The following is a 55,467-nucleotide window of genomic DNA, read 5'->3' on the forward strand; positions in this document are numbered from 1 at the left end:
CACAGGCCAGCTTGCCCACCTGGCTGTTTGCTGCGCCTGCTCATGGGCCCAGAGCGCAGCGGCAGCTTGTACCCGTAGCGGCTGCGGCGTGGGGTAGGTGGCATCCTGCACTGCAACGTTGTCGCCTGACGAAGCATGTCATGTGACATCACATGTGTCTGTGCAGGGGTAAACAAGGTTTGAAAACATTGACAGGCAGGCAAGCCGGGTGTGGATCAGACCATATCTGAAGCTGTTGATGACATTTTGCCAGCAGATTGTATTGGCATGCTGTTTGCATGGTTGTTGCCATTTCATTCCAAGGTGCTCATCATGCTCACTATAGGCTTAGGTAGTACTGGCAATGTTTCCAGGGTGTATCAGTCCGTTGCCACCACGCAGAAACCCGCAGCCAATACTGCCGCCCGGACGGCAAATCTTGCCGATGTCATCAGCATTTCATCAGCGGCACGTGAGCGTCTGGCCGCGGAGGCGAGCGCAGCTTCAGGTGCCGGCGTCAAAATGGATACCGACAAGGGGGAGGTGGCTCTGAATCTGGAATCGTATTTTTCGCCGAAGCCGCAAGGGGGGAACGGCGAACTTCCCCCTTTGATGCTGCCATCACAGCGCAACATCGATGCCCTGACCCAGGATATCAATCAGAAATTCCCGGCATTTCTTTCCGCCAACGGCATTCCGGCTGCACCTGCCAGCATCCAGTACGATAGTGACGGCCAGCCACAGTTTCCTGCCGATTACCCCTATGCGGCCCAGCTTAAGCAAGCCTTGACTGATAACCCGGGTATCGGACGCGAGCTGAGCACGGTTTACGCCTTGGGCGAATTCAAGAACCTGCTGGATGACAGCCAGGCATTCCAGCAGGAATATGCCGCTGCGGGCAGCCAGGGTGAGCTGGACAAGGTGGTCGCCAAATATTCCCAGCTGTTTTCGGCCAATCCGCTACCGGCAAAATCCATCCTGATGATTGATGCTGATGGCCATATACGCATTGGTGAAACCGCAGGCCCTTCTGACACTGCAGCACGGAGCAAGGCGGCTTGAATGTCCGTTTGCAGTGCTGTCAGCTTAAGGCTACGGTAGTGCCGGGCTATAGTGCGGCAGCAGGCTGAACCAGCAAGGGCTGCGGGGTGGCGTTGGTGGCATGCCACACAGCATTGAAGTGGTCGATCACCTGTTCACCGCTCAATGCAAAGGCACTCAGCGTGGTATGCGCATCTGCAATCACCGTAACCTGAAAGCCGCGCGAAACCGCATTGCGCAAGGTGCTATCCACGCAGAAGTCGGTGGCGCAGCCGCCCAGCCACAGTTTGCTGACGCCCAGATTCTCCAGCAGGGCTGCCAGCGGGGTATCACAAAAGCTGTCGCCATGCCGTTTGTAGATGAAATGGTCGGCGGCTGTGGCTGGCAGGGCAGGGTGCAGCTGCCAGGCCGCGCTGTCACGTTCCAGCCCGGCTTCTTCATGCTGGACAAAAATCACCGGGAAACCACGCTCCCGCGCTTTGGCAATGGCCAGTTTCAGACTACCCAGCACCTGCTCAAGCCGAACGGCAGCTGGTTCAGCGGCCACCACGCCGCATTGCATGTCCACAATCAGTAAAGCGGTATCTGGCATAGCGTTCCCCTTGATGACCCATAGACCGACAGCATAACTGATTTGTATATATGGCTGGCATGCGCCGACGATTACGCTTGTCAGGGGTGATTGCACCGTCGTCTCAATGGCAGCAACTGACAGCCTGTCAGTGTAAGGATTGGCTGTCAGGCATGGTTTGATTTTTGGCCAGATCAAAAAAAGCCGTACTGCGTTGGGGCAGTCCGGCTTTTTTCATTCATACAGGATTTCCTGCCTCAGTGCCTTGCCTCGGCATCAATCAGCGAACCTTTGCGGGTGTCGCGCATGAACCAGCAAACCAGCAGGGTGCAGGCAATCACCGCAGTGGTGTACCAGTAAAAGCCGCTTTCCAGCTGGATGGACTTGAACCACAAGGCCAGGTATTCCGCTGTGCCACCAAAAACCGATACGGCAAAGGCGTATGGCACGCCCACGCCGGTGGCGCGGATGCTGGCCGGGAACAGCTCGGCCTTCACCAGTGCGTTGATGGAGGTATAGCCGGAGACGATGATCCAGGCGCAGGCGATCAGGCCAAACGCTTCCCACGGACCACTGGCGTGACGGATGGCGGTGAGCAAGGGCACGGTGAACAGGGTGCCCAGCAAGGCAAAGCCGATCAGCAGCGGTTTGCGGCCAATGCGGTCGGACAGCGCGCCGTAAATGGGTTGCAAGCACATGGCAAACAGCAGCGAGGCGGCAGAAACTGCGGTGGTTTGCATGTCGGTCAGGCCTACCGACAGGCGCAGGAATTTCTGCATATAAGTGGTGTAGACATAGAAGGCCAGCGTGCCGCCCATGGTGAGGCCTACCACCAGCAATACTTCCTTGGGGTGCTGGGCCAATTGTTTGAGGCCGCCCATGGTCTTGGCGGATTTGCGTGCCGCTTCAAACGACTGGGTTTCCGGCAGATTGTGGCGCATGCGCAGAGCCAGTACTGCCAGCGCGGCACCGACAAAAAACGGAATGCGCCAGCCCCAGGCACGCAGTTCTTCGCCGCTGAGCAGGAATTTTTGCAAGACCAGCAGCAGGATCAGGGCCAGCAGCTGGCCGCCTATCAGGGTGACGTATTGGAAGCTGCTGTAGAAGCCGCGGTGCTTGGAGTCAGCCATTTCCGACAGATAGGTGGCGCTGGTGCCGTATTCACCGCCCAGGCTCAGGCCTTGCAGCAGGCGCGCCAGTAGCAGGATGCAGGGCGACAGGATGCCGGCGGTGGCATAGGTGGGGGCACAGGCAATCAGCAGCGAGCCAAAGCACATCAGCAACACCGAAGCCATCAGCGCGGTCTTGCGTCCCAGCCGGTCGCCGATGTGGCCGAACAGCATGCCGCCGATGGGGCGGATGAAAAAGCCGAGGGCAAAAATGCCGGCGGTGGACATCAGCTGGGCAGTGGGGTCCTGGGCGGGGAAGAAGGCATTGGCAAAATACAGGGCAAAGGCGGAATAGCAGTAGAAATCGAACCATTCCACCAGGTTGCCGGCCGAGCCGACAATGATGGCATGCAGGCGCTTGCCGGATATCCGTTCGTGAGAAGCCGCAGTGGCTGTGGCGCTGGACATGGTGACTGTCTCCTCTGGTGTGACGGGTTATGAATGGGTTTCCCGTTTGTCGCCGTCTACTATGCGCAGCAGGGCGGTAGTCGGCATCCGCAACTTTGCCCGCATCGTCTCCGTAAAACTACGGAGGAGTGTTTCCGTCCGGCAGCCGGGCTGCTATGGTCTGAGCTTCCCCGGCCAAGGAGATGCCATGCCCAGAACCCGCTCCAGCACAACTCACGCCCGCTATTGGCGCTGGCTGGGGCTGACCATGGCTGCCATCGGCCTGATCGTGTTGAGTGCCAACTGGGCGGAACGCCATGAGCTGGCCACCCGCACCGCCGCCTTGCGCCAGGCCGCGGCTGCCCATGTACTGGGTTTGCGCGGCCTGGTGGAAAAGCACGATTTCCTGCCCTATGCCGCAGCCCGCCACCCTGATGTGCTGGCCTTGCTGCAAGCGCCACAGGACAGCGCGTTGCGTTTGCGGGTGAACCATTACTTTGCCGATTTGCAGTCCACGACCGGTGCTGCGGCCTTGTTTCTGGTGGACCGCAATGGCCTCACCTTGTCGTCCAGCAACTGGAACCAGCCCTCCAGCTTTGTCGGCGAGTCCTACCGCCAGCGCCCGTATTTTGAAACCGCCCTGCAGGGGCAGCGCGGCCTGTTTTACGGGCTGGGGCTGACCACCGGGCAGTCCGGCCTGTTCATCGCCGAGCCGGTACGCGGCCCGGCAGGCATCATGGGGGTGGCGGTGGTCAAGATCAGCCTGGAGCCTTTGCAGGCGGCATGGCGACGCGGCATCGACCCGGTCCTGCTGCGCGACAGCCGTGGCGTGGTGTTTCTCAGCTCGCAGCCCGAATGGCTGTTCCAGGCCCGCCAGCAGCTGAGTGCTGCCGATGCCGCCTGGATCAGCAGCCATCGCCAGTACGGCAGCCGCAGCCAGTTTGCCGTGCTGCCCTGGCAGGTAAAGCCCCTGCCGGATTCGGCCGCCTACGGCCTGCAAACCACGGTGCAGGGGCTGCATCGTTCCTTGCTGGCGCTGGATACCGCGTTGCCGGAACTGGGCTGGACGCTGACCGTTACCTCCGACATGAAGGAAGTCACCCAGGCACGGCAACTGGCGCTGGCCTTGAGTACCTTGCTGCTGGCGCTGCTATTGCTGGCCAGCCTGTACTGGCGCTTGCGGGAAAAACGTTTTGTCGAGCAGCGCAGCGCCCGGCTGGAACTGGAACGCCGGGTGGAAGAACGCACCCGCGACCTGGAAGAAGCCCATACCTTTCGCAAGGCCATGGAAGATTCGCTGCTGGTGGGCATGCGCGCGCGCGACCCGCAAGGCCGCATCATTTACGTCAATCCGGCGTTCTGCGCCATGGTGGGCTATAGCGCGGAAGAGTTGCTGGGCTGCCTGCCGCCCTATCCGTACTGGCATCCGGATGATCTGGAAAAACAGGCCAGGGTGAGCCAGGACGTGCTGCAGGGCCGGGTGGTGCCGCATGGCTATGAGTCGCGCATCCGGCACAAGGACGGACATGACGTGATCACCATGATTTACACCGCCGCGCTGGTGGATGCCCGTGGCGTGCACCGGGGCTGGATGAGCTCCGTGGTGGATATCACCGCGCAGAAACAGGCGGAGGCGCGCCAGCGCGATCAGGAATTGCAACTGGAGCGTAGCGCGCGGCTGGCCAGTGTGGGCGAAATGGCTTCCACGCTGGCGCACGAGCTGAATCAGCCGCTGATGGCACTGTCCAATTTCGCCCTGGCCGCCCGGGCGCTGGCCGATCGGGGTGCCAGCAGCCTGTTGGCCGAAACGCTGAACGACATCATTGCCCAGTCACAACGGGCCAGCGAAATCGTCAAGCGAGTGCGGGTGTTCATCAACCCGCAACGCGCCCAGTATGAAAACCTCGCCCCGGCGGATGTCATTCACCATGCGGTCAACCTGCTCAAGCCCGAATTGCAGCGCCATCATGTGCAGCTACAGCTGCAACTGGAAGACGGCCTGCCGCCGGTGCGCGGGGACAGCGTGCTGCTGGAGCAGGTGCTGATGAATCTGATCCACAATGCGCTGCACGCCATGCAGGCGCAGCCGCCGGGCAGCCGTCGCATCCAGCTGCTTTGCCGGCAGCAGGAGCAAGGAGTCAGCGTCACCGTGGCCGATAGCGGACCGGGTATTCCGGCAGAGCAGATCGAGCAGATTTTTGCCCCGTTTTTTACTTCCAAACCCGACGGACTGGGCCTGGGCCTGAATATTTGCCGTACCATCATCGAAGCCCACGGTGGCCGTATCAGCGTGGAAAACAGCCCCACTGGCGGGGCCGCCTTTACCTTTACCCTGGCGCTTGCATCATGAAAGAAATGCCGCTCACCCTGTTTGTTGTCGATGATGACGAAGCCCTGCGTCGTTCCCTGTTGCTGCTGTTGCTGTCACAGGGGCTGGCGGTACAGGCTTTTGATTCCGGCGAAGCCTTTCTCAGTGCCGTCAACCTGCGTCAGCCAGGCTGCGTGATTCTGGATTTGCGGCTGGGCGGTATCAGCGGCCTGTCGGTATTTGATAGTCTGCTGGCCGCACACAGCCCGCTGGTGACACTGTTTCTGTCGGCCCACGGCGATATTCCCACCGCACTGGAAGCCGTCCGGCGTGGCGCGTTTGACTGGGTGGAAAAGCCGGATACCCAGCAATTGCTGGACAAGCTGCCCGCCGCCATCGCCCTGGCCCGCGCCCGCGCGCAGGCACTGCGGCAATGGGCGGAGCTGACCCCGCGTGAGCGGGAAGTGGCACGGCTGGTGGGACTGGGGCAGCCCAACAAGGAAATTGCCCGGGTGCTGGTGCCGCCCTGCGGACATCGCTCGGTGGAAACCCATCGCGCCAATATCTTCAGCAAGCTGCAATGCGCCAACGATAACGAATTGGGCCGCTGGCTGGCGGCCCATCCCTGGCTGGACTGAACTACCCGACTTGGGGCAGGGCAGGCCACGACGGTGACCTGCTCAAAGCGGAAGGAATTACAGATGCTCGGCCAGGAATTGCAGGCTGCGGCCAGTGGCCAGTGCGGCGGCAGATTGGTTGAACACGGCACTGCGGCCCCAGCAGTTGAAGCCATGGCCCACACCCGCGTAGTCAAAGAACACCGCATTGTCCTTGCCGGCAAAGGCCGCCTTGACCGCGCTGACAGCGGTTTGTGCAATGTGTTCGTCGTTGCCGGCGTAATGGAACAGGATGGGCTGGGTGATTTGGTCGGCCAGTTCCAGGTGCTGGTCAATGCCGCCACCGTAGAAGCAGACTGCGGCATCCGCCTTGCTGAGTGCGGCGGCGCGGAAGGCCAGCTGGCCACCCAGGCAGAAGCCCAGCGTCGCCACTTTGCCAGTGACTTCCGGGCGCTGGCGTAGCAGGCCAACCGCAGCGGCCACATCAGCAGCAGCCTGGGCGGTGTCCACTTGCTGGTAGTAGCCAAATGCCTGCTGGGTACCGGCGGCATCGTAGTCTAGATCCACCCGCGGGCTCAGCCGCCAGAACACATCGGGGGCCAGCACCACGTAACCGGCCAGCGCATACAGGTCGGCCACGGCGCGGATATGTTCGTTGACGCCCCAGATTTCCTGCACCAGCACGATGCCCGGACCACTGCCGGTGGGAGGGAGTGACAGATAACCGCCAAATTGCTTGCCGTCCTGGGTGGGAATGTCGATCCAGCTTGCGTTCACGGGAAACTCCTTTGTGCGAGAGTGCATCGGAATGGCCATCGGGCAGGGAGCCCGCAGGCATGAAAGGGGCAGGGCATGGTCAGGCGCAGTGGTTCTGACAGTTCCGGCCAGGCATGCCCTGCATGACCTTGGCTATGTCGTAGCAGGCAAGGCTTTTTCAATAGCGATGCGCAGAAAATGCGCAGTACCATGTGGCTGGCTTCGAGCAGACTGGCAGAAAATTATGTCAATAAGGCCAGCTTTGCTACCATGGTAGCTGTCGCTACCAACAAGCATTTCTCCCATGAAGCAGCGCGCGCAACGCATGTTCATTGTGTTCTTTCTGCTGCTGTTTCTGGGCACGGCGGCGCTGATTGCTTTCCTGTTGGGGGTGGCCTACCAGGAAAAGCAGCGCCAGGCCGAGGTGAACGCCAGCAATGTGGTGGAAGCGCTGGAAGCCCGGCTGGAGGCCACCTTGCGTCGCAGCCAGGCCACGCTGGAAGAACTGGCGCGTACTACCAACCCGGCTGTCATGTCATTGGCAGTGCGCAATGAACACGCCACTGCCATGCAAAGAGAGCTGGCCTTGCGTGCCAGCCACTTTCCCGAAATTGTCGGGCTGCGCCTGATCGACGCCCAGGGCAATGTGTTGTATGCCTCCGATTATGCCTTGCCCAACGCCTCGGTGCGGGACCGCAGTTACTACCTTGCCTTGCGCCAGAATCCCCAGATACCGCTGTTTTTTTCCGAAGTGACAATCGGACGGCTTAATCGTACCCGCCAGTTGTACATGGCCGTGCCCATGCGCAATCCACAGGGTGAATTTGCCGGCATTGCCATGGCGCCGCTGGACATTGCCTACTTCCAGAAGCTGTTTGCCGCCATCAACCTTGGCCCGCACGGGGTGATTACCTTCCGTCGCAGCGATGATGGCCGGCTGGTGCTGCGCATGCCGGCGGTGAAGGACAGCGTCAACCAGAGCCTGCAAACCAACCAGATGTTCCAGCACGTGGCCAGTGGTGAGCAAAGCGGCTTGCTGCGCTACGCATCCAGTCTGGACAAGGTAGATCGGGTCTATGCCTTCAAGCGGGTGGGGGAGTTTCCTTTCTACCTGGGCGCGGGCATTGCCAGCATGGATTTTCTGGCGCAATGGCATGCCACCTTGCTGGGTACGGTAGTGGTCAGTTTGCTGGTGTTGCTGGTGCTGGGCGTGCTGCTGTACCGCCTGCAGCAGTCCGAGGTGCGCGAGCAGGATACCTCGGCCAATCTGCAGGCCAGCGAGGATCGCTTCCAGTTGTTGCTCAATGCAGTGGGTGATGGCATTTGCGGGCTGGATCAGGACGGGCGCTGCATGTTTGCCAACCCGGCGGCTTGCCGGTTGCTGGGTCATGCAACTGAAGCTGCCTTGCTGGGGCAGCAGTTGCTGCCGCTGGTGCATACCCACGGCCCGGACCGCCAGCCCCTGCCTGATGGGGCGAGTACCATTCACCAGGCCTTGCGTCAGGGGCGCAGCGCCCATGCCGACGATGCACTCTTCACCCGGGCCGACCAGAGCCTGCTGCCGGTGCGCTACGATGCCTATCCGCTGGTCAAGGACGGGCGTGATATCGGGGCGGTCTTGCTGTTTCAGGATATTGGTGCCCATAAGCGGCAACAGGAGCAGATTGCCTTTCTGGCCCATCACGATGCGCTGACCGGCCTGCCCAACCGCATTCTGGCGGAGGACCGCTTCCGGCAACTGCTCAGTCTGACCGAACGCCACGGCACCATGCTGGCCATGCTGTTCATGGACCTGGATGGCTTCAAGACCATCAACGATTCACTGGGGCATGATGTCGGGGATGAAATGCTGCAAGCGGTGGCGCAGCGCCTGCGTACCTTGCTGCGCGAACACGATACCGCCTGCCGGCTGGGTGGCGACGAATTCCTGCTGCTGCTGCCCGACATCGACAGCATCGACAGCCTGTTACCCATGATCAGCCGCCTGCTGCATGCGCTGGAAGAACCATACCTGCTGACCGGGCATCAGCTGTCCAGCTCGGCATCGATTGGCGTGTCGCTCTATCCGGTGGATGGACAGGACTTCACCACCCTGATGAAGAAGGCCGACACCGCCATGTATCACGCCAAGGATGCCGGGCGGAATACCTGTCGCTTGTTTGACGCCGACATGCAGGTGGAGGCGGAAGAGGCCTTGCGTCTGCGCGGTCGATTCATGCGGGCGCTGGAAACCGGCCAGTTCGTGCTGCATTACCAGCCACAGGTCAGCCTGGTGGACGGGCGCATCATTGGTGTGGAGGCGCTGGTGCGCTGGCAGGATGGCGAGCAGCTGATTCCGCCGGGGCGCTTCATTCCCATGGCGGAAAGCAGCGGGCTGATCGTGCCTTTGGGCGAGTGGGTGCTGCAGGAAGCCTGTCGGCAAGCGGTGCAATGGCAACAGTGTTATCCCGACCCGGTGGTCGTGGCGGTGAATCTGTCGGCGGTGCAGTTCAAGCGCGGCAATCTGGAGCAGGCGGTGGCCGCTGCATTGCGCGACAGCGGCCTGCCTGCGCATTTGCTGGAGCTGGAGCTGACCGAAACCTCGCTGCTGCAGCAGACCGAGTCGGTGGTAACCACCTTGCATCGTCTGGGGCAACTGGGCGTGCGGCTGGCCATCGACGATTTCGGCACCGGCTATTCCAGCCTGGCCTATCTGAAGCGTCTGTCGGTCAATACCCTGAAGATTGACCAATCCTTTGTCCGTAATCTGCCGGACGACCCGGACGATGCCAACATCGTGTGCGCCATCATCGACATGGCGCACAAGCTGCAATTGCATACCCTGGCCGAAGGCGTGGAAACCGCCCAGATCGCTGACATGCTGCAAGCCATGGGCTGCGAGCAGGCTCAGGGCTACCATTTTGCCCGCCCGCAAACCGCCCCACAGTTACAGGACTTCCTGCGTCAGCAGGCGGCCAGTCAGCCGGGCGGCAAATAGGATGGATGGCCGGGCGGAATCAGCTCGGCTACCAGAAAGTCGATAAAGGCCCGGATGGCCGGTGACAGGCCGCGCCGGGTAGTGAATGCGGCATGCAGAATGCCCCAGGGGCTGTCGAACTCCGGCAGCAGGCGCAGCAGGCGGCCCTGCTGGATGGCCTCGTCACATACCATCACCGGCAAGGCGGCCACGCCCAGCCCGGCTATCGCCGCTTCCAGCAAAACCAGCAAATCATCGGTCATCAGCCTGGGCTGATCAATTTGCAGGCTGTAGCTGTGACCGGCCTGATCCAGCAACTGCCACTGCCCGCGGCCATCGGCACGGCTCATGGTGAGGGCGGGCAGGCCGGCCAGATCGGCCGGGGTGCGTGGCATGGGGTGGGCGCGCATGAAGTCGGGGCTGGCCACCAGAATCACCTGGCTGACCGCCAGCTGCCGCACCACCAGGTTGGCGCTGTTGTCGATGCTGTTACGCACGCGCAGTGCCACGTCGATATTGTCTTCTATCAGGTCCACCCGCCGGTTGGTGGCTTCCAGTGCAATGCGTACCTGTGGATAACGCTGCATGAAACGCGGCAGTGACGGTGCCAGCAAGGTCTTGGCCAGCAGTTCCGGACAGCTCACCCGCACCAGGCCGCGCGGTTCGGCGCTGATGCGGGCGATGGCTTCATCGGCAGCCTCGGCCTCGGCCAGCATGGCCTGGCAGTGCTGGTAATAGCTGCTGCCCACCTCGGTCAGCGCCAGGCGCCGTGTGGTGCGTTGCAAAAGCCGTACGCCCAGCCGCTCTTCCAGTTCGGCCACCCGGCGTGACAGCCGCGACTTGGGAATCCCCAGCATGCGGCTGGCAGCCATGAATCCACCGTGCTCCACCACCTTGGCAAAGTACAGCAGGTCGTTCAGGTCTTGCATTTGATTGTCCTATGGGTGGAACAATGTTTCCGATTTGAGCAGTCTAGTCATGATTGGTAGCAAAAACTACTATTCCGTCACCAACTCTGCTTACAAGGAAACCCGCCATGAAACTGTTGCACCTCGATTCCAGCATCCTCGGTCAGAACTCCGTTTCCCGTCAGCTGACTGCTGCCGTGGTAGAAGCTGTCCGTGCCAAGCACGCCGATGTTCAGACCAGCTACCGCGACCTGGCTGCCCAGCCCATTGCCCACCTGTCCGGTGAAATCATTGGTGCCAACTTCACCGCCGAAGCCGACTGGACGGAAACCCAGCGTAGCGAAAGCGCGCTGAGCAATGCGCTGATTGAAGAATTCCTGGCTACCGACGTACTGGTGATTGGCGCGCCGATGTACAACTTCTCCATCCCGTCCCAGCTGAAGAGCTGGATCGACCGTGTAGCCGCAGCCGGCCGTACCTTCAAGTACGGTGCCAATGGCCCGGAAGGCCTGGCTGGTGGAAAGAAAGTGGTGATCGTGTCCAGCCGTGGTGGTGTGTACTCCACCGAGCAAGGCCAGCTGATGGACTTCCAGGAAGACTACCTGCGTACCGTACTGGGTTTCCTGGGCATTACCGACATTGCCTTCATCCGCGCCGAAGCCGTGAATATGGGTGAAGACAAGCGTGCTACCGCCATCCATGCCGCCAAGGAAGCGATTGCCAAGCTGGCCATCTGATTTCCCTGCGCAGATAGATATGAAAAAACGGGCCTTGATGGCCCGTTTTCTGATTATTGGCCATACCCGTCTCGCGTTCTGCAAAGAAAGCGAGGCGCCCTTTCCGGGAAAGGGCGGGGGGATAGGGAATCGATGGGAGGCTGCGGAATCAGCCACTTCATCGAAAGGCCCGGCTTTGCCGGGTCCGGTGCAATCGCACCAAATCACTTTGTCAGCAGCCTGGAAACAGGCCTTGCTGGCCTGTTTTTGCATGTGCAAACCTGGCATATGGCACACCCTGTTGCGCTCATGTGCTTATTAACCGCAATTACTTGTCAACATATCGAAAGTACGGTGTGATGCAGGCAGAGGCAAAGCGGGCGGGTGGGCAAGATGCGCAGGATGTGGTTGGGCGAGACGGTACTGGATCATCCGTCAGCATTTCGTAGCGGCTTGCTGCTGCTCATCGTGCTGTTACTGCTATCCAATGGCTGGTTTGCCTACAGCCGCGCGCTCAGTCTGGCCAATCAGTATGCCCATCGGGCGGTCAGCAGCCTGGAGCAACATTTTGACGGCATTGACGGTTTTATCGACATCATCCACGCCGATGCCGTCAGCGAATTGAAACAGGGCGATGGCGGGCAGGATCAGCAGGCCGTGCTGTCCTGGCTGCGGAATGCACCGGGGCAGGGCTTTTATGCGCTGGATGCCCGGCCCACCCTGGCGTCCGGCCTGCAGCCGGGCAACCTCACCGGCCTGGGACAGGCGGCTGCGCTGGATGCGGCTGCACGGCATGAAATGGCCGTGGTGCTGGGCCTGACACCGATGATGCAGATGGCTTATCAGCATCTGGGCGAACAAGGTGTGGATTGGGTTTACTATGTCTCCGCCCGCCAGTTCATTTATCTCTATCCCTTCACCCCGGCAACGTCCTATCACTACAGCGCCAACACCCCGCAGGGTCAGTTCTGGCGGCTGGCAGAACCGGCAGTCAACCCGCGCGGACAGCGGGTGATCACCCCGGTGTATATCGACCAGGCGGGCAAGGGCCCGATGCTGACCATCAGCCAGCCGCTATGGGTGGCGGGACAGTTCCGGGGTGTGCTGTGCATGGATGTGGGGCTCAATACCCTCAACCAGTTGCTGCGTCAGCTGGATGCCCCGGCAGGCAGCCTGTACCTGCTCAATCGCCAGAACCAGGTGGTGGCCACCAGCGATGATCACCCCCTGCCACAGGAAAACCTGCAGTTGTTGCCGGTGATGCCAACGTACGCCGCCAGCCCGACCGCCCATGTGCGGGTGTATGCGCTGGGCGACTCCGGCATGCGGGTGCTGCAATACCTGCCCAATTACTGGCTGGCACTGGAAGTGGCCCGTGGCTGCGCACCGGGTGTGGTGGCGGCCGTGCTGTTGTGGCTGGCTTTGTTGCTGCTGACACGCACCTGGCAGTTCAACCGCGAACTGCGCCGCCTGTCCGAACATGATGCCCTGACCGGGGCGCTCAACCATCGCGCATTCCAGTCCTTGCTGGCGCAGCTGTATCAGGACTACCAGACGCAAGGCACGGTGTTTGCGCTGGTGATGGTGGATCTGGACCACTTCAAGAAGGTCAACGACAGCCACGGCCACGCCGTAGGCGATACGGTATTGAAAGTGCTGGTAAGGCTGGCGCTGCGGCTGTTGCGCAATGAAGACCGCGTGGCCCGGCTGGGCGGTGAGGAGTTTGTGCTGGTGTTGCCCGCCACCGATCTGCCAGACGCGATGAAGGCGGCAGTGCGCTTGCGCTTGCAGCTGGAGAAGCTGCACTGGAGCAAGCTGGGCCTGCCGGAGCCGGTCACGGCCAGCATGGGTTGTGCCGTGGTGTTGCCGGACGACCGCCATGCCGGCGATGTGCTCAAGCGCGCCGACGACGCCATGTACCGGGCCAAGCAGGAAGGGCGCAACCGGGTCTGCCTGCACTGGCAAGGCCCGACGGCGCAAGGGAACTGAACTACACCCAGTCGCGGGCGGGCAGGAAGCGCTCGTACAGTGCTGCTTCTGCACTGCCGGGTTCCGGCTGGTAGCCGTATTCCCAGCGCACCAGCGGTGGCATGGACATCAGGATGGATTCGGTGCGGCCTCCGGTTTGCAGGCCAAACAGTGTGCCACGGTCCCATACCAGGTTGAATTCCACATAGCGTCCACGGCGGTACAGCTGGAACTGGCGCTGTGCATCGGTCCATGGGGTGGCCTTGCGCTTGTCCACGATGGGGACATAAGCCTCGACAAAACCCTGACCTACCGCCTGCATGAAGGCAAAGCTGCGTTCGAAACCCCAGGCGTTCAAGTCGTCAAAAAACAGCCCGCCCACGCCACGGGCTTCGTTGCGGTGCTTGAGGAAAAAGTATTCGTCGCACCATTTCTTGTAATCGGCATACACATTGGCACCAAAGGGCTGGCACAGATCGCGCGCCACGGTGTGCCAGTGGATCACGTCTTCTTCCACCGGATAGAAGGGCGTGAGGTCAAAGCCACCACCAAACCACCATACCGGCTCGGCGCCGTCCTTTTCGGCAATGAAAAAGCGCACATTGGCATGGCTGGTGGGCACGTGCGGGTTTTCCGGGTGGATGACCAGTGACACGCCCATGGCTTCAAAGCGGCGGCCAGCCAGTTCCGGGCGATGTGCGGTTGCCGACGCCGGCAGTGCATCGCCGCTGACATGCGAAAAATTCACCCCGGCCTGCTCGAATACCGCGCCTTTGCTCAGCACCCGGCTGCGCCCGCCACCACCCGCCGGACGCTGCCAGGCGTCCTCGACAAAACGGCCCTGACCATCGGCCTGCTCCAGCGCGGCACAGATATGGTCTTGCAGTTGCAGCAAAAAGGCTTTCACCTCGTTGGCGTGGGGATGACTCATTGCAATATCCTGGATGGTGGTGTGGCTGGCATTGTAGCAGGGGGATTCCTGCTGCTGCAGTGGCATGCGGCGGGGAGGCGGACAAAAAAAGAACCCGCCGGTAAGGGCGGGTCGCACATCGTCACACAAAGGACAGAGGAGTACAGGCCTGTTGCCAGGCCTTACAGATACAAAGCAAAAGCGCGTCACGGGCTCGGGGGTGTCCGTGGCAAGGCTGAAGCATGGAAGACAGTGTGACAGAAGCCCGCATGGGCACTGTGCGGCTAGCGTCTTGGCTGTGTGCCCGGGTTGTGCCTGCTTGGTGACGGTGAATGACAATGCGGCCGAGTGTGTTGCAAAACATGAAGCAGGGGAACTTTGCCACCCGGAAATGCAAAACGGGCCGCCACGCATTGACGTGACGGCCCGTGTCAGGCATGGCAGTTTGCCGCTCAGGCGGTGACCGGGCTGGCCTGCCAGTTTTCTTGCGGGCTGCTGCTGACAGCAGGACGGTTGGCAGGCCTGGACTGGAAGAAGTCCACGCTGCGCGCCAGTACCGCCATGCGTTCGTTATCCACCAGAATCATGTGATAGCTGTCGGACAGCGGCATGAAGTCGACCGGTCCGCCCAGATGTTTCTGCAGATGGTGTGCCGAGCGCGGGCTGGTGATGTCGTCTTCGTCGGCATGCACAATCAGTGTCGGGCAGGTGATCTGGCCCAGGCGCGGCAGCAGTTGCCGGCGCAGCTTGTCCACTTCGCGGATGCAGGCCAGCGGCACATAGGGGTAGTGAAATCGCTCGCCCCGCTCGAAGCGCTGCTGGATCAGCTTGCGGATGCGCGGGTTCTTGATGCCGAAGGGCTCGGCTTCCGGAATACGCATGCGGCGTGCCATACCGGGCAGGATGTAACCCAGGGGGCGCAACCAGGTCAGGCGCGGCAGGCTCCAGCCATCCAGAAATACCGGTGGTGCATACAGTGCCAGTTTGTCCTGATGGTTTTCCAGCCGCGCCACTTCCAGTGCCACCAGTGCACCCAGGCATACGCCAGCCAGATGCACCACGCCGTGACGTTGCTTCAGCGCGCGGTATTCGGCGCGCATGCTTTCTATCCAGTCGGTCCAGCGGATGTCCAGCAGCTCTTCCGGTTCGGTGCCGTGGCCGGGCAACAGCGGGGCATGGGTGACGATGCCGACGTCTTCCAGGGTACGGCCCAGCGAGCCCAGATCATAAACAGTGCCACCAAGGCCGTGGATCAGCAGGGCCGCAGGTCGGGTAGAGCGCATGGCAATTCCACATACACAAAAATTAACAGTCTGGAGTATGCAGGAGGGCAGAGCGCGGGTCTGTCGCCTTCGTGTCACGGCTTTGTGACAAGCTGTGACCTGTGTGACCTGTGAGATTTAGCTCAGGGCAATGCGCAGGGTGAGACGGGCGCCGCCCAGGGGGCTGGTGCCGGCAAAGGCGCTGCCGCCATGGTGTTCGGCTATCAGGCGGACATAAGACAGGCCAAGGCCATAGCCGCCGGTGGCGCGGTCGCGGCTGCGGTCCAGGCGGCGGAAGGGTTCAAAAATGCGTTCCCGGTCGGCTTCGGGAATGCCATGGCCGTCATCATCCACCTGGATTTCCAGCATGGTGCCCTGACGTTCCACAATCAGGTGAACCTGATGTTGCGCATACTTGAAGGCGTTCAGCAGCAGGTTGCGGCTGGCGACGTAAATCAGCTTGCGGTCAAAGGCGGCTGCGCCGCGTGCGCAGTCCATGCTGAGACGGATGCCCGCCGGCTTGAGCGGCTGGACCAGGTCAATCAGGTCGTCAAACCATTCGTACAGATCCACCTGCTCGCGTTGCAGGATGGCTTCGCCACGGTTGAGCTTGGCGTATTCCATGCTGGCGGTAATCAGCTCTTCCAGCTCCTGCATGTCGCGTTCCATGCCGTCGCTGTAGCGGCGACGTTCGTCTTCGTCGTCCTCTTCTTCCAGCATGGTCAGGCCAAAGCGCAAGCGGGCAATGGGGGTGCGGATTTCATGCGCCACGGCGTGGCTCATGGCCTGATGCATTTCCAGCAGCCGTTCCAGCCGGGCGGCCATGCTGTTGAGTGCGGTGGACAGCGGGGCGAACAAGCGGCTGTGGGCTTGCGGGGTACGCACGTGGAAGTCGCCATTGGCAAACAGCTCGGCGGCATCGCGTACCGATACCAGGTCGCGCCACATCGGCCGCAGGTAGAAGTACATCAACAGGCCCAGCGTGCTGCCGGTGAACACGATCCACAGCAGCAATACCTCGATGTCTTCGGTAATCCAGCCACTGTCGTTGCTGTTGGGGGTGGCATCCAGCGGGCCTAGCAGCAACATGCGCTTGTCGTCCGGCAGCGGGATGTAGAGCAGGTTGTTGTCGAAATCCAGATAGGTTTTGCCGGTGGCAAAGTTCTGTTTGCTTTCCGGGTCCAGGTCGGCAGGCAGGCTGCTGATCAGCTTGACCGGATAACTGAAGTGGCGGGTGAGTTGCGGCAGCGCATGTTCGCGCGCCGCCACCGGCACGCGTTGCAGCTCCTGCACCAGCAGCGATGCCGGGCCGTCCAGCATGCGCCGGGCGTTTTCACTATCGCTATTCTGGTACAGCTTGCCCAGCATGAAGGCAAAACCGATGATGATGGCCAGCTCTGCCGCCATGGCAATGATGAAATAGCGGGCAAACAGGGTGGCCAGCGACGGTTTGGCGCTGCGGTTCTTGCGGTCGGGCCGCAGGCGGGGGAGGTGGATCATTCCCAGTCGCTGCGCGAGAACAGATAGCCCTTGCCGCGTACGGTCTTGATGCGGGTGGGCGAATCCGGGCTGTCGCCCAGCTTTTTACGCAACCGGGAAATGCGGGCGTCGATGGAGCGGTCCAGCCCGTCAAAACCGATGCCGCGCAATTCATTCATGATGTCGTCGCGCGACAGTACCTGCCCGGCATGGCTGGCCAGCAGCCACAGCAGGTCGAATTCGGCCGTGGTCAGCTCCATTTCCTCGCCGCTCAGATAGGCGGCGCGGGTGCCTTGGCTGATGTTGAACTGGCCGAATACCAGTTCGTCGTTGTCGCTGGCTTCCACGTTGTCTTCTTCTGCCACACCGCGGCGCAGCAGTGCGCGTACCCGTGCCAGCAGGCGGCGCGGCTCTACCGGCTTGGCCAGGTAGTCGTCGGCGCCCAGTTCCAGCCCCAGGATTTCGTCCACGTCTTCATCGCGCGCGGTCATGATGAGAATGCGGCCGTGATAACGCAGCCGCACTTCGCGGCAGACATCAAAGCCTTCCTTGCCGGGCAGCATCACGTCCAGAATGACCAGGTCGGGGCGGGTGTCCAGGATGACATCGGCGGCGGTATCGCCACGACCATGCTGGCTTACCTGATAACCGTGCTTGGTGAGGTAGGCGGCGATGAGTTGTGACAGGTGGATGTCATCTTCAATGATGAGAATGTGCGGTGCCATGCGGTATCTGCCAAAAACAATGGGAGAAATAGTATCACCATACTGGCAGATGGCTTGTATTTCCGAATCCATGCGAACAGAATGAAACGCGTGTTTACCCAACGCACTCAGGCCGGCCTTGATGTCGGCCCATGATTAATTCAAGGACAGAGAAAATCACATGCAACGCTTAAAGGAATGGGCAATCTGGATTGCCGTCGCCCTGGCGGGCGCCATCGCCTTTGCCGTGGTGGCATTGAACCGGGGAGAGCCGGTCAATGCCATCTGGCTGGTGGTGGCTGCCGTGTCGGTGTACTCCATCGCTTATCGTTTCTACAGCCGTTTCATTGCCGACAAGGTGCTGGAGCTGGACCCGCGCCGTCTGACCCCGGCCGAGAAGCATAATGACGGCCTGGATTACGTGCCGACCAACAAATGGGTGGTGTTCGGCCACCACTTTGCCGCCATTGCCGGTGCCGGTCCGCTGGTGGGCCCGGTGCTGGCCGCGCAGATGGGTTATCTGCCGGGTACATTGTGGATTCTGGTCGGCGTGATGCTGGCCGGTGCGGTACAGGACTTCCTGGTGCTGTTCCTGTCCATGCGCCGCGACGGCAAGTCGCTGGGCGAAATCATCCGCCTGGAGCTGGGCCCCATTCCCGGCGTGATTGCCTCCATCGGCATCCTGATGATCATGATCATCCTGCTGGCGGTACTGGCGCTGGTGGTGGTCAAGGCGCTGGCCGGCAGCCCGTGGGGCACCTTCACCATTGCCTGCACCATTCCGATTGCCCTGTTCATGGGGGTGTATACCCGCTTCATCCGTCCGGGCAAGATCGGCGAGATTTCAGTCATCGGCTTCATCCTGCTGATGCTGGCCATTGTCTACGGTGGCGATGTGGCACACAGCCCGACGCTGGCACCGCTGTTCACCTTCCAGGGCACCACGCTGGCGTGGATCCTGATCGGCTACGGCTTCATTGCCTCGGTACTGCCGGTATGGCTGCTGCTGGCACCGCGTGACTATCTGTCCACCTTCCTCAAGATCGGCACCATCGTCGGTCTGGCCATCGGCATCCTGGTGGTGGCACCCAACCTGCACATGCCGGCGCTGACCAAGTTCATTGACGGCACTGGCCCGGTATTCGCCGGCAACCTGTTCCCCTTCCTGTTCATCACCATCGCCTGCGGTGCGGTTTCCGGCTTCCATGCGCTGGTATCTTCTGGCACCACGCCCAAGCTGATCGAGAACGAAACCCACGCCCGCGCCATCGGCTACGGTGCCATGCTGATGGAAAGCTTTGTCGCCATCATGGCGCTGATTGCCGCCTGCGTGCTGGACCCGGGCGTGTACTTCGCCATGAACAGCCCGGCCGCCGTTATCGGCAAGACCGCGGTGGATGCGGCGCAGGTGATTTCCGGCTGGGGCTTTGTTATTACCCCGGATGTGCTGACGCAAATGGCCAAGGATGTGGGCGAAGCCACCATCCTGTCGCGTGCTGGTGGCGCTCCGACACTGGCGGTGGGCATGGCGCACATCCTGTCCGGCGTGATCGGCGGCAAAACCATGATGGCCTTCTGGTACCACTTTGCCATCCTGTTTGAAGCGTTGTTCATCCTCACCACCATCGACGCCGGTACCCGCGTGCTGCGCTTCATGATCCAGGACCTGCTGGGCATCTTCATCAAGCCGATGGCCAATACCGAATCCTGGGGTGCCAACCTGATTGCCACCGGCCTGGCCGTGGCCGGCTGGGGCTACTTCCTGTATCAGGGCGTGGTGGATCCGCTGGGCGGCATCAACACCTTGTGGCCGCTGTTCGGCATTGCCAACCAGATGCTGGCCGGCATTGCGCTGATCCTGGCCACCGTGGTGCTGATCAAGATGCAGAAGCTGCGCTATGTGTGGGTGACTGCCGTGCCTACCCTGTGGCTGCTGATTGTCACCCTGGTGGCCGGCTGGCAGAAGCTGTTCCACAGCAGCCCCAAGATCAGCTTCCTCGCCCATGCCGACAAGTTCTCCGCGGCTGCGGCCAAGGGTGAGTCGCTGGCTCCGGCGAAAAACCTGGCACAGATGCACCAGATCATCTTCAATGATTATGTGGATGCCACGCTGACCGCCATGTTCATTGCCGTGGTGGTGGCCATGCTGGTGTTCTCCGTCAATGTCATCCGCAAGGCGCTGGCCGTGAAGTGGGTCACAACCAAGGAAGTGCCGGCGGCTTACCGTCAGGGAGAAGCCAATGTCTGAGTGGTTGCGTCAGCTGACCGAAGCGGCGCGGCTGATGGTGGGGGTGAAGGACTACGACAAATACGTTGCCAGTCGCCGCCGATTCAGCCCCAACGCGCCGGTGATGAGCCGCGAGGACTTTTTCGCCCACTGCCAGTCCGAGCGTTATGGTGGCAAGTCGATGAAAAAGTGCCCGTGCTGATTACCCGTCAGCCATAGAAAAACCGCCCGGTTCCGGGCGGTTTTTCGATTCTTCCTCTCGCTGCCTGCAAGGACAGCGAGGCTCCCTTTCAGGGAAAGGGTGAGGGGATAGGGAATAGACGGCAAGGCTGTGAAATCGATGATTTAGTCGAAAGGCCCGGCTTTGCCGGGTCCAGTACAATCGCACCACATAACGTTGTCCGCAGCCTGAAAAGCCGCCCGGTTCCGGGCGGTTTTTCATTGCATGTCGTGTTTCACAGCTGGTGTAACAGATAGCTGATGCCACTGTTGATCAGCGTGCCGCCGACCAGCAGCCAGCCAAACAGCGCGCTGGCCAGCAGCATGGGTTTGCTTCCGGCGCGGCGGATGGCGGAAAAGTGGGTGGTGAGGCCCAGTGCGCCCATGGCCATGGCCAGCAGCAGATTATCCAGTGCAATCAGCTGGGCGACCCAGGCTTGCGGCAGCCAGTGCAGCGAGTTGAAACCGGCCATGGCGAGAAAACCCAGCGCAAACCACGGAATGGTGATGCGGCGCGCCTCCTTGCTGCCGGCCTGATGGCGACGGCCCAGCCAGGCCGACAGGATCAACAGAAACGGTGCCAGCATCATCACCCGGATCATCTTGGTAATCACTGCGCTATTGGCTGCCTGCTCGCTCACCGCCCGCCCGGCCGCTACCGCCTGGGCTACCTCGTGCACGGTGGAGCCGGTAAACACACCGTAGGCAAATTCGGACACGCCCAAAGCCTGCGTCAGCGCAAACAGCAGCGGATAGAGAAACATCGCCAGCGTGCCGAATACCACCACGGTAGCCACCGCCACCGCTACTTTTTCGGCATGGGCTTTCACCACCGGCTCGGTGGCCAGAATGGCGGCAGCACCGCAAATCGAGCTGCCCGCGCCAATCAGGATGACGCTTTGCTCGTCCAGCCCCAGCTTGCGACGCCCCAGCCAGTAAGCCAGCGCAAAGGTGGAACTCAGCACACAGGCATCAATCAGGATGCCGCTGATGCCAACGGCGGCAATGTCCTGAAACGTCAGCTTGAAGCCGAACAGGATGATGCCCAGCCGCAGGATCTGCCCCTTGGCAAACGTGACGCCATGGTGGCCATGTGTGGCCAGACGCGGGTACAGCGTATTGCCCAGCAGCATGCCGCCGACAATGGCGATGGTGAGGGCGGACAGCCCCAGTTGACTGAACAGTGGCAAGCCTGCGGCAAATTGTGCCAGCACGGCCAGCAGCAGTACCAGCAGCAGACCCGGTATTTTTTGTGCAAGGGAAGTCATGATGGTGTTCCGGTGAGGGCGCTTGCCCTGATGTCCTCACCATACGCGCCAGCAATGAAGTTGAAAAACGGATAAAATTTCTACACATAATTAGAATTATTAATATATAACGGCCAACGGCACCTTGTGCCCGCTGGCCCGGCACGGAAAGCGGTCATGGCATTACGTTTGAGCCTGCGTGAACTGGAAGTGTTTGTCGCCATTGCCGAAGCGGGTACGGTCACGGCAGCAGCCGGGGCGATTGCGCTGACGCAATCCGCCGCCAGTCAGGCGCTGGCAGCGCTGGAGGCCGGCCTGGGCGTTGCCCTGTTCGACCGCATCGGCCGCAGGCTGCTGCTGAACGAGCATGGCCGCCTGCTGCTGCCACGCGCCCGCACCATGCTGGATGCGGCACAGGACATGCAGCATCTGTTTGATGACCATGCCGCCATGCATCTGCGGCTGGGGGCCAGCACCACCATTGGCAACTATCTGCTGCCGCAGCAGATCGCCCGTTTCCGCCAGCAGCATCCCCAGGCCAGGGTGGAGCTGATGGTGGCCAATACTGCGGATATTGTCGATGCAGTGGCCGGTTTCAAGGTGGACATGGGTTTTATCGAAGGGCCGTGTCATCACCCGGATATCGTGGTGGAACCCTGGCAGGACGACACCCTGCTGGTGTTTGCCGCCACCAGTCACCCGCTGGCGCAAGGCGCGGTCAGCCTGGCGCAACTGGCACAGGCACAGTGGGTATTGCGCGAACGCGGCTCCGGCACACGCGAAGAAGTGGAGCGCTTGCTGCTGCCACATGTGGGCAGCTTTGGCGAGGTAATGGACATGGGGCACTCGGAAGCCATCAAACGGGCGGTGGCCGCCGGGCTGGGGGTGAGCTGCCTGTCCTTGCACGTGGTGCAGGAGTTGCTGGACAGCGGGCAGATTGTCGCGGTGCTGGCACCGCTGCCCACCTTGCACCGCACGCTGTACCGCATCACCCACAAGGACAAGGGGCAAACGCGCGGCATGACGGTGTTCAATCAGGGCTGAAGCAAAAACAGGCTGCACAAGGCAGCCTGTGATGGATGTGACAGTACCGGTTTACAGCCAGAAATCGCTGCGCTGGCGATGGGCTTCCACCAGACGCTGGAACACCTTGGGGTCCTTGGTGTAGGTCAGTTCGCCATCCATCGGCTGATAGAGGTCGAGCAGGCGCGAAGTCCAGAAGCGCAGTGCTGCGGCACGCAGCATCACCGGCCAGGCCTTTTTCTCTTCCGCCGTCAGGGGGCGGACCGACTGGTAACCTGCCAGGAAGGCGGCTGCCAGTTGTGCATCTATGCTGCCGTCTTCCAGACGGGTCCAGTCATTCAGGGCAATCGCCACGTCGTACAGCAGGATGTCGTTGCAGGCGTAGTAGAAGTCGATGAAACCGGCAATCTTGTCACCGTCCATCAGCACATTGTCCTTGAACAGATCGGCGTGAATCACGCCGCTGGGCAGGTGATCAAAGCGGTGGCTGTCCTGGAATTGCACTTCTTCGCGCAGGCTGGCGGCATCGGCTTCGTCCATGTAGGGATACATGGCGGCAGCGGTAGCGCTCCACCAGCGCGGGCCGCGCGGGTTGCGCATCTTGCGCGGGAAGGTGGCACTGGCCACATGCATTTGCGCCAGCATTTCGCCCACGGCGTGACACTGTGCTGCATTGGGCTGGCTGATGTCGGCGCCGGACAGGCAGCTCACCAGACAGGCCGGCTTGCCGGCCAAGAGCGAGGCAAACTGGTCGGTATTGTCTGCCACCGGGGCCGGACAGGCCACGCCGTGACGGGCCAGGTGGCTCATCAGGGTCAGGTAGTAGGGCAGTTCTTCCAGCTTCAGGGTTTCAAAGATGGTGAGAACGTAACGGCCATGGGTGGTGGTGACAAAGTAATTGGTATTGGTGACGCCAGCGGCAATGCCTTTGAGTTCGACCAGCTGGCCGAGCGCATAGCGGCTCAGCCAGCCTTGCATCATGTCATCGCTGACGGTGGTGTAAACCGACATTCCTGTTCCTCAGAAGCGCTTGAGAACCCATTGCGGGATATTGATGCGGCGATTCGGGTCCACCTGCTTCATGTTGCCGTTGCCCTCTTCATCCATCAGGTAATAGGGGAAGCCGATGGACGGCGTCACCTTCACCATGTAGAGCTGGCCGTTGAGGCGGTATTCCTCGATCTTTTCATCACCACGCTGGATGATGCGCACTTCCGGCTCTGCCACCCCGGCAGCATCCTGCGAGATGGTGGGCGGGGGCGGTACCGTGGCGGGGGCCGGCGGTGTTTCGGCCCAGGCTGCGGACAGGGGCAGCAAGGCCAGCAGGGCGAGAGAGCGGCGCATGTGGATGGGTCCTTGGTGAAGGTGTTATAGGTTGAGCAGTTTTTCGCGTTCTTCCGGCAAGGCCTCGAAGCCGCGGGTTTCGTAGTGCTTGAAGATGGTTTCCACAATCTGGCCGGGTTCGTCGATCAGCTGGATCAGGTCCACGTCCTCCGGGTTGATCATACCTTCTTTTACCAGATGATTTTTCACCCAGTCGATCAGACCGATCCAGAAATCACTACAGCACAGGATGATGGGGATCTTGCGGCTCTTGCCGGTCTGGATCAGCGTCAGCGCCTCGAACATCTCGTCCAGCGTGCCAAAGCCGCCCGGCATCACCACATAGGCAATGGCATGCTTGACGAACATCACCTTGCGGCTGAAGAAGTGGTTGAACTTGACGGACAGGTCCTGGTATTCGTTGGGCTTCTGTTCGTGCGGCAGCACGATATTCAGCGCCACCGACGGGCTTTTGCCATAAAACGCGCCCTTGTTGGCGGCTTCCATGATGCCGGGGCCACCGCCGGAAATGACAGAAAAGCCGGAATCAGAAAGAAGACGGGCAACCTCTTCGGTCAGCTTATAATAGCGGTGGTCACGCGGGGTACGGGCGCTGCCGAAGATGCTGACTGCCGGTGTGATACCTTGCAGTTCTTCGGCGGAGTCGACAAACTCCGACATGATCTTCATCACATGCCACGCCTCGCGCGAGCGGAAGCGCTGCATCTTGTCGTAACGATCACTGGTCTGCGGCAATTTATCGGACAAGCTCATCATTTGCCCCCTTTTCTATGAAAACATTGTTATTGATCGACGGCTCTTCTTACCTGTATCGCGCCTTCCATGCGATGCCCGATTTGCGTTCTCCGGATGGCCGGCCCACCGGTGCGGTATACGGCATGGTCAACATGCTGCGCCGCCTGGAGAAAGAGGTGCAGTTCGATTATAGCGCCTGCGTTTTCGACGCTAAAGGCAAGACTTTCCGCGATGAGCTGTATCCGGAATACAAGGCCAACCGGCCTTCCATGCCGGAAGAGCTGGCCGCACAGATTAAGCCGGTGCACGAGGTGGTGCAAGCTTCGGGCTGGCCGATGCTGATGGTGGAGGGGGTGGAAGCGGACGATGTCATCGGTACGCTGGCAAAGATGGGCGAGGCGGCCGGCTTCAAGGTCATCATCTCCACCGGCGACAAGGACATGGCCCAACTGGTGACGCCCATGGTGTCGCTGGTGAACACCATGACCAATGAAAACCTGGACCAGGCCGGGGTGAAAGAGAAGTTCGGCGTGCCGCCGGAACGCATCATCGACTACCTCACCCTGATAGGCGACAAGGTGGACAACGTCCCCGGCGTGGACAAGTGCGGCCCCAAAACCGCCGTCAAGTGGCTGGAAGAATACGGCACGCTGGACAACATCATCGCCAATGCCGACAAGGTGGGCGGCAAGGTGGGCGAAAACCTGCGCGCCGCGCTGGACTGGCTGCCGCGCGGCCATCAGCTGATCACCATCAAGTGCGATGTCGATTTGCAGCAGGACATGCCCTACGGCCTCAACAGCCTGCAGCACGGCGTGAAAGACCGTCCGCGCCTGGCCGAGCTGTTCAAGGACCACGGCTTCCGTACCTTCTACCGCGAAGTGACCGAAGGCGAAGATGCGCCGGTCAGCAGCCCGGCCTCGGTCGATGCGCCTGCGGCCAGTGTTGGCCAGACTGACGATATGTTTGCCATGGCCGATGCCGCACCGGCACCGGTTGCCCCGCCAGTGAGCGCCATCTCCCGCCATTACCACACCATTCTGGATGAGGCCGCACTGCAAGGCTGGCTGGACAAGCTAAATAGCGGTGCGCTGGTGTCGCTGGACACCGAAACCACCAGCCTTGACCAGATGCAGGCGCGCATTGTCGGCATCAGCTTCGCCCTGAAAGCTGGTGAGGCCGCCTACCTGCCGCTGGGTCACCACTATGCCGGTGCACCGCTGCAACTGGCGCTGGATGAAGTACTGGCCCGGCTCAAACCCTGGCTGGAAGACGCCAGCAAGCCCAAATGCGGTCAGAACCTGAAATACGACCGCCACGTGTTTGCCAACCACGGTATCCAGCTTGCTGGGGTGGTGGATGACTCCATGCTGGCCTCCTATGTGCTGGAAAGCCACCAGCGCCACAATATGGACGACCTGGCCACACGCCATCTGGGTGAAACCACGGTCAGCTATGAAGACATCTGCGGCAAGGGGGCCAAGCAGATCGGTTTTGGCGAAGTGGATATCGAAATTGCCGCCAATTACGCGGCGGAAGATGCCGACATCACCCTGCGGCTGAACCAGTACTTTGCCCCGCAACTGACCGACAAACTTGGCAAAATCTACCGCGACATCGAACTGCCGGTGGCCGAAGTGCTGTTCCGCATGGAGCGCAACGGCGTGCTGATCGACCGCGACCAGCTGGCAGCGCAGAGCCATCAACTGGGCACGCAGATGCTGCAGCTGGAAAGCCAGGCCTATGAACTGGCCGGCCAGCCCTTCAATCTGAATTCCCCCAAGCAGCTGCAGGAAATCCTGTTCGGCAAGCTGGGCATTCCCACCAAGGGCATCAAGAAAACGCCGTCCGGTGGTTTCTCCACCGATGAATCGGTACTGGAAGCGCTGGCGCTGGATTACCCGTTGCCCAAGTGCATCCTGCAATACCGCAGCCTGACCAAGCTCAAGTCCACCTATACCGACAAGCTGCCCACGCTGATCAACCCGGACACCGGCCGGGTGCATACCAATTACTCACAGGCAGTAGCCATTACCGGGCGCTTGGCCAGCTCGGACCCGAACCTGCAAAATATCCCGGTACGTACCGCCGAAGGCCGCCGCGTGCGCGAGGCTTTCATCGCCAAGCCGGGCCACAGCATTGTCAGTGCCGACTATTCGCAGATTGAACTGCGCATCATGGCGCACTTGTCCGACGACGAAGGCATGCTGGCCGCCTTTGCCAGTGGCGAGGACATTCACAAGGCCACGGCTGCCGAAGTATTCGGCGTGACACTGGAGCAGGTGACGAGCGATCAGCGCCGCGCAGCCAAGGCCATCAACTTCGGCCTGATCTACGGCATGAGCGCCTTTGGCCTCGCGGCCCAGCTGGACATCGAACGTAGCGCCGCCCAGCAATACATCGACCGCTACTTCATGCGCTACCCCGGTGTGGCCGATTACATGCAGCGCACTCGCGAAACCGCGCGCGAACAGGGCTATGTGGAAACCGTATTCGGCCGTCGCCTGTATCTGCCGGAAATCAAGCTATCCAACCCGGCCCGCCGCGCCGGGGCCGAACGTGCCGCCATCAATGCGCCGATGCAAGGCACCGCCGCCGACCTGATCAAGCTGGCGATGATTGCCGTGCAGCACTGGCTGGATGCACAAAAGCTTTCCAGCCTGCTGATCATGCAGGTACACGATGAACTGGTGCTGGAAGTGCCGGACGCCGAGCTGGAACTGGTGAAACAGCAGCTGCCGCAAATCATGGCAGGTGTGGCGCAACTCAAGGTGCCACTGCTGGCGGAAGTGGGTGCCGGTAGCAGCTGGGAAGCCGCCCACTAAGCTTCAGCACTTCATCATCTTCAATCCTTCAGCCAAAGCCACCCATGCGGGTGGCTTTTTCTTTGCCTTTGTCATGGCAAAGCCAGGGGCATGGCCAGACTATTCAAATGTAATACCAGAGTCTGCTGGCAGCCTGCCGCAGCAATCCTCGCGACCATGTGCTGATGCTACCTCCTTGGCATATAAGCGTCCTACCGTCACAGGTAGTGTGTGAAGAAATAAGGCGCTCTTGCCAAGGCAACAAAGCAAGAAGACCGAGAAATTTTTAAATAAATAAGGACTCAGTATGTACAGCTTCACGCAAGAAGAACTCAGTTAAATGTCGGAAAACGCACGTGCCGAAATTGAAAAACAAATGCAGGCGTATGCGGAAGAGCAAAAAAAGCCGATTATCGCGCAGTTTTTTTATATCACCGACGGAGCCAAAACCCGAGATGGTGGAACGGTGGTCGCAAAAGGTCGTGGCGTTTTCTGCGCAGGGCGGTTTATTGCAGCGGTTGGCGACAAAGTCGTTTACACCGATGGACGCGAGACGGAAATTATTTCAGGGGCCGGGCGCGCAATGAGTTTGAAAAATAAAGACGGTTCTTATTCAAGTGTGGCCATCCTGGGTAGCCGGCTTAGCAATGGCGATGTCGTTATTAGCACACCGCACGCCGTGATGTCATGCGTCATTCGGGAAGGTGGAAAAATACCAGAAGGGTTTCTGGTTGATTATTTCAAGGCGGATTAAAAATGCCACAGATCCGATATGTGTGCCTGCAAGGCGACCCCATCACCGGCGGTGGACAAGTCCGGGAAGGTATCGGCCATGATAAAGCCTATATTGACGGTAAAGAACCTACCGCCGATGGGCTGAAAGGATGGTGCAATGTGTGCAAGTCGATGGGCGTTATTCGATGTGTCGGCCCTAGGCCTAGCCATGCCCCGGATAATATTCATGGGTATAAGCTGGCTTTAAATGGTGATTATTTAATATGCCAGTGCCCGAAGCCGCAAAAGCTAATGAATACATCAACGGCTTGGGAAGTAATCATTACCGAAGGAGATAGCAGTGCTTGGGGCGAGCCGTTAAGGGCATCTGCATGCGCGGCGGGCACAACGCTATTGAATTTCAATGATCGTTATCGCCTGTATTGTGAATCAACGGGAAGCACATTAGCCAATACGGAATATATGATCATCAAAGATGGCAAAACAACTTGTGGAACAACGGATGCCTTTGGTTGCACCGATGTGTTAATCCATGATTCTGATACAGATGTAGAAATTTACATTTAGGCAAAAACAATGAAAACAGTCAAACACCCCGTTACCGGAAGAACCATGACGCTGGTTGCCACGCGTAAGCTAACGCCTAGCAGCGATACCAGCATAAAACACGTTCCGGTAAAGCTCCCTAAAGCCATTGTTCTTTTCATTGGCGGAGCGGGGGATAAAAGGCCATTTATCCTTGGCGAATATCCGCAGAATCCAATGGGCGCCAATCAAAATATATTGGATGTCGTTCACTATTTCATGAAAAGATATGGAGGAAAAATAAAAGAAGGGGAGGTTTTAGCTGATCCTGAAAGGACTTACTTTGGATATTATGAAATATATGGCGATGATAGAATCAGAACAAACATCCTACCACTAATAAAAACAAAGTCACAAAAAATTATTATTATCGGGCATAGCCTTGGTGGCTGGAACGGCATATGGCTTTCAAAAAAACTAAGTGACTGGGGATATAGTGTTGAATTGCTCATCACGTTAGACCCTGTTGGGACAGGTCTAATTGTAAAAACATTCGCTGACATATATAAAGAAAAACCGATAGGAGATGCTAATGTATGGATTAATTTAACGTATGGAAAAGATGATGACGCATCAGATGCAGTTGCGCTGGCTGGTGGTAGATTTAACCCGAAGGGACGGCGCGTACCATTGCCAAATGATCCTGATGTAAATGAAGTAATAAATATAAATCATTTGAAAACTTGGGATGCGATGTCGTATCGACTTTCAATAGGTAAAACGGCATGGGACTTTTTAGATTTCTCACTGCAATAGTTGGGTGGAAAAAAATACTCATCACATTTGTCATTGTATATACAATATTTTGGTTATTTATTTCGTATTTTTCTGTTAAATCTGCCAGGTATTTGTACAGAAGTGAAAATGAAATTTATGCCGAAATAAATTTACGATATGAGCGAGAGGGAGCTTCGGCAGCATGCTGGGAGAAGAGGGGGTATTCTTCAGAACAATTTATTGGCCGCGCCAATGGGTATGACAAGATTGAAAATGACGGAGGAGGAGATCTGCATTTATTCAAAAAAAACCAAATTATTGTTATCTATAATGTTGGATATATTCATCCGAATATGACCTTGGTTTGCACATTGCATCAGATTAACTTTAATATTTTTATCCCGGCTTCTAATGAGTTTGAAATAACGGTAAAGTAGCCTTGTGCAGGCTGGTAAGTGAAGTGGATTTAATGGCTATCTGGTATTTATCATGCTGATTATGACCTTGCTAATGATGACAAGCTTGTCAGCCAAGGCTGCCGATCAGGCAGATACCTTCCTTAGGAAAGATCAGCCATTCAAGCCAGCTCGGAAGGCAGTGATAGCACATGGATGGAAACCGCTCAACAATACAGACCCAAGTACATTGATGGGAGTGGACAGGGTTCTGTACCATGCTGGGTATAAGGAGGTCTACTCTTGTGCCATGGATATAGGCGTCTGTATCCTTCAATACCAAGACAAGAGCGGCCAATGTCTGTCGGTATTCGTGAAGGGTGAAGAGCTGAAGGATATCGTTGTCAGTGATTGGAGCAATCAGTGTCAGCAGGATTAGGGGGTGTCGAAACTGGTTTCGGCATCCCAATTAAAATCTCTCAACCCCACTTTGCCAAGAAGCGGCGATAATTAAATTGGTTAAACTGCTAGTGGTTTTAATAATTTTCCCGTGTGCCACGTTTGGAGGGGGATTAAAGCGTGATGTCACTGATTTTATAAAAAATGCAGAGATGTGCGAGCACTTTGCAGGAGAGTGGGATGCTGGGTTGTCAAGTTTGCATAAGGATAGGATTGAGTTTGAAATCCATAAATATTGCAAAAAAGCAAAAATACAAAGGAATGTATTGCTGGTTAAGTACAAAAACAATAAAAAGGTAATTGAGATTATAGATAGCTATGATTCGATTAAGTACTTTCAGGATGGATAAGGTCATCATGGTTGATGAATCATCATCAAAGTGGAGGAGTAACGTTTTTGTGATTTGTGGCTATGTTTATTGTTAGTGCTGCTTATAACTGCTGATGTGTTGCGGAAACAGGATAATAATATTTGAGATTTTTATATTGAAGAATGCGCTGGATGCACAAGGACCGTCCAGCTTGCTGATCATGCAGGTACACGATGAACTGGTGCTGGAAGTGCCGGATACCGAGCTGGAACTGGTGAAACAGCAGCTGCCGCAAATCATGGCAGGCGTAGCGCAACTCAAGGTGCCGCTGCTGGCGGAAGTGGGTGCCGGCAACAGCTGGGAAGCCGCCCACTAAGCTTCAGCACTTCATCATCTTCAATCCTTCAGCCAAAGCCACCCATGCCGGTGGCTTTTTCTTTGCCTTTGTCATGGCAAAGCCAGGGGTAGGGCCAGACTATTCAAATGTAATACCAGAGCCTGCTGGCAGCCTGCCGCAGCAATCCCCGCGACCATGTGCTGTTACTCCAGTCAAGGTCCGGAGGTGGCTCCATGTCGCAAGCCAAGCTGCGTGATTGCCCGCATGCTGGTTTTACCCTGTTTGAAATGCTGGTGGTGATGGTGGTCAGCATGATTCTGCTGACCCAGGGGCTGCCGGTCATGCAAGGTGTGATGGCCAGCCTGCAATTGCAGGCCCGCAGCCAGTTACTGCATGCCAGCCTGTTACTGGCGCGCAGCGAGGCCATTCGTGCCAATCGCCCGGTGTGGGTGTGCGCGCTCAACAGCAAGGTCAACCTGGACATCCAGGGCTGCCAGCCGGAACGCAAGAGCAGCTGGCAGGACTGGAGCGAGGGCGTGCTGGTGTTTGCCGATAGCCCGGAACAGGCCAATGGCCGCTACGACAGCGGCGAGCGGCTCCACCACGCGCTGTTTTCTGCCAGCAGCATTCAGGTACGTGCCAGTCAGCATGCCTTTGCATTCTCGCCTGCGGGCAGGCTGATGGCAGGGCAGCTGCCGTATTTCGAAGTGCGCACCAGCCAGGGGCAGTGCCACCGCTTGCAACTGCAAGCAGGCGGACGGGCGCAGTGGTGCCGTCAGGAGGGCTGCTGTGTCTGAATTGCGCGGAAAGCCTGCTGGCTTCAGCTTACTGGAAGTGCTGCTGACCTTGTTCATCCTGTCCTTCGCCTTGCTGCCGCTATCCGCCATGGTGGCCAACAGCCTGCAGCAGGTGCGGGGCAGCGATGCCGCCAGCCGTCTGCTGCTGGCTGCCAGCAATCTGGCCGAGGCACGACAGCTGGAAACCGTCCGGCAGGGCAAGGCCGGGCCATTGGAGACTGTCGCCACGGAGGCCTTGCAACGGACGGTTCAAACTATGTGGCCGGATCAATCCCCCCTGCTCGATCTCTCGTGCCGTGAACCCGGCGGGCTTCCCGTTGCGGCTGCGGACTGTGCTGCTCCTGCACAGTTGTGGCTGCATCTGACCCTTGCCTCCGGGCAGCGCTGGCAGTTGCCCGTGGATTAGCCGCTGTGAGCGTCATGCGTGGGTTCTCCTTGCTGGAACTGCTGCTGAGCATGACGCTGGGCCTGCTGTTATGCGCCTTGCTGTTGCCGGTGCTGCAAGAAAGCTTGCATAGCCAGCGTTTTGCGCTGAACCAGCTGGATGCCCAGCAGGAAGCCCGCTTTGTCTTGCAGCAGCTGGGGCGGGACATCCGCATGGCCGGGAGTTTTGGCTGTGCCGGTCCGGCCCAGTGGCCTGCCGGGCAGGAGCCTGCCATGCCACTGCCAGAGGATGGCAGTCTGGCGCTGCGCTATGCCGACGCGGGAGTGGCTGTCATGCCCGTTGTTGCCGAGGCGGGCAGGCCGGCGTTGCGCCTGCTGCAAGCACCTCCGCCATGGCTGCCGGGGCAAGCCTTGTTATTGAGCAGTTGCCACCATATCGACCGGCTGGTGCTGGGGGAGCAAGCCTGGCTGGAAACCGAGGGCGAAACGGTATGGCTGCGGCTGCCGCCACATCACCCGGTGTGGCAAAACCTGAAACGTCATCACCTGTTGTCGCTGGAGCTGCAGCCCCTGCGTCAGCTGCGTTATGACTGGCAGTCACCCGGCAGCCTGTGGTGGCAGTTGGATAATGACCCGCCACAGCGTCTGAGCGATGACCTTGCCGGCCTGATAGTGCAGGCGAGGCCAGCAACTGACTGTGCCAACGGGCTGCGACGCTGGTGGTGGACGGTACAACTGACCATGCAAGGTGGCAGCTTGCCCGCATACCAGATGCAGCTGGCCAGCCGCATGGGGGCCGCATGTTGAGCCGGCACCATCTGAAACAGCGTGGAGTGGTGCTGCTGGCGGCCTTGTTATGGCTGATGATGCTGACCGTTGTCACGCTTGGCGTCGGGCGCTTGTTGCGTGATGAACAGCGTATAGGCAGCAATCTGGATGATGCACAGCTGGCCTTCCGTCTGGCAGAAACCGCCTTGCAAGCGGGAGAGGCCGCCTTGCCCGGTCTGCCGCAGCTGGCACGGCTGGGCACAATGCCGGCGGTGGAACTGAATGGGCCGACTTCTCCCTTTACCCTGACTTGCCGCCAGCCGCGCAATCCGCCGCCCTGGCAGCAGGGTTTGTGCTTGTCCGCCGCGCTGGCCGGTCAGGCATATCCGGCACCGTGGCAACAGCGCGATACCGCCGGCCTGGAGCTGCTTCATCCCTGTGGCGCTGCCCGGCGTGTGGCATTGCAACCGCAATCCAGTGGCCATTACTGTCCGGGCGTGGCTCCCGGGCCATGGTATTGGGCCGACCCGCACTATCTGATCGAGTTGCTTGACCCGCGTTACCCCGCCCCGGATGGCAGCGGGCTGTTATTCCGTGTCACCGCGCGTGGCTGGGGAAAACAGGCCGGTAGCGTGGTCACGCTGCAAAGCCATGTCCTGCTGGAGCCAGCGGGCGGGCAGGAGCGTCCGTGGCGGCGACTGTCATGGAGGCTACTGCCATGAGTCGGCGCAAACGGGGTTTCAGTCTGATCGAGCTATTGATGGCACTGGCCTTGCTATCGCTGCTGTTGGTGCTGGCGGTTCCGCTGATGCGCGACCATGTGGTGAAGGTACGGCAGGCCGAGGCCCGGGTGGCCTTGTTGCGGGCCAGCCATTTCATGGCGCAATGGCGCAGCCAGCATGGTCGTTACACGCAGGGTTCGGGCCATTGGCCGCCATTGCCGGTCAGCGAAACCACGCATTACCAGCTGGCATTCGGCGCGCAGGATGGCAATGCCCGTGCCGACAGCTTCCAGCTCCGTGCTGTCCCCAAGCCGGATTACCTGTGGCTGGGGCCGGAAATACTGGTGCTGGATCAGGATGGCAACATCCGGCTGTGCGCCAACAATGCCGACGGGAAATTGCGCTGCCGGGTGGATTAGCCGGTCAGCCGTGAATACAAGAAAAAGCCCGCATGCGCGGGCTTTGGTGCTGCATTCCGGCTGTTAATGCGCGCCGCTGTCGGCCGCACCGCTGGAGGTGAACGGTGGTCGGGCAAACCATACCAGTGCAATCAGCGCGACAAACATGATGCCGAACAGCCAGAACACCTCGTTCACACCAATCAGCGAGCCCTGACGGGTAATCTGCATGGCGGTGTAGGCCTGTTGCTGGCTGGTGGACATGCCGGTGCTCTCCAGCAGGCGGAACCACAGCAGGCTGGCCTGATCGTACAGCGTCACATGCTGGGTGAGCTGGGCGTGGTGCAGGGCTTCGCGTCGGTCCCACAGCGTGGTGGTGATGGAGGTGCCGATACTGCCGGCCAGAATACGCAGGAAGTTGGACAGGCTGGAGGCGCTGGCAATCTGGTTCGGACGCAGGCCGGACAGGGTGATGGTGGTCAGCGGCATGAAGAAGCAGGCCACGCCGATGCCCTGGATGAACTGCGGCCACACCACGTAGGCAAAGTCCATTTCCGGGTTGAAGGTGCTGCGCCAGAAAAAGCAGGCGGCATAGACGCTGAAGCTGATGGTGACCAGCCAGCGCATGTCCAGCCGGTGTGCATTCTTGCCGATGATGGGCGACAGGAATACCGGCAGGATGCCGATGGGCGCAGCCGCGAGGCCTGCCCAGGTGGCGGTGTAGCCCATCTGGGTTTGCAGCATCAAGGGCAGTAGCACCACCGCGCCGAAATACAGCATGAAGCCCAGGCTGATGGCCACGGTGCCCACGGTGAAATTGCGTTTGGCAAACAGGGTGAGGTCGACAATGGGGTGCTCTTCACCCAGCTCCCAGATCACCAGATAGATCAGCGATACGGCCGAGACAATGGCCAGCACCACGATTTCGGTGGAGTTGAACCAGTCCAGCTCCTTGCCGCGGTCCAGCATCATCTGCAGCGCACCCACGCCCACCACCAGCAAGGCCAGGCCCAGCTTGTCGATGGGCAGGTTGATGATGTCGCTTTCCCGCTGTTTGAGGATTTTCCAGCTGATGAAGGCAGCTGCCAGCCCCACCGGGACGTTGATGAAGAAAATCCAGCCCCAGTGCCAGTTGTCGCTGATCACCCCGCCCAGAATCGGGCCGAATACCGGGGCCACAATCACCGTCATCGCCCATAGCGCCAGCGCCAGCCCCTTCTTGGCGGGTGGATAGCAGGCCATCAGCAGGCTTTGCGACAGCGGAATCATCGGCCCGGCTACCGCACCTTGCAGCACGCGGAACAGGATGAGCATTTCCAGGCTGTTGGCCATGCCGCACATCCAGGAGGTGAGCACGAACAACAGGGTGGAAATGGTGAACAGCTTCACTTCGCCAATCTGCTTGGCCAGCCAGCCGGTCAGCGGTACGGCAATGGCGTTGGCCACGCCGAACGAGGTAATGACCCAGGTGCCCTGGCTGGTGGCCGCGCCCAGATTGCCGGAAATGGTGGGCAACGCGACGTTGGCAATGGTGGTGTCCAGCACTTGCATGAACACCGACATCGACAGCGCCAGCGTGATCCACACCAGGCGCGAGCCGGTCAGTGGTGGATGATTCATCAGGGAAAGTCCTCAAGACGGCAGCGGCAGCGGCATGACAGACGCCGCTGCTGCATGCCGGGAATTACTGGGCGTTGGCGGCCAGCAGGCTGGCGACCAGATCGTCTGCCTGTTTCAGGTCCGGGGTGAGGGCGCGGGTTTCCTGCACCGGGTTGTCACGTGCGCTTTGCGCCAGCGTCGGGCCATCCTGCTTGCTGGTGTCCACCACGGCATCCACCGACAGGCCGACGCGCAGCGGGTGTTCCTTCAGCTGCTTCGGGTCCAGCTGGATGCGTACCGGCACACGCTGTACCACCTTGATCCAGTTGCCGGTGGCGTTCTGCGCCGGCAACAGCGAGAAGGCGCTGCCAGTACCGGCCGACAGGCCTTGCACCTTGCCGTGATAGCTCACCTTGCTGCCGTACACGTCGGCAGTCAGTTCCACGTCCTGGCCGATGCGGATCTTGGCCAGCTGTACTTCCTTGAAGTTGGCATCCACCCATACGCTGTCCAGCGGCACCACCACCATCAGCGGCGTACCGGTGGCCACGCGCTGGCCCACCTGCACATTGCGACGGGCCACATAGCCGGATACCGGCGCCTTCACCTCGGTACGCTGCAGGGCCAGCCAGGCTTCTTTCAGCTTGCTGGCTGCGCGCTGTACATTCGGCTGTTTGGCCAGCACATCCTTGCCCACCAGCGCATTGGTGGCCTTGGCCTGCTCGCGGGCGGCGTCCAGCGCGGCCTGGGCGGTTTTCACCGCATCACGGGCGTGGCCCAGTTCTTCGGCCGACATGGCGTCGGTACCGGCCAGGGTTTCGCGGCGCTTGAGGTCGGACTGGGCGCGGCCCAGCTCGGCTTCACGCTGTGCCACCTGGGCGGCCAGCTGCTGGGTGCTGGTCATCAACTGGCGGGTTTCGCGCACGGTTTGCACGAATTCATTGCGGGCGCGTTCAAACGCCAGCTTGGCATCGCTGTTGTCAAACGCCACCACGGTCTGGCCGCTGTTGACGCGGTCGGTGTCTTCGGCGCTGATCTTCACCACAGTGCCTGCCACTTCCGGGGTCAGCTGTACCATGTGTCCGGCCACATAGGCGTCATCGGTGCTTTCCTGATGGCTGAGCACCAGTCCCCAGTAGACACCGTAGCCGATGGCCAGCGCGGCAATCAGGCCGGTGGCAACAAAAAGGTTGCGTTTGCGGCTTTTCGCCGTCTCGATCTGCTTATCCATGATGGGTGTCCTTAGCGGGCTTGTTGGGTGGTTTCACTGGTGGCGAAGCCCCCGCCCAGTGCAGTGTTCAGATTGGCCCAGGCCATGCGGTTGGCGGCGGTGGCGTCGACCTTGCCGGCTTGCTGGTTCAGGTCGGCCTCTTCGGCTTGCAGCACGGCCAGCTTGTCCACCAGCCCGGCCTTGAAGCGCAGTACGGTGCTGTCGGATGCCTTGCGGCTCAGCTGGGTGGCCTGGTGGGCATCAGACAGCTGGCTGGCGGTTTTTTGCCAGGTAGACAGGCTGTCGGCGGCATCGCGCAGGGCAAACAGTACGGTCTGGTTGTAGTTTTCCACCGCGATATCGTAGCGGGCGCGGGTGGAGGCCAGATTGGCCTGCAAGGCACCGGCAGTGAAAATGGGCAGGTGAATGGCCGGGGTGATGCCCACCACCTTGGAACCAGCCTTGAACAGGTCACCCGTTTCCAGTGCCGACTGGCCGATGAAGGCCGACAGCGACACATTGGGGTAGAACTCGGCTTTGGCTGCCTTGACCGACGCATTCATCGCTTCCACGCGGGCGCGCTGGGCCACGATGTCCGGCCGCTGGCTGAGCATGTCCAGGGTGAGCGCGGCATCGGGCATGGCAGGGGCCGGTTTCAATGCCGGTGGCTGCAAGCCATCCAGGGCGTGCGGCGGCTGGCCGCTCAAGGCTGCCAGTGCATGACGGGCGTGGTCGGCCTGGTCGGCCAGTGCGCTGTCCTGCTGGCTCAGTTGCTTGAGGCGGATTTCTGCCTGACGCAGGCTGTCGCCCGGCAGCAGGCCGGCGTTGACACGGGCACGGGTCAGCGCCAGCTGGCTTTGTGCCAGTTGCTGGCGGGCCTTGAGCAGCCTGGCCTGGGCCGTAATGCGTTGCAGTTCGGTGTATTGCGCAATCACCGCCTGGGTCAGGGTCAGGCGCGCTTGCTGGGCTTCCAGCGCCACAGCCTGCTGATTGCCAATGGCAGCCTGTACCGCGGCGCGGTTCTTGCCCCAGAAGTCGATTTCCCAGCTGGCACCCAGCGACAGGGTGTAAACGTCGTAGTAATTGCCGCCGATGGGGGCGGGAAGCAGGCCGTACAGCGAGTAGCGTTCGCGGTCGACGCTGGCATTGGCGGCCACTTGCAGGCCGTCCTTGCTTTCGGCCATGCCGATGGCACTGCGTGCCTCACGCAGGCGGGCATCCGCCACTTTCAGGCTGGGAGATTGTTGTAACGCGGTGCGGATGAGCTGGTCCAGCTGCGGGTCGACCAGTTGTTGCCACCAGCCGGCGTGCACCTGGCTGCCCGCACGGGCAGGGTTCAGCTGCAGCTGGCTGGCCGTCAGCGGTGTGGCCGGGTTGTTTTCCTCGCCGAAGCTGGCGCAACCGCCCAGCATGGCGGTCAGCATCAACACGCCGGCAGTCTGCTGCCAATTGGGTTTATTCACCTTGTGGGTCTCCAGATTCCATCGTGATGCTTAGTGAAGTGATAGTCACGCACGTTATTATTTGGGCAAAAAACAGGGCGGCTGCCCTGCTTATCCACCCAGTTTGGCCAACAGCTTGCGCATCAGCTGTTCCATCAACTGCATTTCTTCCTGATCAAAGTCCTGCCACAGCGCGCGATGACTGGCGCGGGAAACCGGCAGCAGTTTTTCCACCAGCTCCAGCCCGGCAGCGGTCAGTTCCAGGCCTATCTTGCGGCGGTCTTCCTCACAGGGAATCCGCGTGGCCCAGCCGTTGCGTACCAGTTCGTCCACGATGCGGGTGGCGTTGGTGCGCGAGGAATCCAGCGTGTCGCTGATGTCAGACGGAAACAAAGTCTGATGCGGGCAGGAGTACATGGCCAGCAAGGACATCCACAGCGATTCGTTCAGGCCGTATTCCTTCATGTCCTCATTCAGATGACAGGTCAGGCGCGGCAGGATGTGGTAGTACAACCGCGTAAGGATGACTTCCTGACGCGGCACACCGGGGAAGCGGGCTTCTATCCGGTCCACAGCCTGTTCCAGATGATGGAATGATTTGTTCATCCCGGCATTTTAGTAACACACGTTACTATTTTTCAAGTGATTATTTGTATCAAAGTAATTTCACTACCGTGCACTGTCGTGCAGACATGACAACGCCAGGCAAGGGCCTGGCGTAGAGTGGGGTGCGCAGCAGGATGCGCGGTGCTGATGCTGTCAGTGTTGCAACAAGGCCAATACCTTTTCCGGCGGACGGCCAAGCACGGCCATGGTGTCGCTGACGGCAATGGGGCGCTCGATCAGCATGGGGTTATCCACCATGGTTTCAATCAGCGAGTCCCGCTCCAGCGTGATGTCGTCCAGACAGAGGGTTTCGTATTCCTCTTCCTTGGTGCGTAGCAGGTCACGCGGTTCCAGCTGCAGCAGGGTGAGGATGTGGTCCAGCTCGGCTGCGGTAGGCGGGTGTTTCAGGTATTCGATGACTTCCACTTCGGCCCCGGCTTCTTGCAGCAGGGCCAGCGCCTCGCGCGATTTGGAGCAGCGCGGGTTGTGATACAGACGGATCATGGTGGGTCTCCCTTTTGGTTCTGGTGGGGTGGGATGAAGGGCTGCCACACCGGCCTGGCCGGGCAGTGACTTCCATCTTAGACAGAAAACTTTTTCTTTGTGTAGCGGCAATGACATCCGGTGTTACCGCTTTTCTGCGCGGCGCATTCTCGCTCAGCAGGCGCACCGCGCCAAGGGTTTGGCTTTTGCCGGCACCCGGCGGTAACATGTGCCGCCCCCTCCGCCCTTGATCGGATTTTCATGTCGCATTCCGCGCGCAGCCATTTTGGCTTGGCCATGTTGCTGGCGGCCCTGTCCACCCTCGGCCCCTTCTCGATTGATACTTTCCTGCCGGCCATGCAGGCCATTGGCCATTCGCTGTCGGCAACGCCCTTGCAGATGCAACAGGCGCTGACGGTTTATCTGCTGTGCTATGCGGTGATGATGCTGTGGCATGGTTCGATTTCCGACGCCGTCGGCCGTCGTCCGGTGGTGCTGGTCACCACCTTGCTGTTCAGTCTGGCTTCGCTGGGTTGTGCGCTGGCACCGTCGCTGGGCTGGCTGCTGCTGTGCCGTGGCTTGCAGGGTTTGTGTGGTGGAGCCGGGCTGGTGGTGGGGCGGGCCATCATCCGCGACAAGCTGGACGGCGCGGCGGCGCAGCGGCTGATGTCGCAGGTAACCATGCTGTTTTCCCTGTCCCCGGCCATTGCACCGGTAGTGGGGGGCTGGCTGTTCGGGGCTTTTGGCTGGCATTCCATTTTCGTGTTCATGGCGCTGATCGGCCTCGCGCTGTTCGTGATGAGCTGGTTTGCGCTGGATGAAACCCATCATGCCCACCTGCGTACCCCGCTGGCCTGGCGCTCCTTGCTGCGCAACTATCTGGAAGTGCTGGGCAAGCGCGATTTCCAGCTGCTGGCAGCGGCGGTGTCCTGCAATTTTGCCGGCTTCTTCCTGTACATTCCGTCGGCGCCGGTCTTCCTGATGCAGCATTTGCATTTGCGGCCGGACCAGTTCTTGTGGATGTTCGGCCCGGCGGTGTCCGGCATCATGTTCGGCGCATTTCTGTCCGGCAAGATGGCCGGGCGGCGCAGCGCGCGTGAAATCGTCACACTGGGTTATGTGCTGATGTTTGTCGCTGCGGGGGCCAACCTGGCCTACAACCTGCTGGTGGCAGAGGCGGCCATGCCCTGGGCGGTATTGCCGCTGGCGCTGTACACCACCGGCATGTCGCTGGCTGCACCGTCCATCACGCTCAACCTGATGGACCAGTTTCCGGCGCTGCGTGGCACGGTGTCGTCCTTGCAGGGCTTTTTGCAGACCATGCTGTCCAGCATCGTGGCCGGGGTGATTGCGCCGCTGGTCTGGGGCAGCACGCTCAGCCTGGCCTGTTGCATGGCCGTATTTCTGGTATTGGGCTGCCTGTTTCGCACCGCGTATCGCCGCCGTCTGGCGCGTTTGCCTGCCTGAAGCAGCCGTCGGCCTCAGGCCGGCTTCTGTTGTGGAGCGACCCTGTTGTAAATTCTGCATACTTAGTAGGGTTTTTCCGGAATTTATCAATAATTTTCCCGGAGAGTGCCAGTTGGTGGATTGCGAAAGAGAATGATTCGCATATAAAATGCGAAAAATTATCATTCTCCTGCAGCCGCCGTAGCGACTTCCGCTGCCCGCTGCTTTGCATAAAGGGTAACTCATGCGCTCCACCATCAGCACCGTTTTGCTGGCTTCCGCCGCCCTGACCCTGAGCGCCGTGGCTGCGGCCAAGGAATATCCGATTGGCAAGCCGGCCATCAAGAACGGCATGGAAATCGGTGCGGTTTACCTGCAACCCACCAAGATGGAACCGGAAGGCATGATGCGCAAGGCGGAAGAGTCCGACGTGCATCTGGAAGCCGACATCCATGCAGTGAAGAACAACCCCAACGGTTTTGAAGAAGGCGCCTGGATGCCTTACCTGATGGTCAAGTACGAGCTGACCAAGGTGGGTGGCAAGGGCAGCATCAAGGGCGACATGATGCCGATGGTGGCCAACGATGGCCCGCACTACGGCGACAACGTGAAGCTGCAAGGCCCGGGCAAGTACAAGCTGAAGCTGACCATCCTGCCGCCGTCGGAAAATCCGCACGCCCACTTTGGCCGCCATGTGGACAAGGAAACCGGCGTTGGCCCGTGGTACAAGCCGTTTGAGGTGAACTACGAATTTACCTATGCCGGCATCGGCAAGAAGGGTGGCTACTAAGCCGCTGCCCGAACAGGCATGGTGCGAATGAGAATCTAAACGCAAACCATTCCTGTTGGAGTATCATAAGAAACAGCGCTACTTGCTTTAAGTTGGCGCTGTTTTTCATTCAGAGGTTGCACATGAAAGTTGCGATGTTTCTGGCGGCAGCTCTGCTGTCGATGACGGCACTGGCCGATGACATGCCCACGTTCAAGCTGGAGTTGAAGGACGGTGTGGTCAAGCCGGCCCGCCTGCAAGTGCCGGTCAATACCAAGTTCCGTCTGGAAGTGAGCAATACCGGCAAGACGCCGGCCGAATTCGAAAGCACCCAGCTGCGCAAGGAAAAGGTGCTGGCACCGGGCGTGACGTCCTCGGTGATCATCCTGCCGCTGAGCGCTGGCGAGTACAAATTCTTTGACGATTTCCATACGGCTACCGGACAAGGCGTGATTGTCGCCAAGTAAGCCGACTGGTTTGAGAGGACGCAAGTAATGGGTCAGGTGCTGTTCATTGTCTGGCGCGAAAGCGTGGAAGCCTTGCTGGTGGTGGGTATCCTGAATGCCTGGATGAACCAGAACCCGCAAGGTCGTGCCGGGAAACCCTATCTGTGGGGTGGGGTGGCGCTGGGGATTGCGCTGGCGGTATTGCTGGCGGTGGCGCTGTTTTCTGCCAGCACCCTGATGGCGGGCTCGCAGGATGTGTTCCAGACCGTCATGGAGTTCATGGCTTCCGGCCTGATCGTGCAGATGGTGTTGTGGATGCGCGAGCATGGCCGCACGTTGAAAAAAGAGCTGGAATCCGGTCTGGCCGATAATGCCAGCACTGCCAACTGGTGGGGTGTCACCACGCTGGTGGCCATTGCCGTGGCCCGCGAGGGCAGCGAAACCGTGGTGTTCCTGTACGGCATGCTGGGCAGCGCCGACGGCCAGACACTGCTGCACATGAGTGGCGCGGCCTTGATGGGCCTGGCGCTGGCTTTCCTCACCTTTTATGTATTGCAGCTGGGCGGCAAGGTGTTGTCCTGGCGCCTGTTCTTCCGCGTGACTGAAATCATGCTGTTGCTGCTGGGGGCATCTTTGTTCCTGGCCGGGGTGGAAAAGCTGATTTCCATGGAAATCCTGCCTGCGCTGATCGACCCGCTGTGGGATAGCTCGGCACTGCTGGATGACATGAGCCCGGCTGGTGGCGTGGTGGCTTCGCTCACCGGCTACCGTGCCCACCCGGCACTGATGAGCCTGCTGGCTTATCTGGCGTTCTGGGCGGGAGTGTCCGGCCTGTTCTTCTGGCGCAAGCGTCGTCAGTCCGCATGAAACCGCAGTCTGATCACCGACGCCGGCCCGAACTGGTGCGCACCGTGTCTGGCGGATGTGGCAGCCATGCGCCCTTGGGACATGGCCGGCTGGCCGTGGTGGGCAACTGGCTGCGCGACCACGCCGCCACCCTGCGCCTGCTGCAATGGCTGGTGGTGCTGGTGTATGCCGCGCTGCTGATCATCCCCGCCTGTCTGCCGCTGCCGGACGACAGTGCCCGCATCGTCAACAACCTCACCATCTTTGCCCAGTTTGTGTTCTGGGGCATCTGGTGGCCCTTCGTGCTGCTGTCCATGGTGCTGTTTGGCCGACTGTGGTGCGGCGTGCTCTGCCCGGAAGGCGCGCTCAGCGAATGGGCGGCCAAGAAGGGCCTGGGCCGGCCGATTCCACGCTGGATGCGCTGGGGCGGCTGGCCTTTTGTCGCCTTTGCCCTCACCACCCTGTACGGCCAGCTGGTGAGTGTTTACCAGTATCCCAAGGCGGCGTTGCTGGTGCTGGGCGGCTCCACCGTAGCCGCCATCGCCATCGGTCTGGTGTATACCCGCGGCAAGCGCGCCTGGTGTCGCCATCTGTGCCCGGTGAACGGGGTGTTTGCCTTGCTCTCCAAACTGGCACCCATGCATTACAAGGTGGATGAGCAACGCTGGCAGGAATCCACCCGCCAGTCCGGCGTCATCCGCATCCAGGCGGTGGACTGCGCCCCCCTGCAGCCGCTACGCCATATGCAGGGCGGCAGTGGCTGTCATATGTGCGGCCGTTGCAGCGGTCACCGCGATGCCATCAGTCTGAGCCTGCGCTCTCCTGCTGAAGAAGTAGTGAAGGTGGCAGCCAAAGAGGCCAGTGCATGGCAGACGCTGTTGATTGTCTACGGCCTGCTGGGCATTGCCATGGGCGGTTTTCACTGGACGGCCAGCCCCTGGTTTGTCGACATGAAGCAGGCCGCCGCCGAATGGCTGGTGGACCACGACATCATGTGGCCGCTGGACACCAATGCGCCGTGGTGGCTGCTGACCCACTATCCGGACCACAACGACGTGTTTTCCTGGCTGGATGGCATGGCCATCATCGCCTACATGCTGGGTACCGCACTGGTGCTGGGCAGTGGCCTGTTGCTGGCGCTGGCCTGTGCGGTGCGTGTCGCCGGAGCATGGCGCAGCCAGCGTCTGCATCATCTGGCTCAAAGCCTGATTCCGCTGGCCGGTATCGGTGTGTTCCTGGGGCTGTCGGCGCTGACCGTCACCCTGCTCAAGGCCGAGGGTGTTGCCACCGGCTGGGCCAATGATTTGCGTCTGGGCCTGCTGCTGCTGGCCAATGTCTGGTCGCTATGGCTGGCCACCGGCATCGTGCGGCAATGGCAGGCTGGCTGGCGCAGCGTGCCGGTACTGGCCTGCCTGCTGGCCGGCATGGCGCTGGTGGATGCCGCATGGGGCTTCATGTTCTGGTGGTGGTAAACCGCTAATCCCGATTATTCACAAACCCCTCTCGCTTCCTGAAAGGAAAGCGAGGCTTCCCTTCAATTGGCAGGGCAAGGGCGGGGGGATTGGGAATAGATGGAAGGCTGCGGAATAAAGCAGTTTGTCGGAAGGCCCGGCTTTGCCGGGTCCAATGCAACCGTGCCAAATAACTTTGTCTGCAGCCAAAACAGGGCGGTTTTACCGCCCTGTTTTGCGTCCGGATTCAGGCTGCCGCCTGAACCAGCACTGGTTGCAACACGCGGATGACTTCCTGCGGGTCGATGCCGATCAGGAAACCGCGCTTGCCGCCGTTGATATAGATGCGGGGCAGCTGGGCAATGCTGCTTTCCATATACACCGGCATCGGGTGGCGGGTGCCAAACGGGCTGGTGCCGCCCACCTGATAGCCGCTGTGCTTGTCGGCCGTTTTCGGGTCGCAGGGGGTGATCTTCTTCACGCCAATCTGCTTGGCCAGCATGCCGGTGCCCACTTCGCGGTCGCCATGCATCAGCACGATCAGCGGGTGTTTCTGTTCGTCTTCCATGATCAGGGTCTTCACCACGCAGTGCTCGTCCACGCCCAGTTCGCGTGCCGACACCGTGGTGCCACCCTTGTCCTCGTATTTGTACAGGTGCTCGCTGTATTCCACCTTGTGCTCGCGTAGTACGCGAATGGCCTGGGTGACCGGCGTTTTTTCCTTGGACATTTCCGTCTATCCGTTTACGGCAAAACGGTTACTTTAGTGGCTGTGGCGGTCAACTGCAAACCGGCTCACTTGTGGCATGCTGAGGTTTTCTGCAGGGAGCTGTCATGATTCTGGAAGCCGCCATGCTGCAAGTGAAAGCGGGGATGCAGCAGGAGTTCGAAACCGCCTTTGCCCAGGCGCAAATCATCATCGCCAGCATGCCGGGTTATCACTGGCACCAGTTGCAACGCTGTCTGGAAGTGGAAGGCAAATACCTGCTGCTGGTGGGCTGGGACAGCGTGGCCGCGCATGAGGAAGGTTTCCGCCAGTCTGCGGGCTATCAGGAATGGAAACGGCTGCTGCATCACTTTTATCAGCCGTTTCCGGTGGTGGAGCATTTCCAGCAGGTGTTGCCAGCTTAAGGCTGCCGCAGTCGCCGTACCAGCCGCCAGCCCAGCAGCACGGCCAGCACGCTGGCGTACAGCATGGGCTGGGTGAGGTCTTTCTTCACCAGCCACCAGTAGTGCAATACGCCCAGCAGCGCCACCGGGTAAACCAGCTGGTGCAGCTTGCCCCAGTTGCGTTTCAGCCGTTTCATCCAGCCCTGGGTGGAGGTGATGGCCAGCGGCGTCATCAGCAGCATGGCGGCAAAGCCCACGGTGATGAAGGGACGCTTGGCGATGTCGTGCAGCATGCCGGGCCAGTCAAAAAACTGGTCCAGCCACACATAGGTGGTTAAGTGCAGGCAGCCGTAAAAAAAGGCATACAGGCCCAGCATGCGGCGCAGACGCAGCGGCCAGCCCCAGCCGGATAGCTGGCGCAAGGGGCTGATGGCCAGGGTGATCAGCAGGAAGCTCAGCGTCCAGGTGCCGGTGGAGCGGGTGATGAACTCCACCGGGTTGACGGCAGCGCCGGACAGCACAATCCACGCCGCGCGGGCCAGTGGCAGCAGGCAGAGCACAAAGACCGCAATCTTCAGCCAGTTGAAGCGGGCAGGCTGGCGGGCGGCAGCAGGGTTTTTCATGCGCAGGGTCGTCATGTCAGAAGTTCTTGCGCAGGTCCATGCCACGGTACAGGCTGGCCACCTGATCGCCATAGCCGTTGAACATCAGCGTCTTGCGCTTGAGGAATTCGCCGATGCGCCGCTCGCTGGCCTGGCTCCAGCGCGGGTGGTCCACTTCCGGGTTTACATTGGAATAGAAGCCGTACTCGTGGGCATTGGCCATATTCCAGCTGGTAGCGGGCATTTGCTCTTGCAGATGGATGCGCACGATGGACTTGATGCTCTTGAAACCGTATTTCCACGGCACCACCAGCCGGATGGGCGCGCCGTTCTGGTTGGGCAGCACATCGTTGTACAGGCCGACAGCCAGGATGGTGAGTGGATGCATGGCTTCATCCATGCGCAGGCCCTCGCGGTAAGGCCAGTCCAGTACGCGGCTGCGCTGACCGGGCATCTCGGATGGGCGTTGCAGGGTTTCGAAGGCCACGTATTTGGCGCGCGAATTGGGGGCGACTTGTTTGAGCAGGCTGGAGAGCGGAAAGCCTATCCACGGAATCACCATGCTCCAGCCTTCCACGCAGCGCAGGCGGTAAATGCGTTCTTCCAGCGGCTGCTTCAGCAGTTCTTCGATGCCAAAGCTGCGCGGCCTGCCCACTTCACCATCCACCACCACATTCCACGGCCGGGTTTTCAAGGACCCGGCGTACATGGCCGGTTCGCTCTTGTCAGTGCCGAACTCGTAGTAGTTGTTGTAGCTGCTGATGTCTTTCAGGCTGTTGGGCTTGTCGCTGGTGGACAGCGGGCTTTTCTTGCTGGCCAGTGCGGCCAGGGTTTCGCCGGACAGCAGCAGGCCGGCACTACCCAGCATGAACTGGCGGCGGTTGAAATACACACCTTCGGGGGTGATTTCCGAAGGCTGGATGTCGGCGGGTTTCTTGATGAGCATGATGGTTTCTCCAGTGCTGTGCTTCTTTGTCGCAGCAACAGGGAGAATCTGACATGCAATCTTTACGATTGTTCTGGCTGGTTTGATAGCCAATGGCTAATTTGTGTTAAGCCGCCGGTCGTTAAGGGAAGGAAGCTGCACTCAGGCCGCCAGTGCCGACCAGCACCGTCCCAGTGCGCTGCCCTGGCCACCATCGCGTGCCAGCAACTGGCCAATGGCTTGCAGGGCAGTCCAGCGCGGGCCACACCAGTCCGGCGCAATCAGGGTAGGGGCCTGCGCGGTGGCGGAAATACGGTGGAACACCACCTCTGGCGGAGTATGACGAATCAGGGAAGCTGCCAGGTGGGCGTAATCGTCCAGCGCCATGGCGGATACTTCACCACGTTGGTGCTGGGCGGCCATGCGGCTGCCACGCACAATCATCAGCGGATGCAGCTTCAGTCCCTGTACACCGATTTCCAGCACGGTTTCCAGCGTGGCATGCACATCGGCGGCATCTTCACCGGGCAGTCCGGCAATCAGGTGGGTACAAACCTTGAGCCCATGCTGCTGGGCGCGGCGCACTGCATCGCGGTAATCGGCCAGGGTGTGACCGCGCAGGATGCGGCGCTGGGTGTGGTCATGCGCAGTCTGTAGGCCCAGCTCCAGCCACACTTCCTTGCCAGTGGCCTGGTAGGACGCGAGCAGTTCCAGCGCGCTGTCCGGCACGCAGTCCGGCCGGGTGCCCACGCACAGGCCCACCACATCGGCGCTGGCCGTGGCCTCGTCATATAGCTCTCGCAGGCGGCTGACTTCGGCGTAGGTGCTGGTGTAAGCCTGAAAATAGGCCAGATAACGGCGCGCACGGTCGGTTTTGTCCTTTTCACGGGCAATCTGGCCGCTGATGGACAGTTCGGCGGCATCGCGGCCAAAGCTTTTGACATTGCAGAAGGTGCAGCCTCCACGGCCCAGCGTGCCGTCGCGGTTGGGGCAGGTAAAGTCGCCGGCCAGTGACAGCTTGTGTACGGCCTGGCCGTGGCGGCGCTTGAGATAGTGACCGAAGGTATGCAGGTGAGCGGTAAGGTCCATGGGGCAGAACGACAGCGTGCGGCAGAAAAGCGCATAGCCTAGGCCGTTTGCCCTTGCCGGACCCTGTGCCACATCAAGGCTTGGGCTCAGAGCTGGTGAAAACCCAGCCAGTACAGCAGCACGAAGATGGCTGATGCCGCCAGCAGGGCGGTGGCCAGCGTGGTGATGAATTCGCGCAGGCTGGCCCGCTGACGCCGGTCCAGCAGCCAGCGTGCGATGGCGTACAGCACGGCAAATAGCAGCAACAGGCGGAACAGGCGACCGATCATGGCAGGGACGGGGTAAGAAAACCGGGCCGATTATGCGGTGCATGCGAAACGGTAGCAAGCAAGGCTATGGATATAATCGGCCAGACAGGCGATGATAGCAGCCGTAGCCTACAGGAGGCTCCGCACCGAGAATGGCCAGCAAGGCCGCCGGCGGGGCAATAATCAATAGAGGCCTTTTTTGTTATGTCTGATCTGACAAGGTCCGTCGGCATCGTACAGGCGCAGACAGCGGTATTCGATACCCCGCTGCAGCTGGCCAGCGGTGCCGTACTGCCTGATTACCAGCTGTGTTTTGAAACCTATGGCACGCTCAATGCCGCGCGCAGCAATGCCATCCTGATCTGCCATGCGCTGTCCGGCCACCATCATGTGGCGGGGCGTTACACGCCGGAAGATAAGGCGGCAGGCTGGTGGGACAATATGGTGGGTCCGGGCAAACCCATCGATACCGACCGCTTCTTTGTGGTGGGCCTGAACAATCTGGGCGGCTGCCACGGCAGCACTGGCCCGTCCTCCATCAACCCGGCCACCGGCCAGCCCTGGGGGTCTTCCTTCCCGGTGGTGACGGTGCCGGACTGGGTGCGTTCGCAAGCGCGGCTTGCCGACCGGCTGGGCATAGACCGCTGGGCCGCCATCATCGGTGGCAGCCTGGGCGGCATGCAGACCCTGCAATGGAGCATCGATTACCCGGAACGGGTGGCACATGCGCTAGTGATTGCGTCTGCACCCAAGCTGTCGGCACAGAACATTGCTTTCAACGACGTGGCCCGTCAGGCCATCCTTACCGACCCGGATTTCCACGGCGGCGACTACTACGCCCACGATGCCATTCCGCGTCGCGGCCTGCGGCTGGCGCGCATGCTGGGCCATATCACCTATCTGTCCGATGACGGCATGGGCGAGAAATTCGGCCGCATGCTCAAAAGCGGTGATTACCAGTTTGGTTACGAGGTGGAATTCGAAATCGAATCCTACCTGCGTTATCAGGGCGACAAGTTCTCTGATTATTTCGACGCCAATACCTATCTGCTGATGACCAAGGCACTGGATTACTTCGACCCGGCCAAGGACCTGAACGACGACCTGGTGGCGGCGCTTAAAAAAGCCAGCGCCCGGTTCATGGTGGCCAGCTTTACCTCGGACTGGCGTTTCTCGCCGGAACGCTCGCGTGAAATCGTCAAGGCGCTGGTGGCGGCAGACAAGGAAGTGGTGTACGGCGAAATCGAATCGGTACACGGCCATGATGCCTTCCTGATGCTGGACGAGCCCTATGTCAACCTGATGCGTGCCTATCTGAACCGTGTGGCCGAGGAGGTGAACGCATGAGCGCTGCCAACACTTTGCGGGCCGACCTGCAACTGATTGCCGACTGGGTGGCCCCTGCCAGCCGGGTGCTGGACCTGGGCTGCGGCGATGGTGCGCTGCTGTCCTGGCTGAACCGCCACAAGGCCGTGCGTGGCTATGGCGTGGACTTTGACGTCAACAATGTGGTGCGCTGTGTGCAAGCCGGCGTCAACGCGATTCAGGGCAACCTGGAAACCGGTCTGGCCGAGTTTGAAGACCAGCGTTTCGACCATGTGGTGTTGTCGCAAACCATTCAGGCCATGCACAATACCGAACAGATTCTGGTGGAAATGCTGCGCGTGGGCCGCGAGGCCATCGTCACCTTCCCCAATTTCGGCTACTGGGAAAACCGCTGGCAGATCCTGCAAGGTCATATGCCGGTGTCGGAAACCATCCCTTACCAGTGGTACAACACGCCGAACATCCATTGGTGCATGTTGGGGGATTTCGAAGCACTGTGCGCCAAAAACGGCATCCGCGTGCTGGAGCGGGTGGTGATGAACGAGGCAAAGCGCATTCACTTCCTGCCCAATCTGCGCGGCAGCCTGGCGTTTTACCGGGTTGCCCGGCAAACGGCCTGATGATTGATGACTAACAAAGGCGGCTGCTGGCCGCCTTTTTGCATTGGCGGCCCATGCCGCAAGGATAAATGACGCATTCTTCCGTACATTGGCGCGAGGCCATCTGGTCGCGCCGCATGCTGATCTGCATTGCCACCGGCTTCAGCTCCGGCCTGCCGCTGTATATGCTGATCAATCTGCTGCCGGCCTGGCTGCGCAGTGAAGGAGTGAATCTCAAGGCCATCGGCCTGTTTGCCCTGATCGGCCTGCCCTATACCTGGAAATTCCTGTGGTCGCCGCTGCTGGACCGCTTTGTCCCGCCATTGTTGGGACGGCGTCGTGGCTGGATGCTGCTCAGCCAGCTCGCCTTGCTCATCAGCATGGCCTTGTTCGGTCTGTTCAATCCACAGCTGCAATTACAGCAGATTGCCGCACTGGCGGCGGTGGTGGCGTTTTTCTCGGCCAGTCAGGATATCGTGCTGGACGCTTATCGCCGCGAGCTGCTGCCCGAAGCCGAGCTGGGGCTGGGCAACTCGGTGCATATCAATGCCTACCGACTGGCCGGCCTGGTGCCCGGTGCCCTGTCGCTGATTCTGGCTGATCACACCAGTTGGGCCAATGTGTTCGTCATCACTGCGCTGTTCATGCTGCCGGGGCTGCTCATGACCCTGCTGGTGTCCGAGCCCAGGCTGGCTGGTACACCACCCAAAACCCTGCGTGAAGCCGTGGTGGAGCCGTTTCATGAGTTCATCCACCGCCAGGGCTGGCACAGCGCCGCCACCATTCTGGGTTTCATCTTCCTGTACAAGCTGGGCGACAGCATGGCCACCGCACTGGCCACGCCGTTTTACCTGGACATGGGCTTTGCCAAATCGGATATCGGCCTGGTGGCCAAAAACGCCGGGCTCTGGCCGGCGGTGATTGGTGGATTGCTTGGCGGAGTGTGGATGCTCAAGCTGGGCATCAACCGCGCCCTGTGGCTGTTTGGCGTGGTGCAGGTATTGTCGATTCTGGGCTTCGCCTGGCTGGCCAGCTATGGCCATTTTCAGCAGATTGGCCCTACCCAGCTGGCTCAGCTGGCGCTGGTGATCGGTTTTGAAGCGCTGGGCGTGGGCCTGGGCACGGCGGCCTTTGTGGCCTTTATCGCCCGTACCACCCATCCGGCTTATACCGCCACCCAGTTTGCCCTGTTTACCAGCCTGTCGGCGGTGCCACGCACCTTCGCCAACGCGGCGACCGGCTATATTGTGAATGATCTGGGCTGGATGGGTTTTTTCCTGCTGTGCACCCTGCTGGCCTTGCCAGGCATGTTGTTGCTGCTGAAAGTGGCCCCGTGGCACGGGGATGATCAGAACGGAGAGACTGCATGAAGGCAACTGTTATCCTGTTGAGTCTGCTCAGCCTGCCAGTGCTGGCTGCGCCGGGGCCGGAAGCCATGCCGGAACCAGCCGTGCCAGCCGCAGGCAATACCGTGGTTTTGCAAAAGGTGGATTACCAATGCGCGGCCCAGCGCGTGGTCAGCGTGGAATATCCGCAGGCAGAAGTGGAGGATGTGGTGCCCATCCGCATCAGCTGGCATGGTCGCCATTACCGGCTGGTACGGGTCAGCAGTGCCAGTGGCGCACGCTATGCCAGCCAGCAGCTGGTGTGGTGGAACAAGGGCGAGCAGGCGGTATTGCTGACTCGCGGCGGGCGCACGCTGGCACGGGATTGCCAGCCGCTGCTAACCGCTACCATGGCACCGGTCCTTACCCCGGCAGCACCATGAAAAAAACCGGCCATCAAGGCCGGTTTTGCTTTGTGCTGCATGACTCAGGCTTTTTTACGGTGCAGGTCGGGTAGCAAGACGGTGATGATGCCCAGCAGCGGCAGGTAGGCGCACAGCTGGTACACGGTTTCGATGCCGTAGTGGTCGGCCACCTTGCCCAGTACAGCAGCGCCAATGCCGCCAATACCGAAGGCAAAGCCGAAGAACAGCCCGGACACCATGCCCACCTTGCCCGGCACCAGCTCCTGCGCATACACCAGGATGGCGGAGAAGGCCGAGGCCAGGATGAAGCCGATGATGAAGGACAGCACGCTGGTCCAGAACAGGTCCACATGCGGCAGCGCCAGGGTAAACGGTGCCACACCCAGAATCGAGAACCAGATCACCCGCTTGCGGCCAATGGCATCGCCAATCGGCCCGCCCAGCACAGTACCGGCAGCCACGGCAAACAGGAAGATGAACAGATGCAGCTGTGCTGCCTGCACGCCCAGCCCGAAATGCTGCATCAGGTAGAAGGTGAAGTAGCTGGTGATGCTGGTGAGATAGAAATACTTGGAGAACACCAACAGCACCAGCACACCCAGCGTAAACGCCGTGCGCTGCGGTGACAGCCCGGTGGCCACGATGGCCTTGTGTGCCTTGGCGGTGCGTTGCTGGTGGGCATACCAGTTACCAATGCGCCACAGCACCAGCATGCCAAGGAGAGCCGCCAGCGAAAACCACGCCAGGCTGGGCTGACCATAGGGAAACACCACCAGCGCGGCCAGCAAGGGGCCGGTGGCGGTGCCGGCATTGCCGCCCACCTGAAACAGCGATTGCGCCAGGCCGTGGCGACCACCGGATGCCATGCGCGCCACGCGCGAGGATTCCGGATGGAAAATGGACGAGCCGGTGCCTACCAGCGCGGCGGCCATCAGCAACACCGGATAGCTGGATGCCACCGACAGTAGCAACAGGCCGCACAGGGTGGAACCCATGCCGAAAACCAGCGAATAAGGCAGTGGCCGCTTGTCGGTGTAGATGCCGACCAATGGTTGCAGTAGTGAGGCGGTGCACTGGTAAACCAGCGTCATCAGGCCGATCTGGGCAAAGCTCAGATGAAAGCCGCCCTTCAGTACCGGGTAGATGGCCAGAATCAGCGACTGCAACATGTCGTTGAGGAAATGGGTAAAACTGATGGCACCCAAAACCCGGAAGCGGGTGTCCTGCGGCGGTGCCATGCTCTGGCTGGCGCTTGTCATGATGATGTCGTCTTGTGGTGGTGGGTTCATCATGCTATCAAGGGCTATCCCTGCCCGTCTTGCGCATTCGGGGCAATCATCTGCGAGAAAATGACAGTCATGAATGATTATCAACATCTGCACCAGTACGACACCGGTATCGCCCCGGTGGTGGCCAAGGCGCGTGATTACCCGGCGGGTGAAGACACGCCGCGCCATGCCCACCCCACGGCACAACTCTTGTATGCGGTGGAAGGCGTGATGGTGGTGAGTACGGCGCTGGGGCAGTGGATCGTGCCGCCTACCCGTGGCATCTGGCTGCCAATCGACACCTGGCACCAGGTGCGGATGATCAGCGCAGTGCGCATGCGCACGGTGTATGTGCGCAAGGATAGTCTGGAAGGCTTGCCGCAGGAGTGCCGGGTGCTGGCCATCTCACCCTTGCTGCGCGAGCTGATTCTGGCGGCGATGAGCATTGCCGTGCCGTACCCGCCGGATTCACGCGATGAGCGGCTGATGAAGCTGCTGCTGGATGAAATCCGCAGCCTGCCCACGCTGGCTTTGTCCCTGCCTCGGCCGCAAAGCCCGGCCTTGCAAGGTTTGTGTGATGTATTGCTGGCCGAGCCGGCGGATGCCCGTTCGGTGGAGGAGTGGGCCACACAGCTGGCGATGGACCCGCGCACCTTGCAGCGGCGCTTCAGCCGGGAAACCGGCTTGTCACTGGGGCAGTGGCGGCGGCAGGCACGGCTGATTGCCGCGCTGGAAAAGCTGGCCTGCGGGGCCAGTGTGCTGGAAGTGGCACTGGATCTGGGTTATGCCAGCCCCAGTGCCTTTGCCACCATGTTCAAGCGCGAGTTGGGGGTGTCACCCAGCAGCTTCTATGCGCCGCTGCCGGATGATGATTACTCGGTGACAGGCGGCTAGGGCAGGGCGCGGCGCAGCGCGTCCAGCTGGGTGAGGCTTTCGTCCAGAATCAGCAATTGCAGCATCTGTTCGGCCAGCGCTTCCTTGCCACCCCGGTAGGCCTGGGCAAAGGCGTCCACGGCGGTGGCGTCCAGCAAGTTGTCGGTCTGGCGGCTCAGCCGGCTGCCAAGGCCGGCAAAACGCTCGGCCAGACTGGTTTTCAGCCAGCCGGAAAGCGGCGGGTTGAAGCCGCGTTTCTTGCGCTGGAAGAAGTCAGCGGGCAGGGCCGGGTGCATGGCACGGCGGAAAATCAGCTTGGCCGGCTGGGTGTAGCGCTCTGCATCAGGCGTCGCCAGCAGATGCTGGTACAAGCCGTGGTCCAGCAGCGGGGCGCGGCCTTCCAGCCCGTGCGCCATGGTGCACAGGTCCGACTTTTGCAGGATGTAGTCGGGCAGGTAATTGGCAAAGTCGATGGCCAGCAGGCTTTGCAGGCCGGGGACGGCATCACTGGCTTCCGGGCCGATGTCGTCCGGTGCGCGCCAGTAGCTGAGTTGTTGCAGCTCACGTCCGCCTTGCAGGTAGCGGCGCTGGCCCGGTGTCATGCCGGAAAAACGCAGCGAATAGGCCTCCGTCCAGCTCATCGCCAGCTCGGTACCCAGCTTGCCCTGTTTGCCGTCCAGTGAAGGACGGATGCCCAGCGGCAGTTGCAGGTGACGACGCCAGCGGGTGCGCAGATGCTTGTTCATGCGTTTGTAGCCGGCAAGCAGCTCGTCGCCGCCGTCGCCCACCAGCACGACTTTCACGTGCTTGCTGACTTCCCGTGCCAGATACCAGGTCGGGAAGCTGGACGGGTCGGCAAAGGGCTGGTCCAGATCAGCCACAATGCGCGAGAAATCCGCCGCCAGGTTTTCCGGCATGTCGATGCGGATATTGCTCAGCCCCATGCGCTGGGCGGAGTCTGCCGCGTCGATTGATTCGTCCAGCGTGCTGCCGGGAAAGGCCGCGGTAAAGGTGGAAAACTGCTGATAGCCCTGGGTGGACAGTCGGCTGGCAATCAGGGTGGAGTCAATGCCGCCGGACAGCAGCACGCCCAGCGGGCGGTCGGCCACGGTACGCATGGCTACGGCATGGTCCAGCTCCGGCAGCCAGTCGCCAGCCGTGGCTTGCGGTTGCCAGTAACGGCGTTTCTTCAATTGACGACTGGCAAGGTCGAACTCCAGGCAATAGCCGTTTTCCAGCCGCTGGATGTTTTCGAATACGGTGGCCGGTGCCGGGATGTAACGGTGCGCCAGATAGGCGTCGATGGCGGCTGGGCTGAACTGGCGGGCAGGCAGGGGCAGGAAGGGCAGCACCGAGCGCACCAGCGAGCCGAACGCCAGATTGCCATCCAGCAGCGCATACAGCAGCGGTTTTTCGCCCATGCGGTCGCGTGCCAGATGCA

At 60.3% G+C, this 55,467-nt stretch carries 56 protein-coding genes (1 of these 56 only partly in view); 32 read left to right on the forward strand and 24 right to left on the reverse strand.

Translation table 11 applies throughout. The features are described 5' to 3' along the window. Positions 1-312 precede the first annotated feature (312 nt). Positions 313-1,041, forward strand: a complete 729-nt coding sequence (locus DKK66_RS09180) for a hypothetical protein (protein WP_131357340.1) — start codon at positions 313-315, stop codon at positions 1,039-1,041. Positions 1,042-1,087: 46 nt separating this feature from the next. Here DKK66_RS09180 and DKK66_RS09185 read toward each other — a convergent pair whose 3' ends face one another. After that, positions 1,088-1,612 (reverse strand): isochorismatase family protein, encoded by a 525-nt coding sequence (locus DKK66_RS09185; protein WP_131357343.1) that lies wholly within the window; start codon positions 1,610-1,612, stop codon positions 1,088-1,090. Between the two features lie 236 nt (positions 1,613-1,848). Beyond that, positions 1,849-3,168 (reverse strand): MFS transporter, encoded by a 1,320-nt coding sequence (locus DKK66_RS09190; RefSeq protein ID WP_131357346.1) that lies wholly within the window; start codon positions 3,166-3,168, stop codon positions 1,849-1,851. A gap of 187 nt (positions 3,169-3,355) precedes the next feature. Here DKK66_RS09190 and DKK66_RS09195 point away from each other — a divergent pair, with 187 nt between their 5' ends. Both DKK66_RS09195 and DKK66_RS09200 read left to right on the forward strand, forming a co-directional pair. Continuing rightward, entirely contained in the window at positions 3,356-5,497 is a 2,142-nt protein-coding gene (locus DKK66_RS09195) for an ATP-binding protein (protein ID WP_131357350.1), read from the forward strand. Beyond that, positions 5,494-6,093 carry a response regulator transcription factor gene (locus DKK66_RS09200; RefSeq protein WP_131357353.1) on the forward strand — a complete coding sequence of 200 codons (600 nt, stop codon included), beginning with the start codon at positions 5,494-5,496 and terminating at the stop codon, positions 6,091-6,093. The genes DKK66_RS09195 and DKK66_RS09200 overlap by 4 nt, the downstream gene beginning before the upstream one ends. A gap of 57 nt (positions 6,094-6,150) precedes the next feature. Here the strand turns inward: DKK66_RS09200 and DKK66_RS09205 are convergent, their stop codons facing one another. Next, positions 6,151-6,849, reverse strand: coding sequence for a dienelactone hydrolase family protein (locus DKK66_RS09205; RefSeq protein ID WP_165494140.1), 699 nt, complete (start codon positions 6,847-6,849; stop codon positions 6,151-6,153). Between the two features lie 283 nt (positions 6,850-7,132). Here DKK66_RS09205 and DKK66_RS09210 point away from each other — a divergent pair, with 283 nt between their 5' ends. Beyond that, a complete protein-coding gene (locus tag DKK66_RS09210) occupies positions 7,133-9,805 on the forward strand; it encodes an EAL domain-containing protein (protein ID WP_131357359.1) in 2,673 nt (890 codons plus the stop codon). Here DKK66_RS09210 and DKK66_RS09215 read toward each other — a convergent pair. After that, positions 9,787-10,713 carry a LysR family transcriptional regulator gene (locus DKK66_RS09215; RefSeq protein ID WP_062787352.1) on the reverse strand — a complete coding sequence of 309 codons (927 nt, stop codon included), beginning with the start codon at positions 10,711-10,713 and terminating at the stop codon, positions 9,787-9,789. The two genes, DKK66_RS09210 and DKK66_RS09215, sit on opposite strands and share 19 nt — an antisense overlap. A 107-nt stretch (positions 10,714-10,820) precedes the next feature. On the opposite strand from DKK66_RS09215, the gene DKK66_RS09220 reads away from it, so the two are divergent. Then, positions 10,821-11,429, forward strand: a complete 609-nt coding sequence (locus tag DKK66_RS09220) for an FMN-dependent NADH-azoreductase (protein ID WP_045847722.1) — start codon at positions 10,821-10,823, stop codon at positions 11,427-11,429. A gap of 372 nt (positions 11,430-11,801) precedes the next feature. After that, positions 11,802-13,397 carry a sensor domain-containing diguanylate cyclase gene (locus DKK66_RS09225; protein WP_131357362.1) on the forward strand — a complete coding sequence of 532 codons (1,596 nt, stop codon included), beginning with the start codon at positions 11,802-11,804 and terminating at the stop codon, positions 13,395-13,397. 1 nt (position 13,398) lies between these two features. Here the strand turns inward: DKK66_RS09225 and hemF are convergent, their stop codons facing one another. The 4 genes from hemF to DKK66_RS09245 all read right to left on the reverse strand — a co-directional run bounded on the left by hemF (position 13,399) and on the right by DKK66_RS09245 (position 17,752). After that, complete coding sequence (hemF, locus tag DKK66_RS09230) at positions 13,399-14,307, reverse strand: oxygen-dependent coproporphyrinogen oxidase (RefSeq protein WP_045847806.1); 909 nt, start codon at positions 14,305-14,307, stop codon at positions 13,399-13,401. Positions 14,308-14,738: 431 nt separating this feature from the next. Further along, positions 14,739-15,569: a carboxylesterase gene (locus DKK66_RS09235; RefSeq protein WP_045847724.1), complete on the reverse strand. Its 831-nt coding sequence runs from the start codon at positions 15,567-15,569 to the stop codon at positions 14,739-14,741. A 117-nt stretch (positions 15,570-15,686) separates the two neighbouring features. Further along, complete coding sequence (locus DKK66_RS09240) at positions 15,687-17,048, reverse strand: ATP-binding protein (protein WP_131357365.1); 1,362 nt, start codon at positions 17,046-17,048, stop codon at positions 15,687-15,689. Next, positions 17,045-17,752: a winged helix-turn-helix domain-containing protein gene (locus DKK66_RS09245; RefSeq protein ID WP_131357368.1), complete on the reverse strand. Its 708-nt coding sequence runs from the start codon at positions 17,750-17,752 to the stop codon at positions 17,045-17,047. The genes DKK66_RS09240 and DKK66_RS09245 overlap by 4 nt, the downstream gene beginning before the upstream one ends. Before the next feature lie 160 nt (positions 17,753-17,912). Between DKK66_RS09245 and DKK66_RS09250 the strand changes: the two genes are divergently transcribed. Then, on the forward strand, positions 17,913-19,979 hold the full coding sequence (locus DKK66_RS09250; RefSeq protein WP_131357371.1) for a carbon starvation CstA family protein: 2,067 nt from the start codon (positions 17,913-17,915) through the stop codon (positions 19,977-19,979). Next, positions 19,972-20,160, forward strand: coding sequence for a YbdD/YjiX family protein (locus DKK66_RS09255; protein ID WP_045847728.1), 189 nt, complete (start codon positions 19,972-19,974; stop codon positions 20,158-20,160). The genes DKK66_RS09250 and DKK66_RS09255 overlap by 8 nt, the downstream gene beginning before the upstream one ends. 253 nt (positions 20,161-20,413) lie before the next feature. Here the strand turns inward: DKK66_RS09255 and DKK66_RS09260 are convergent, their stop codons facing one another. Continuing rightward, a complete protein-coding gene (locus tag DKK66_RS09260; RefSeq protein WP_131357374.1) occupies positions 20,414-21,445 on the reverse strand; it encodes a YeiH family protein in 1,032 nt (343 codons plus the stop codon). Positions 21,446-21,601: 156 nt separating this feature from the next. Between DKK66_RS09260 and DKK66_RS09265 the strand changes: the two genes are divergently transcribed. Continuing rightward, the gene (locus DKK66_RS09265; RefSeq protein WP_131357377.1) at positions 21,602-22,468 is read left to right on the forward strand and encodes a LysR family transcriptional regulator; all 867 of its coding nucleotides are present in this window, start codon (positions 21,602-21,604) and stop codon (positions 22,466-22,468) included. Between the two features lie 51 nt (positions 22,469-22,519). On the opposite strand, the gene thrB is transcribed toward DKK66_RS09265, so the two are convergent. The 3 genes from thrB to DKK66_RS09280 are packed head-to-tail and all read right to left on the reverse strand — an operon-like array spanning position 22,520 to position 24,544. Then, complete coding sequence (gene thrB / locus DKK66_RS09270) at positions 22,520-23,458, reverse strand: homoserine kinase (protein WP_131357381.1); 939 nt, start codon at positions 23,456-23,458, stop codon at positions 22,520-22,522. Between the two features lie 9 nt (positions 23,459-23,467). Continuing rightward, positions 23,468-23,791: a DUF2782 domain-containing protein gene (locus DKK66_RS09275; protein ID WP_045847732.1), complete on the reverse strand. Its 324-nt coding sequence runs from the start codon at positions 23,789-23,791 to the stop codon at positions 23,468-23,470. A gap of 24 nt (positions 23,792-23,815) precedes the next feature. Next, complete coding sequence (locus DKK66_RS09280) at positions 23,816-24,544, reverse strand: TIGR00730 family Rossman fold protein (RefSeq protein WP_045847807.1); 729 nt, start codon at positions 24,542-24,544, stop codon at positions 23,816-23,818. A gap of 17 nt (positions 24,545-24,561) precedes the next feature. Here DKK66_RS09280 and polA point away from each other — a divergent pair, with 17 nt between their 5' ends. The 12 genes from polA (at position 24,562) to DKK66_RS09340 (ending at position 33,959) form a co-directional block, all read left to right on the forward strand. Beyond that, a complete protein-coding gene (gene polA, locus DKK66_RS09285; protein ID WP_131357384.1) occupies positions 24,562-27,351 on the forward strand; it encodes a DNA polymerase I in 2,790 nt (929 codons plus the stop codon). A gap of 319 nt (positions 27,352-27,670) precedes the next feature. Next, on the forward strand, positions 27,671-28,084 hold the full coding sequence (locus DKK66_RS09290) for a PAAR domain-containing protein (RefSeq protein WP_131357387.1): 414 nt from the start codon (positions 27,671-27,673) through the stop codon (positions 28,082-28,084). A gap of 2 nt (positions 28,085-28,086) precedes the next feature. Further along, a complete protein-coding gene (locus DKK66_RS09295; RefSeq protein ID WP_131357390.1) occupies positions 28,087-28,632 on the forward strand; it encodes a hypothetical protein in 546 nt (181 codons plus the stop codon). A 45-nt stretch (positions 28,633-28,677) separates the two neighbouring features. Beyond that, the gene (locus DKK66_RS09300; RefSeq protein WP_131357393.1) at positions 28,678-29,406 is read left to right on the forward strand and encodes a hypothetical protein; all 729 of its coding nucleotides are present in this window, start codon (positions 28,678-28,680) and stop codon (positions 29,404-29,406) included. Continuing rightward, positions 29,376-29,804, forward strand: coding sequence for a hypothetical protein (locus tag DKK66_RS09305; protein ID WP_131357396.1), 429 nt, complete (start codon positions 29,376-29,378; stop codon positions 29,802-29,804). The genes DKK66_RS09300 and DKK66_RS09305 overlap by 31 nt, the downstream gene beginning before the upstream one ends. A 52-nt stretch (positions 29,805-29,856) precedes the next feature. Then, positions 29,857-30,201 carry a hypothetical protein gene (locus tag DKK66_RS09310; protein ID WP_131357399.1) on the forward strand — a complete coding sequence of 115 codons (345 nt, stop codon included), beginning with the start codon at positions 29,857-29,859 and terminating at the stop codon, positions 30,199-30,201. Between the two features lie 506 nt (positions 30,202-30,707). After that, positions 30,708-30,908: a DNA polymerase gene (locus DKK66_RS09315; protein WP_242673598.1), complete on the forward strand. Its 201-nt coding sequence runs from the start codon at positions 30,708-30,710 to the stop codon at positions 30,906-30,908. A gap of 194 nt (positions 30,909-31,102) precedes the next feature. After that, positions 31,103-31,666 (forward strand): GspH/FimT family pseudopilin, encoded by a 564-nt coding sequence (locus DKK66_RS09320; RefSeq protein WP_131360931.1) that lies wholly within the window; start codon positions 31,103-31,105, stop codon positions 31,664-31,666. Next, positions 31,659-32,072 (forward strand): prepilin-type N-terminal cleavage/methylation domain-containing protein, encoded by a 414-nt coding sequence (locus DKK66_RS09325; RefSeq protein ID WP_165494141.1) that lies wholly within the window; start codon positions 31,659-31,661, stop codon positions 32,070-32,072. The genes DKK66_RS09320 and DKK66_RS09325 overlap by 8 nt, the downstream gene beginning before the upstream one ends. A gap of 5 nt (positions 32,073-32,077) precedes the next feature. Further along, positions 32,078-32,857 carry a PilW family protein gene (locus DKK66_RS09330; protein WP_131357405.1) on the forward strand — a complete coding sequence of 260 codons (780 nt, stop codon included), beginning with the start codon at positions 32,078-32,080 and terminating at the stop codon, positions 32,855-32,857. Further along, positions 32,851-33,540 (forward strand): pilus assembly protein PilX, encoded by a 690-nt coding sequence (locus DKK66_RS09335; protein WP_131357408.1) that lies wholly within the window; start codon positions 32,851-32,853, stop codon positions 33,538-33,540. Before DKK66_RS09330 ends, DKK66_RS09335 begins: the two co-directional genes overlap by 7 nt. Further along, entirely contained in the window at positions 33,537-33,959 is a 423-nt protein-coding gene (locus DKK66_RS09340) for a type IV pilin protein (protein ID WP_165494142.1), read from the forward strand. The genes DKK66_RS09335 and DKK66_RS09340 overlap by 4 nt, the downstream gene beginning before the upstream one ends. Before the next feature lie 63 nt (positions 33,960-34,022). On the opposite strand, the gene DKK66_RS09345 is transcribed toward DKK66_RS09340, so the two are convergent. From DKK66_RS09345 to arsC, 5 genes are all read right to left on the reverse strand, one after another. Beyond that, a complete protein-coding gene (locus DKK66_RS09345; protein ID WP_062787325.1) occupies positions 34,023-35,558 on the reverse strand; it encodes a DHA2 family efflux MFS transporter permease subunit in 1,536 nt (511 codons plus the stop codon). Between the two features lie 64 nt (positions 35,559-35,622). Next, on the reverse strand, positions 35,623-36,768 hold the full coding sequence (locus DKK66_RS09350; protein ID WP_062787320.1) for an HlyD family efflux transporter periplasmic adaptor subunit: 1,146 nt from the start codon (positions 36,766-36,768) through the stop codon (positions 35,623-35,625). Positions 36,769-36,779: 11 nt separating this feature from the next. Next, complete coding sequence (locus DKK66_RS09355; protein WP_242673599.1) at positions 36,780-38,210, reverse strand: efflux transporter outer membrane subunit; 1,431 nt, start codon at positions 38,208-38,210, stop codon at positions 36,780-36,782. 90 nt (positions 38,211-38,300) lie between these two features. After that, positions 38,301-38,795, reverse strand: coding sequence for a MarR family transcriptional regulator (locus tag DKK66_RS09360; protein ID WP_045847744.1), 495 nt, complete (start codon positions 38,793-38,795; stop codon positions 38,301-38,303). 153 nt (positions 38,796-38,948) lie between these two features. Further along, a complete protein-coding gene (gene arsC / locus DKK66_RS09365; RefSeq protein ID WP_045847745.1) occupies positions 38,949-39,299 on the reverse strand; it encodes an arsenate reductase (glutaredoxin) in 351 nt (116 codons plus the stop codon). Positions 39,300-39,539: 240 nt separating this feature from the next. Here arsC and DKK66_RS09370 point away from each other — a divergent pair, with 240 nt between their 5' ends. The 5 genes from DKK66_RS09370 (at position 39,540) to DKK66_RS09390 (ending at position 44,257) form a co-directional block, all read left to right on the forward strand. After that, positions 39,540-40,745 carry a multidrug effflux MFS transporter gene (locus tag DKK66_RS09370; RefSeq protein WP_045847746.1) on the forward strand — a complete coding sequence of 402 codons (1,206 nt, stop codon included), beginning with the start codon at positions 39,540-39,542 and terminating at the stop codon, positions 40,743-40,745. A gap of 223 nt (positions 40,746-40,968) precedes the next feature. Then, positions 40,969-41,514: an iron transporter gene (locus tag DKK66_RS09375; protein ID WP_045847747.1), complete on the forward strand. Its 546-nt coding sequence runs from the start codon at positions 40,969-40,971 to the stop codon at positions 41,512-41,514. 122 nt (positions 41,515-41,636) lie between these two features. After that, entirely contained in the window at positions 41,637-41,960 is a 324-nt protein-coding gene (locus DKK66_RS09380; RefSeq protein WP_062787314.1) for a cupredoxin domain-containing protein, read from the forward strand. Between the two features lie 27 nt (positions 41,961-41,987). Beyond that, positions 41,988-42,806 (forward strand): FTR1 family protein, encoded by an 819-nt coding sequence (locus tag DKK66_RS09385; RefSeq protein ID WP_131357411.1) that lies wholly within the window; start codon positions 41,988-41,990, stop codon positions 42,804-42,806. Continuing rightward, a complete protein-coding gene (locus DKK66_RS09390) occupies positions 42,803-44,257 on the forward strand; it encodes a 4Fe-4S binding protein (protein ID WP_131357414.1) in 1,455 nt (484 codons plus the stop codon). The genes DKK66_RS09385 and DKK66_RS09390 overlap by 4 nt, the downstream gene beginning before the upstream one ends. A gap of 226 nt (positions 44,258-44,483) precedes the next feature. On the opposite strand, the gene ybaK is transcribed toward DKK66_RS09390, so the two are convergent. Next, positions 44,484-44,966 carry a Cys-tRNA(Pro) deacylase gene (ybaK, locus tag DKK66_RS09395; RefSeq protein WP_131357418.1) on the reverse strand — a complete coding sequence of 161 codons (483 nt, stop codon included), beginning with the start codon at positions 44,964-44,966 and terminating at the stop codon, positions 44,484-44,486. A 104-nt stretch (positions 44,967-45,070) separates the two neighbouring features. Here ybaK and DKK66_RS09400 point away from each other — a divergent pair, with 104 nt between their 5' ends. Continuing rightward, positions 45,071-45,367 (forward strand): antibiotic biosynthesis monooxygenase, encoded by a 297-nt coding sequence (locus DKK66_RS09400; protein ID WP_131357421.1) that lies wholly within the window; start codon positions 45,071-45,073, stop codon positions 45,365-45,367. On the opposite strand, the gene DKK66_RS09405 is transcribed toward DKK66_RS09400, so the two are convergent. The 4 genes from DKK66_RS09405 to DKK66_RS09420 form a co-directional block, all read right to left on the reverse strand. Beyond that, positions 45,364-45,984: a sulfite oxidase heme-binding subunit YedZ gene (locus DKK66_RS09405; protein WP_131357424.1), complete on the reverse strand. Its 621-nt coding sequence runs from the start codon at positions 45,982-45,984 to the stop codon at positions 45,364-45,366. The genes DKK66_RS09400 and DKK66_RS09405 overlap by 4 nt on opposite strands. Position 45,985: 1 nt before the next feature. Then, a complete protein-coding gene (gene msrP, locus DKK66_RS09410; RefSeq protein WP_131357428.1) occupies positions 45,986-46,894 on the reverse strand; it encodes a protein-methionine-sulfoxide reductase catalytic subunit MsrP in 909 nt (302 codons plus the stop codon). Between the two features lie 141 nt (positions 46,895-47,035). Beyond that, on the reverse strand, positions 47,036-47,962 hold the full coding sequence (locus tag DKK66_RS09415) for a TIGR01212 family radical SAM protein (protein WP_045847752.1): 927 nt from the start codon (positions 47,960-47,962) through the stop codon (positions 47,036-47,038). 86 nt (positions 47,963-48,048) lie between these two features. Next, the gene (locus tag DKK66_RS09420; RefSeq protein WP_045847753.1) at positions 48,049-48,231 is read right to left on the reverse strand and encodes a hypothetical protein; all 183 of its coding nucleotides are present in this window, start codon (positions 48,229-48,231) and stop codon (positions 48,049-48,051) included. A 183-nt stretch (positions 48,232-48,414) separates the two neighbouring features. On the opposite strand from DKK66_RS09420, the gene DKK66_RS09425 reads away from it, so the two are divergent. From DKK66_RS09425 to DKK66_RS09440, 4 genes are all read left to right on the forward strand, one after another. Continuing rightward, positions 48,415-49,557: a homoserine O-acetyltransferase gene (locus DKK66_RS09425; RefSeq protein WP_131357431.1), complete on the forward strand. Its 1,143-nt coding sequence runs from the start codon at positions 48,415-48,417 to the stop codon at positions 49,555-49,557. Then, positions 49,554-50,156 carry a methionine biosynthesis protein MetW gene (gene metW / locus DKK66_RS09430; protein ID WP_062787299.1) on the forward strand — a complete coding sequence of 201 codons (603 nt, stop codon included), beginning with the start codon at positions 49,554-49,556 and terminating at the stop codon, positions 50,154-50,156. The genes DKK66_RS09425 and metW overlap by 4 nt, the downstream gene beginning before the upstream one ends. Positions 50,157-50,224: 68 nt before the next feature. Further along, positions 50,225-51,505, forward strand: coding sequence for an AmpG family muropeptide MFS transporter (locus tag DKK66_RS09435; RefSeq protein ID WP_045847756.1), 1,281 nt, complete (start codon positions 50,225-50,227; stop codon positions 51,503-51,505). Further along, positions 51,502-51,903: an MliC family protein gene (locus tag DKK66_RS09440; RefSeq protein WP_045847757.1), complete on the forward strand. Its 402-nt coding sequence runs from the start codon at positions 51,502-51,504 to the stop codon at positions 51,901-51,903. The genes DKK66_RS09435 and DKK66_RS09440 overlap by 4 nt, the downstream gene beginning before the upstream one ends. 44 nt (positions 51,904-51,947) lie before the next feature. Here the strand turns inward: DKK66_RS09440 and DKK66_RS09445 are convergent, their stop codons facing one another. Next, positions 51,948-53,177, reverse strand: a complete 1,230-nt coding sequence (locus DKK66_RS09445; protein ID WP_305015694.1) for an MFS transporter — start codon at positions 53,175-53,177, stop codon at positions 51,948-51,950. A 66-nt stretch (positions 53,178-53,243) separates the two neighbouring features. On the opposite strand from DKK66_RS09445, the gene DKK66_RS09450 reads away from it, so the two are divergent. After that, positions 53,244-54,047 (forward strand): helix-turn-helix domain-containing protein, encoded by an 804-nt coding sequence (locus DKK66_RS09450; protein WP_052694180.1) that lies wholly within the window; start codon positions 53,244-53,246, stop codon positions 54,045-54,047. On the opposite strand, the gene asnB is transcribed toward DKK66_RS09450, so the two are convergent. Continuing rightward, positions 54,044-55,467, reverse strand: partial view of an asparagine synthase (glutamine-hydrolyzing) gene (gene asnB / locus DKK66_RS09455; RefSeq protein ID WP_131357435.1) — the 3' portion only. 433 nt of this gene lie beyond the right edge of the window; 1,424 of the gene's 1,857 nt are visible here — the last part of the coding sequence; its start codon lies off the right edge, out of view; the stop codon is at positions 54,044-54,046. The two genes, DKK66_RS09450 and asnB, sit on opposite strands and share 4 nt — an antisense overlap.

It is taken from the genome of Aquitalea sp. USM4 (genome assembly GCF_004328945.1).
GTDB lineage: Bacteria > Pseudomonadota > Gammaproteobacteria > Burkholderiales > Chromobacteriaceae > Aquitalea > Aquitalea pelogenes.

Excerpts from the sequence above, each read along its gene's own strand:
- DKK66_RS09345 (WP_062787325.1), bottom strand. The coding sequence starts at position 35,558 with ATGAATCATCCACCACTGACCGGCTCGCGCCTGGTGTGGATCACGCTG.
- DKK66_RS09235 (WP_045847724.1), bottom strand. The coding sequence starts at position 15,569 with ATGCGCTCTACCCGACCTGCGGCCCTGCTGATCCACGGCCTTGGTGGC.
- DKK66_RS09300 (WP_131357393.1), top strand. The coding sequence starts at position 28,678 with ATGACGCTGGTTGCCACGCGTAAGCTAACGCCTAGCAGCGATACCAGC.
- DKK66_RS09440 (WP_045847757.1), top strand. The coding sequence starts at position 51,502 with ATGAAGGCAACTGTTATCCTGTTGAGTCTGCTCAGCCTGCCAGTGCTG.
- DKK66_RS09305 (WP_131357396.1), top strand. The coding sequence starts at position 29,376 with ATGGGACTTTTTAGATTTCTCACTGCAATAGTTGGGTGGAAAAAAATA.
- DKK66_RS09220 (WP_045847722.1), top strand. The coding sequence starts at position 10,821 with ATGAAACTGTTGCACCTCGATTCCAGCATCCTCGGTCAGAACTCCGTT.
- DKK66_RS09415 (WP_045847752.1), bottom strand. The coding sequence starts at position 47,962 with ATGGACCTTACCGCTCACCTGCATACCTTCGGTCACTATCTCAAGCGC.
- DKK66_RS09375 (WP_045847747.1), top strand. The coding sequence starts at position 40,969 with ATGCGCTCCACCATCAGCACCGTTTTGCTGGCTTCCGCCGCCCTGACC.
- DKK66_RS09445 (WP_305015694.1), bottom strand. The coding sequence starts at position 53,177 with ATGATGAACCCACCACCACAAGACGACATCATCATGACAAGCGCCAGC.
- DKK66_RS09290 (WP_131357387.1), top strand. The coding sequence starts at position 27,671 with ATGTCGGAAAACGCACGTGCCGAAATTGAAAAACAAATGCAGGCGTAT.
- DKK66_RS09420 (WP_045847753.1), bottom strand. The coding sequence starts at position 48,231 with ATGATCGGTCGCCTGTTCCGCCTGTTGCTGCTATTTGCCGTGCTGTAC.
- DKK66_RS09385 (WP_131357411.1), top strand. The coding sequence starts at position 41,988 with ATGGGTCAGGTGCTGTTCATTGTCTGGCGCGAAAGCGTGGAAGCCTTG.
- DKK66_RS09400 (WP_131357421.1), top strand. The coding sequence starts at position 45,071 with ATGATTCTGGAAGCCGCCATGCTGCAAGTGAAAGCGGGGATGCAGCAG.
- DKK66_RS09195 (WP_131357350.1), top strand. The coding sequence starts at position 3,356 with ATGCCCAGAACCCGCTCCAGCACAACTCACGCCCGCTATTGGCGCTGG.
- DKK66_RS09185 (WP_131357343.1), bottom strand. The coding sequence starts at position 1,612 with ATGCCAGATACCGCTTTACTGATTGTGGACATGCAATGCGGCGTGGTG.
- DKK66_RS09450 (WP_052694180.1), top strand. The coding sequence starts at position 53,244 with ATGAATGATTATCAACATCTGCACCAGTACGACACCGGTATCGCCCCG.
- polA (WP_131357384.1), top strand. The coding sequence starts at position 24,562 with ATGAAAACATTGTTATTGATCGACGGCTCTTCTTACCTGTATCGCGCC.
- ybaK (WP_131357418.1), bottom strand. The coding sequence starts at position 44,966 with ATGTCCAAGGAAAAAACGCCGGTCACCCAGGCCATTCGCGTACTACGC.
- DKK66_RS09380 (WP_062787314.1), top strand. The coding sequence starts at position 41,637 with ATGAAAGTTGCGATGTTTCTGGCGGCAGCTCTGCTGTCGATGACGGCA.
- DKK66_RS09425 (WP_131357431.1), top strand. The coding sequence starts at position 48,415 with ATGTCTGATCTGACAAGGTCCGTCGGCATCGTACAGGCGCAGACAGCG.
- DKK66_RS09275 (WP_045847732.1), bottom strand. The coding sequence starts at position 23,791 with ATGCGCCGCTCTCTCGCCCTGCTGGCCTTGCTGCCCCTGTCCGCAGCC.
- DKK66_RS09335 (WP_131357408.1), top strand. The coding sequence starts at position 32,851 with ATGTTGAGCCGGCACCATCTGAAACAGCGTGGAGTGGTGCTGCTGGCG.
- DKK66_RS09260 (WP_131357374.1), bottom strand. The coding sequence starts at position 21,445 with ATGACTTCCCTTGCACAAAAAATACCGGGTCTGCTGCTGGTACTGCTG.
- thrB (WP_131357381.1), bottom strand. The coding sequence starts at position 23,458 with ATGTCGGTTTACACCACCGTCAGCGATGACATGATGCAAGGCTGGCTG.
- DKK66_RS09200 (WP_131357353.1), top strand. The coding sequence starts at position 5,494 with ATGAAAGAAATGCCGCTCACCCTGTTTGTTGTCGATGATGACGAAGCC.
- DKK66_RS09190 (WP_131357346.1), bottom strand. The coding sequence starts at position 3,168 with ATGTCCAGCGCCACAGCCACTGCGGCTTCTCACGAACGGATATCCGGC.
- arsC (WP_045847745.1), bottom strand. The coding sequence starts at position 39,299 with ATGATCCGTCTGTATCACAACCCGCGCTGCTCCAAATCGCGCGAGGCG.
- DKK66_RS09435 (WP_045847756.1), top strand. The coding sequence starts at position 50,225 with ATGACGCATTCTTCCGTACATTGGCGCGAGGCCATCTGGTCGCGCCGC.
- hemF (WP_045847806.1), bottom strand. The coding sequence starts at position 14,307 with ATGAGTCATCCCCACGCCAACGAGGTGAAAGCCTTTTTGCTGCAACTG.
- DKK66_RS09265 (WP_131357377.1), top strand. The coding sequence starts at position 21,602 with ATGGCATTACGTTTGAGCCTGCGTGAACTGGAAGTGTTTGTCGCCATT.
- msrP (WP_131357428.1), bottom strand. The coding sequence starts at position 46,894 with ATGCTCATCAAGAAACCCGCCGACATCCAGCCTTCGGAAATCACCCCC.
- DKK66_RS09320 (WP_131360931.1), top strand. The coding sequence starts at position 31,103 with ATGTCGCAAGCCAAGCTGCGTGATTGCCCGCATGCTGGTTTTACCCTG.
- DKK66_RS09245 (WP_131357368.1), bottom strand. The coding sequence starts at position 17,752 with ATGGCACCGCACATTCTCATCATTGAAGATGACATCCACCTGTCACAA.
- metW (WP_062787299.1), top strand. The coding sequence starts at position 49,554 with ATGAGCGCTGCCAACACTTTGCGGGCCGACCTGCAACTGATTGCCGAC.
- DKK66_RS09225 (WP_131357362.1), top strand. The coding sequence starts at position 11,802 with ATGCGCAGGATGTGGTTGGGCGAGACGGTACTGGATCATCCGTCAGCA.
- DKK66_RS09240 (WP_131357365.1), bottom strand. The coding sequence starts at position 17,048 with ATGATCCACCTCCCCCGCCTGCGGCCCGACCGCAAGAACCGCAGCGCC.
- DKK66_RS09405 (WP_131357424.1), bottom strand. The coding sequence starts at position 45,984 with ATGACGACCCTGCGCATGAAAAACCCTGCTGCCGCCCGCCAGCCTGCC.
- DKK66_RS09340 (WP_165494142.1), top strand. The coding sequence starts at position 33,537 with ATGAGTCGGCGCAAACGGGGTTTCAGTCTGATCGAGCTATTGATGGCA.
- DKK66_RS09180 (WP_131357340.1), top strand. The coding sequence starts at position 313 with ATGCTCACTATAGGCTTAGGTAGTACTGGCAATGTTTCCAGGGTGTAT.
- DKK66_RS09350 (WP_062787320.1), bottom strand. The coding sequence starts at position 36,768 with ATGGATAAGCAGATCGAGACGGCGAAAAGCCGCAAACGCAACCTTTTT.
- DKK66_RS09390 (WP_131357414.1), top strand. The coding sequence starts at position 42,803 with ATGAAACCGCAGTCTGATCACCGACGCCGGCCCGAACTGGTGCGCACC.
- DKK66_RS09255 (WP_045847728.1), top strand. The coding sequence starts at position 19,972 with ATGTCTGAGTGGTTGCGTCAGCTGACCGAAGCGGCGCGGCTGATGGTG.
- DKK66_RS09215 (WP_062787352.1), bottom strand. The coding sequence starts at position 10,713 with ATGCAAGACCTGAACGACCTGCTGTACTTTGCCAAGGTGGTGGAGCAC.
- DKK66_RS09295 (WP_131357390.1), top strand. The coding sequence starts at position 28,087 with ATGCCACAGATCCGATATGTGTGCCTGCAAGGCGACCCCATCACCGGC.
- DKK66_RS09310 (WP_131357399.1), top strand. The coding sequence starts at position 29,857 with ATGCTGATTATGACCTTGCTAATGATGACAAGCTTGTCAGCCAAGGCT.
- DKK66_RS09280 (WP_045847807.1), bottom strand. The coding sequence starts at position 24,544 with ATGAGCTTGTCCGATAAATTGCCGCAGACCAGTGATCGTTACGACAAG.
- DKK66_RS09250 (WP_131357371.1), top strand. The coding sequence starts at position 17,913 with ATGCAACGCTTAAAGGAATGGGCAATCTGGATTGCCGTCGCCCTGGCG.
- DKK66_RS09360 (WP_045847744.1), bottom strand. The coding sequence starts at position 38,795 with ATGAACAAATCATTCCATCATCTGGAACAGGCTGTGGACCGGATAGAA.
- DKK66_RS09370 (WP_045847746.1), top strand. The coding sequence starts at position 39,540 with ATGTCGCATTCCGCGCGCAGCCATTTTGGCTTGGCCATGTTGCTGGCG.
- DKK66_RS09210 (WP_131357359.1), top strand. The coding sequence starts at position 7,133 with ATGAAGCAGCGCGCGCAACGCATGTTCATTGTGTTCTTTCTGCTGCTG.